This is a genomic window from Enterobacter sp. NFIX58, from assembly GCF_900110475.1.
In the GTDB taxonomy this organism is placed as follows: Bacteria; Pseudomonadota; Gammaproteobacteria; order Enterobacterales; family Enterobacteriaceae; genus Enterobacter; species Enterobacter quasiroggenkampii.
On the sequence record NZ_FODW01000001.1, the window covers coordinates 1,432,193 to 1,489,863 of the forward strand.

General features: G+C 58.1%; 51 protein-coding genes (2 of these 51 running past the window's edge). 28 read left to right on the forward strand and 23 right to left on the reverse strand.

Annotated elements, in window-relative coordinates:
- The 3 genes from BMW97_RS07065 to BMW97_RS07075 all read left to right on the forward strand — a co-directional run.
- Positions 1–259: the 3' end of an arsenic transporter gene (locus BMW97_RS07065; RefSeq protein WP_045908443.1), read on the forward strand. The gene continues 1,031 nt to the left of window position 1, outside the view; the window shows 259 of its 1,290 coding nt (coding positions 1,032–1,290); the start codon falls outside the window, past its left edge; the stop codon is at positions 257–259.
- Positions 260–271: 12 nt separating this feature from the next.
- Complete coding sequence (arsC, locus tag BMW97_RS07070; RefSeq protein WP_045908444.1) at positions 272–703, forward strand: glutaredoxin-dependent arsenate reductase; 432 nt, start codon at positions 272–274, stop codon at positions 701–703.
- 118 nt (positions 704–821) lie between these two features.
- Entirely contained in the window at positions 822–1,592 is a 771-nt protein-coding gene (locus BMW97_RS07075; RefSeq protein WP_045908445.1) for an SDR family NAD(P)-dependent oxidoreductase, read from the forward strand.
- On the opposite strand, the gene BMW97_RS07080 is transcribed toward BMW97_RS07075, so the two are convergent.
- Positions 1,589–2,134, reverse strand: coding sequence for a TetR/AcrR family transcriptional regulator (locus BMW97_RS07080; RefSeq protein WP_045908446.1), 546 nt, complete (start codon positions 2,132–2,134; stop codon positions 1,589–1,591). The genes BMW97_RS07075 and BMW97_RS07080 overlap by 4 nt on opposite strands.
- Positions 2,135–2,215: 81 nt before the next feature.
- Here BMW97_RS07080 and BMW97_RS07085 point away from each other — a divergent pair, with 81 nt between their 5' ends.
- Complete coding sequence (locus BMW97_RS07085; RefSeq protein WP_045908447.1) at positions 2,216–3,430, forward strand: MFS transporter; 1,215 nt, start codon at positions 2,216–2,218, stop codon at positions 3,428–3,430.
- Entirely contained in the window at positions 3,420–4,232 is an 813-nt protein-coding gene (locus BMW97_RS07090; RefSeq protein WP_045908448.1) for a Cof-type HAD-IIB family hydrolase, read from the forward strand. The genes BMW97_RS07085 and BMW97_RS07090 overlap by 11 nt, the downstream gene beginning before the upstream one ends.
- A 59-nt stretch (positions 4,233–4,291) precedes the next feature.
- On the opposite strand, the gene BMW97_RS07095 is transcribed toward BMW97_RS07090, so the two are convergent.
- On the reverse strand, positions 4,292–5,524 hold the full coding sequence (locus tag BMW97_RS07095; RefSeq protein ID WP_045908449.1) for an MFS transporter: 1,233 nt from the start codon (positions 5,522–5,524) through the stop codon (positions 4,292–4,294).
- A 168-nt stretch (positions 5,525–5,692) separates the two neighbouring features.
- Here BMW97_RS07095 and BMW97_RS07100 point away from each other — a divergent pair, with 168 nt between their 5' ends.
- The 3 genes from BMW97_RS07100 (at position 5,693) to deoR (ending at position 7,863) form a co-directional block, all read left to right on the forward strand.
- Entirely contained in the window at positions 5,693–6,421 is a 729-nt protein-coding gene (locus tag BMW97_RS07100; protein WP_045908450.1) for a phosphatase PAP2 family protein, read from the forward strand.
- A gap of 7 nt (positions 6,422–6,428) precedes the next feature.
- Entirely contained in the window at positions 6,429–7,037 is a 609-nt protein-coding gene (gene ybjG, locus BMW97_RS07105) for an undecaprenyl-diphosphate phosphatase (RefSeq protein WP_045908451.1), read from the forward strand.
- Positions 7,038–7,104: 67 nt separating this feature from the next.
- On the forward strand, positions 7,105–7,863 hold the full coding sequence (gene deoR / locus BMW97_RS07110; protein WP_045908452.1) for a DNA-binding transcriptional repressor DeoR: 759 nt from the start codon (positions 7,105–7,107) through the stop codon (positions 7,861–7,863).
- A gap of 91 nt (positions 7,864–7,954) precedes the next feature.
- Here deoR and dacC read toward each other — a convergent pair whose 3' ends face one another.
- A complete protein-coding gene (dacC, locus tag BMW97_RS07115) occupies positions 7,955–9,160 on the reverse strand; it encodes a serine-type D-Ala-D-Ala carboxypeptidase (RefSeq protein ID WP_008501207.1) in 1,206 nt (401 codons plus the stop codon).
- A 241-nt stretch (positions 9,161–9,401) separates the two neighbouring features.
- Here dacC and BMW97_RS07120 point away from each other — a divergent pair, with 241 nt between their 5' ends.
- Positions 9,402–10,028 carry a glutathione S-transferase family protein gene (locus BMW97_RS07120; RefSeq protein WP_023326978.1) on the forward strand — a complete coding sequence of 209 codons (627 nt, stop codon included), beginning with the start codon at positions 9,402–9,404 and terminating at the stop codon, positions 10,026–10,028.
- On the opposite strand, the gene BMW97_RS07125 is transcribed toward BMW97_RS07120, so the two are convergent.
- Both BMW97_RS07125 and bssR read right to left on the reverse strand, forming a co-directional pair.
- Positions 10,029–11,147: a PQQ-dependent sugar dehydrogenase gene (locus tag BMW97_RS07125; RefSeq protein WP_045909402.1), complete on the reverse strand. Its 1,119-nt coding sequence runs from the start codon at positions 11,145–11,147 to the stop codon at positions 10,029–10,031. It lies immediately after the preceding gene.
- A gap of 106 nt (positions 11,148–11,253) precedes the next feature.
- On the reverse strand, positions 11,254–11,637 hold the full coding sequence (gene bssR / locus BMW97_RS07130) for a biofilm formation regulator BssR (protein ID WP_024908680.1): 384 nt from the start codon (positions 11,635–11,637) through the stop codon (positions 11,254–11,256).
- A gap of 216 nt (positions 11,638–11,853) precedes the next feature.
- Between bssR and rimO the strand changes: the two genes are divergently transcribed.
- On the forward strand, positions 11,854–13,179 hold the full coding sequence (gene rimO / locus BMW97_RS07135) for a 30S ribosomal protein S12 methylthiotransferase RimO (protein WP_008501203.1): 1,326 nt from the start codon (positions 11,854–11,856) through the stop codon (positions 13,177–13,179).
- Between the two features lie 63 nt (positions 13,180–13,242).
- Here the strand turns inward: rimO and gsiD are convergent, their stop codons facing one another.
- The 5 genes from gsiD to iaaA are packed head-to-tail and all read right to left on the reverse strand — an operon-like array spanning position 13,243 to position 19,465.
- On the reverse strand, positions 13,243–14,154 hold the full coding sequence (gene gsiD, locus BMW97_RS07140; protein WP_021240948.1) for a glutathione ABC transporter permease GsiD: 912 nt from the start codon (positions 14,152–14,154) through the stop codon (positions 13,243–13,245).
- 1 nt (position 14,155) lies between these two features.
- The gene (gsiC, locus tag BMW97_RS07145) at positions 14,156–15,076 is read right to left on the reverse strand and encodes a glutathione ABC transporter permease GsiC (protein WP_045909403.1); all 921 of its coding nucleotides are present in this window, start codon (positions 15,074–15,076) and stop codon (positions 14,156–14,158) included.
- A 5-nt stretch (positions 15,077–15,081) separates the two neighbouring features.
- Entirely contained in the window at positions 15,082–16,620 is a 1,539-nt protein-coding gene (gsiB, locus tag BMW97_RS07150; protein ID WP_045909404.1) for a glutathione ABC transporter substrate-binding protein GsiB, read from the reverse strand.
- A gap of 23 nt (positions 16,621–16,643) precedes the next feature.
- Positions 16,644–18,515: a glutathione ABC transporter ATP-binding protein GsiA gene (gsiA, locus tag BMW97_RS07155; RefSeq protein ID WP_090392617.1), complete on the reverse strand. Its 1,872-nt coding sequence runs from the start codon at positions 18,513–18,515 to the stop codon at positions 16,644–16,646.
- A gap of 11 nt (positions 18,516–18,526) precedes the next feature.
- Entirely contained in the window at positions 18,527–19,465 is a 939-nt protein-coding gene (gene iaaA / locus BMW97_RS07160) for a beta-aspartyl-peptidase (RefSeq protein WP_045909425.1), read from the reverse strand.
- 187 nt (positions 19,466–19,652) lie between these two features.
- On the opposite strand from iaaA, the gene moeA reads away from it, so the two are divergent.
- On the forward strand, positions 19,653–20,885 hold the full coding sequence (gene moeA / locus BMW97_RS07165; RefSeq protein WP_045909406.1) for a molybdopterin molybdotransferase MoeA: 1,233 nt from the start codon (positions 19,653–19,655) through the stop codon (positions 20,883–20,885).
- 1 nt (position 20,886) lies between these two features.
- On the forward strand, positions 20,887–21,639 hold the full coding sequence (gene moeB, locus BMW97_RS07170) for a molybdopterin-synthase adenylyltransferase MoeB (RefSeq protein ID WP_045909407.1): 753 nt from the start codon (positions 20,887–20,889) through the stop codon (positions 21,637–21,639).
- A 98-nt stretch (positions 21,640–21,737) separates the two neighbouring features.
- On the opposite strand, the gene fsa is transcribed toward moeB, so the two are convergent.
- The gene (gene fsa, locus BMW97_RS07175; RefSeq protein WP_045909408.1) at positions 21,738–22,400 is read right to left on the reverse strand and encodes a fructose-6-phosphate aldolase; all 663 of its coding nucleotides are present in this window, start codon (positions 22,398–22,400) and stop codon (positions 21,738–21,740) included.
- Positions 22,401–22,528: 128 nt separating this feature from the next.
- Between fsa and BMW97_RS07180 the strand changes: the two genes are divergently transcribed.
- The 4 genes from BMW97_RS07180 to BMW97_RS07195 all read left to right on the forward strand — a co-directional run bounded on the left by BMW97_RS07180 (position 22,529) and on the right by BMW97_RS07195 (position 28,253).
- Positions 22,529–23,428: a glycyl-radical enzyme activating protein gene (locus tag BMW97_RS07180; RefSeq protein ID WP_045909409.1), complete on the forward strand. Its 900-nt coding sequence runs from the start codon at positions 22,529–22,531 to the stop codon at positions 23,426–23,428.
- A 4-nt stretch (positions 23,429–23,432) separates the two neighbouring features.
- Complete coding sequence (locus BMW97_RS07185) at positions 23,433–25,865, forward strand: formate C-acetyltransferase/glycerol dehydratase family glycyl radical enzyme (RefSeq protein WP_045909410.1); 2,433 nt, start codon at positions 23,433–23,435, stop codon at positions 25,863–25,865.
- Between the two features lie 166 nt (positions 25,866–26,031).
- Positions 26,032–26,847 carry a Cof-type HAD-IIB family hydrolase gene (locus BMW97_RS07190; RefSeq protein WP_045417410.1) on the forward strand — a complete coding sequence of 272 codons (816 nt, stop codon included), beginning with the start codon at positions 26,032–26,034 and terminating at the stop codon, positions 26,845–26,847.
- A gap of 149 nt (positions 26,848–26,996) precedes the next feature.
- Positions 26,997–28,253: a DUF1479 domain-containing protein gene (locus BMW97_RS07195; protein ID WP_045909411.1), complete on the forward strand. Its 1,257-nt coding sequence runs from the start codon at positions 26,997–26,999 to the stop codon at positions 28,251–28,253.
- On the opposite strand, the gene BMW97_RS07200 is transcribed toward BMW97_RS07195, so the two are convergent.
- Positions 28,250–29,323: a LacI family DNA-binding transcriptional regulator gene (locus BMW97_RS07200; RefSeq protein ID WP_045909412.1), complete on the reverse strand. Its 1,074-nt coding sequence runs from the start codon at positions 29,321–29,323 to the stop codon at positions 28,250–28,252. The genes BMW97_RS07195 and BMW97_RS07200 overlap by 4 nt on opposite strands.
- A 288-nt stretch (positions 29,324–29,611) precedes the next feature.
- Between BMW97_RS07200 and BMW97_RS07205 the strand changes: the two genes are divergently transcribed.
- Both BMW97_RS07205 and BMW97_RS07210 read left to right on the forward strand, forming a co-directional pair.
- Positions 29,612–30,913, forward strand: a complete 1,302-nt coding sequence (locus BMW97_RS07205; protein ID WP_045909413.1) for an MFS transporter — start codon at positions 29,612–29,614, stop codon at positions 30,911–30,913.
- Between the two features lie 17 nt (positions 30,914–30,930).
- Positions 30,931–33,294: a glycoside hydrolase family 31 protein gene (locus tag BMW97_RS07210; RefSeq protein ID WP_045909414.1), complete on the forward strand. Its 2,364-nt coding sequence runs from the start codon at positions 30,931–30,933 to the stop codon at positions 33,292–33,294.
- Between the two features lie 83 nt (positions 33,295–33,377).
- Here BMW97_RS07210 and BMW97_RS07215 read toward each other — a convergent pair whose 3' ends face one another.
- Positions 33,378–34,973, reverse strand: a complete 1,596-nt coding sequence (locus tag BMW97_RS07215; RefSeq protein WP_032656351.1) for an ABC-F family ATPase — start codon at positions 34,971–34,973, stop codon at positions 33,378–33,380.
- A gap of 222 nt (positions 34,974–35,195) precedes the next feature.
- On the opposite strand from BMW97_RS07215, the gene ldtB reads away from it, so the two are divergent.
- Positions 35,196–36,116 carry a L,D-transpeptidase gene (ldtB, locus tag BMW97_RS07220; protein WP_032649383.1) on the forward strand — a complete coding sequence of 307 codons (921 nt, stop codon included), beginning with the start codon at positions 35,196–35,198 and terminating at the stop codon, positions 36,114–36,116.
- A 46-nt stretch (positions 36,117–36,162) separates the two neighbouring features.
- Here the strand turns inward: ldtB and BMW97_RS07225 are convergent, their stop codons facing one another.
- Genes BMW97_RS07225 through BMW97_RS07235 form a run of 3 tightly spaced genes read right to left on the reverse strand, consistent with a single transcriptional unit; the run spans position 36,163 to position 39,645 of the window.
- Positions 36,163–36,879 (reverse strand): GntR family transcriptional regulator, encoded by a 717-nt coding sequence (locus BMW97_RS07225; protein ID WP_045909415.1) that lies wholly within the window; start codon positions 36,877–36,879, stop codon positions 36,163–36,165.
- A gap of 15 nt (positions 36,880–36,894) precedes the next feature.
- Complete coding sequence (locus BMW97_RS07230) at positions 36,895–38,217, reverse strand: PTS sugar transporter subunit IIC (RefSeq protein ID WP_045909416.1); 1,323 nt, start codon at positions 38,215–38,217, stop codon at positions 36,895–36,897.
- Positions 38,218–38,268: 51 nt separating this feature from the next.
- Positions 38,269–39,645: a glycoside hydrolase family 1 protein gene (locus tag BMW97_RS07235; protein WP_045909417.1), complete on the reverse strand. Its 1,377-nt coding sequence runs from the start codon at positions 39,643–39,645 to the stop codon at positions 38,269–38,271.
- Between the two features lie 299 nt (positions 39,646–39,944).
- Between BMW97_RS07235 and BMW97_RS07240 the strand changes: the two genes are divergently transcribed.
- Positions 39,945–41,048, forward strand: coding sequence for a succinylglutamate desuccinylase/aspartoacylase family protein (locus BMW97_RS07240; RefSeq protein ID WP_052714372.1), 1,104 nt, complete (start codon positions 39,945–39,947; stop codon positions 41,046–41,048).
- 114 nt (positions 41,049–41,162) lie between these two features.
- On the opposite strand, the gene BMW97_RS07245 is transcribed toward BMW97_RS07240, so the two are convergent.
- From BMW97_RS07245 to mntR, 6 genes are all read right to left on the reverse strand, one after another.
- A complete protein-coding gene (locus BMW97_RS07245; protein WP_045909418.1) occupies positions 41,163–42,203 on the reverse strand; it encodes an aldo/keto reductase in 1,041 nt (346 codons plus the stop codon).
- Between the two features lie 107 nt (positions 42,204–42,310).
- Entirely contained in the window at positions 42,311–43,834 is a 1,524-nt protein-coding gene (locus tag BMW97_RS07250) for an efflux transporter outer membrane subunit (RefSeq protein WP_045909419.1), read from the reverse strand.
- Entirely contained in the window at positions 43,834–45,405 is a 1,572-nt protein-coding gene (locus BMW97_RS07255; RefSeq protein ID WP_045909420.1) for a DHA2 family efflux MFS transporter permease subunit, read from the reverse strand. The genes BMW97_RS07250 and BMW97_RS07255 overlap by 1 nt, the downstream gene beginning before the upstream one ends.
- Complete coding sequence (locus tag BMW97_RS07260; protein WP_032674424.1) at positions 45,402–46,496, reverse strand: HlyD family secretion protein; 1,095 nt, start codon at positions 46,494–46,496, stop codon at positions 45,402–45,404. The genes BMW97_RS07255 and BMW97_RS07260 overlap by 4 nt, the downstream gene beginning before the upstream one ends.
- Before the next feature lie 101 nt (positions 46,497–46,597).
- Positions 46,598–47,707 carry an anion transporter gene (locus BMW97_RS07265; RefSeq protein ID WP_045909422.1) on the reverse strand — a complete coding sequence of 370 codons (1,110 nt, stop codon included), beginning with the start codon at positions 47,705–47,707 and terminating at the stop codon, positions 46,598–46,600.
- Positions 47,704–48,177 carry a manganese-binding transcriptional regulator MntR gene (mntR, locus tag BMW97_RS07270; RefSeq protein WP_008501176.1) on the reverse strand — a complete coding sequence of 158 codons (474 nt, stop codon included), beginning with the start codon at positions 48,175–48,177 and terminating at the stop codon, positions 47,704–47,706. Before mntR ends, BMW97_RS07265 begins: the two co-directional genes overlap by 4 nt.
- Positions 48,178–48,360: 183 nt before the next feature.
- Between mntR and mntS the strand changes: the two genes are divergently transcribed.
- Positions 48,361–48,489: a manganase accumulation protein MntS gene (gene mntS / locus BMW97_RS07275; RefSeq protein ID WP_045909423.1), complete on the forward strand. Its 129-nt coding sequence runs from the start codon at positions 48,361–48,363 to the stop codon at positions 48,487–48,489.
- Positions 48,490–48,772: 283 nt separating this feature from the next.
- Positions 48,773–50,356, forward strand: a complete 1,584-nt coding sequence (locus BMW97_RS07280) for a phosphoethanolamine transferase (protein WP_045909424.1) — start codon at positions 48,773–48,775, stop codon at positions 50,354–50,356.
- Between the two features lie 471 nt (positions 50,357–50,827).
- On the opposite strand, the gene ompX is transcribed toward BMW97_RS07280, so the two are convergent.
- Entirely contained in the window at positions 50,828–51,346 is a 519-nt protein-coding gene (ompX, locus tag BMW97_RS07285) for an outer membrane protein OmpX (RefSeq protein ID WP_008501173.1), read from the reverse strand.
- A gap of 354 nt (positions 51,347–51,700) precedes the next feature.
- Here ompX and rhtA point away from each other — a divergent pair, with 354 nt between their 5' ends.
- The 6 genes from rhtA to ybiO form a co-directional block, all read left to right on the forward strand.
- Positions 51,701–52,588 (forward strand): threonine/homoserine exporter RhtA, encoded by an 888-nt coding sequence (gene rhtA, locus BMW97_RS07290; RefSeq protein WP_008501172.1) that lies wholly within the window; start codon positions 51,701–51,703, stop codon positions 52,586–52,588.
- Positions 52,589–52,887: 299 nt separating this feature from the next.
- Complete coding sequence (gene dps / locus BMW97_RS07295; RefSeq protein ID WP_008501171.1) at positions 52,888–53,391, forward strand: DNA starvation/stationary phase protection protein Dps; 504 nt, start codon at positions 52,888–52,890, stop codon at positions 53,389–53,391.
- A 362-nt stretch (positions 53,392–53,753) separates the two neighbouring features.
- Entirely contained in the window at positions 53,754–54,497 is a 744-nt protein-coding gene (glnH, locus tag BMW97_RS07305) for a glutamine ABC transporter substrate-binding protein GlnH (RefSeq protein ID WP_023310880.1), read from the forward strand.
- Positions 54,498–54,590: 93 nt separating this feature from the next.
- Positions 54,591–55,250: a glutamine ABC transporter permease GlnP gene (gene glnP, locus BMW97_RS07310; protein WP_003858462.1), complete on the forward strand. Its 660-nt coding sequence runs from the start codon at positions 54,591–54,593 to the stop codon at positions 55,248–55,250.
- Positions 55,247–55,969: a glutamine ABC transporter ATP-binding protein GlnQ gene (gene glnQ / locus BMW97_RS07315; RefSeq protein WP_023292945.1), complete on the forward strand. Its 723-nt coding sequence runs from the start codon at positions 55,247–55,249 to the stop codon at positions 55,967–55,969. Before glnP ends, glnQ begins: the two co-directional genes overlap by 4 nt.
- 125 nt (positions 55,970–56,094) lie before the next feature.
- On the forward strand, positions 56,095–57,671 hold the 5' portion of the coding sequence (gene ybiO, locus BMW97_RS07320) for a mechanosensitive channel protein (RefSeq protein ID WP_045909508.1). It continues 637 nt past the right edge of the window; the window shows 1,577 of its 2,214 coding nt (coding positions 1–1,577); it begins with the start codon at positions 56,095–56,097; its stop codon lies off the right edge, out of view.

Below are 57,671 nucleotides of genomic sequence, written 5' to 3' on the forward strand. Positions count from 1 at the left end.
CGCGCTCGCCATTGAGGGCAGCACAGCAACGGGATTGATTAAGGAGGCGATGATTTACGCCAACGTGATTGGCTGCGATCTGGGCCCGAAAATCACGCCTATCGGCAGCCTTGCCACCCTGCTCTGGCTCCACGTGCTGGCGCAGAAAAACATGACGATCACCTGGGGTTACTATTTCCGGACGGGCATCATCATGACGCTGCCGGTCCTGTTTGTGACGCTCGCCGCGCTGGCGCTACGTCTCTCCTTCACACTGTAATGAGCCACTGATATGAGCCACATCACCATTTACCACAACCCCGCCTGCGGCACCTCGCGCAACACGCTGGAGATGATCCGCAACAGCGGCACGGAGCCAGAGATTATCCTCTATCTGGAAACCCCACCGTCGCGCGATACGCTGACCACCCTGATTGCCGATATGGGCATTTCGGTGCGGGATCTGCTGCGTAAAAACGTGGAGCCCTATGAGCAGCTCGGCCTTGCCGAAGATAGCTTCACCGACGACCAGCTAATCGAGTTTATGTTGCAATACCCGATTCTGATTAACCGTCCGATCGTGGTCACGCCGCTGGGCACCCGCCTGTGCCGCCCGTCTGAAGTCGTCCTAGATATTCTGCCGGATGCGCAGAAAGGGGCATTTACAAAAGAGGATGGCGAAGCCGTCGTAGACGCCAGCGGGAAAAAAATCTCGCCAAAGTAACCCATTGATAATGGCACGGTAAGATCTGCCAACCGCATACCCCGCCCAACGGCTGAGTTGCATCCGCCGGAACCCGGCACATACTGTTGAGGGTTAAGTCTGGTGAGGGTATGCAGGCATGGGTCTTAAAAACAAAACCGCCGTCATCTTCGGCGGCAGCGGCGCCATCGGCAGCGCTGCGGCACACGCTCTTGCGCGTGAAGGCGCGGAGGTGTATCTCGCCGCACGCACCCACGCCGGGCTGGAGCAGGCCGCCAGCAGCATTCGCGCCGCGGGCGGTTCTGCCAGCACGTTTGTTTTCGATGCGCTCGAGGAGTCCTCGCTGCTCCCCGACCTTGCCCGTATTGATATCGTCGTCAACGCCACGGGCTTTATGCACGATCAGGGCAAACGTCTTGAGGCATTAACGCTCGGCGAATTCCGTCAGGGCTTCGACCCTTTCCTGGCCGCGTACTTTAACATTGCGAAAGCCGTGTCATCTCGCATGGGCGGCGAGCATGGCGGGACCATAATTACCGTCGTCGCCCCCGCCGCAAACATGACGATGGCGGGCCACCTCGGACATATCGTCGGCTGCGCGGGAACGGAAGCCTTTACCCGGGCGCTTGCGGCTGAGCTGGGGACTCAAAATATTCGTGTGCTGTGTCTTCGCTCGCACGCAATAGCCGACGCGGTGCAGGCGGGTTCGTATGTGGGCGCCATTTTCGCCGCCAAGGCGCAGGCGATGGGTATTACGGTCGGGCAGTTTCTCGATGGCGCCGCGCAAAGCACCCTGACGCATCGCCTGCCGACGCTGGCGCAGGTAGCAGACACGATTGCGTTTTTGGCTTCAGATGCGGCCAGCGCCATCACGGGAACCACAGTCAATATGACCGCCGGTGCAACCTAGCTCTCGCCCGCAATCCTGCCCACCATGGCCCGGATCTCTTCGCGGGTTAAGGGCGTCCGGTCAGTGACGTAGTGCAGCGTCATCCCTTCGATAAACGCATCCAGCGCGCGGGTGGTGACCGGGTCGAACCACTGCTCCAGCGTGGTCTGGCTCATCTTCATCCAGTCCTGCATCACCGTTTTGAGCGCCGCGCTGCGGTGCATAAAGGCGTAAAGCTGATACATCAGCGCCATGTTGTGCGGCGTGGTCACCTGCGAGCTGTGGATCAGGGTAGTGATGGATTCGCACGCCATTTCCGGCCCGGTGACGCCCGCAAAGAAATCCCGGTACTGCTGCGACATCTGGCGGGTAAACCATGTGAAGGCCTCCTCCAGCAGCGGCTCCATACCGTCGAAATAGTAGGTCATCGACCCCAGCGGCACACCCGCGCAGGTGGCGATTTTACGATGCGTGACGGCGTGAATACCGTGTTCAGCAATGGTGTCGAGCGTCGCCTGCAGGATTTTCTCCCGGCGATGCGGATCGTTGGGTGGTCTGCTCATCAATTCCTCACCTGGTTTGTGTACAAATGTACACAAACTTGCTAGTGTTGTCGCTATTGTTGTACTTCTGGTGCTACCCCAATGACGCTGACCTCTCCCCGTAAAGCCCTGCAGCTCCGCATGTGGGCGCTGTTTATGTTCTTCTTTATTCCCGGTCTGCTGATGGCCTCCTGGGCCACGCGCACCCCCGCCATTCGCGACATTTTGTCCGTTTCTACCGCGGAAATGGGCATCGTGCTGTTCGGCCTGTCGATAGGCTCCATGAGCGGCATCCTCTGCTCCGCCTGGCTGGTGAAGCGCTTCGGTACGCGGGCGGTGATCCGCACCACCATGTGCTTCGCGGTGTTCGGGATGATGGTGCTGAGCGTGGCGCTGTGGTTTGCCTCACCGGTGCTGTTTGCGCTGGGGTTGACGGTGTTTGGCGGCAGCTTCGGCTCGGCGGAAGTGGCGATAAACGTTGAAGGGGCGGCGGTCGAGCGCGAGATGAACAAAACCGTGCTGCCGATGATGCACGGCTTTTACAGCCTCGGCACGCTGGCCGGGGCGGGCGTGGGGATGGCTCTGACGGCCTTCGGCATGACCGCGAATCTGCATATCCTGCTGGCGGCGGTGGTGTGCATTATTCCGATTCTGACCGGCATCCGGGCGATCCCGGACGGCACCGGCAAGAACGCCTCAGATGAACAGCATTCGGCCGAAAAAGGACTGCCCTTCTACCGTGATTATCAGCTGATGCTGATTGGCGTGGTGGTGCTGGCGATGGCGTTCGCGGAAGGGTCCGCCAACGACTGGCTGCCGCTGCTGATGGTGGACGGTCACGGCTTTAGCCCGACCTCCGGCTCGCTGATCTACGCCGGGTTTACGCTGGGGATGACCGTCGGGCGCTTCACTGGCGGCTGGTTTATCGACCGCTACAGCCGCGTGGCGGTGGTGCGCGCCAGCGCCCTGCTCGGCGGGCTGGGTATCGCGATGATCATCTTTGTGGATGTGGGCTGGATTGCCGGCGTCTCGGTGATCCTCTGGGGACTGGGCGCGTCCCTCGGCTTCCCGCTGACCATTTCTGCCGCCAGCGACACCGGCCCGGATGCCCCGACGCGCGTCAGCGTGGTGGCGACAACCGGCTATCTCGCTTTCCTGGTCGGGCCGCCGCTGCTCGGCTTCCTCGGGGAGCACTACGGGCTGCGCAGCGCCATGCTGGTGGTATTAGGGTTGGTGATCGTCGCGGCGCTGGTGGCGCGCGCGGTGGCAAAGCCGGAAACGAAACACACGACACTGGAGAAGGGATATGAGCGTTAAACTGATCGCCGTCGACATGGATGGCACATTCCTGAGTGATGCCAAGACCTACAATCGCCCGCGCTTTCTGGCGCAGTACGCGCGCATGAAGGCGCAAGGCATTCGCTTCGTGGTCGCCAGCGGCAACCAGTACTACCAGCTGATCTCCTTTTTCCCGGAGATTGCGCATGAAATTTCATTCGTCGCCGAAAACGGCGGCTGGGTCGTGAGTGAGGGTGAAGACGTCTTCAACGGTGAACTGTCGAAAGCCCATTTCGAGACCGTCGCGAACGTGTTAAACGACGTGCCGGGCATCGAGATCATCGCCTGCGGGAAGAGCAGCGCCTACACGCTCAAGTGCTATGACGAGGGCTTTAAGGCCATCGCGGCAAAGTACTATCACCGTTTGGAAATGGTCAGCGATTTCGGCAACCTGAACGATATTTTCTTCAAGTTCGGGCTTAACGTATCCGATGCTGAAATTCCGCGTATTCAGGCGCTGCTGCATGAAAAACTCAGCGACATCATGGTGCCCGTCACCACCGGTCACGGCAGTATCGACCTGATTATCCCCGGCGTTCATAAGGCCAACGGCCTGCGGATCCTGCAGCAGCGCTGGGGGATAGAGAACAGCGACGTGGTGGCCTTCGGCGACAGCGGCAACGACGTGGAGATGCTGCGCCAGTCAGGGTTCAGCTTTGCGATGGCGAATGCCAGACCGCATATCAAAGCGGCGGCGCGTTTTGAAGCGCCTCACAATAACGAGGAAGGCGTGCTGGATGTGATTGATAAGGTGCTGGATGGGGAGGCACCGTTTAACTAACACAGTGCGGTCTGGTGCCCTCACCCTAACCCTCTCCCACCGGGAGAGGGAATAAACAGTTAAGGTTGCAGGGCGTTTCCGACGCGCTTGTCTTTCAGGAACACCACCATCAGGCCAACCCACAGCGCGCCGTTGGCGAGGTTAAACAGACTGAACAGCCCGTTGCCTCCCATCGCGTAGGCATGCTTGCTCACCTCGATACCGACGGTAAAAATCAGCATCTGCAGCATCCCCATCGCCGCGGAGACCGTGCCTTTACTCATCTCGCTGGCAAACAGCGTCAGGCGCACCAGCCCGGCGTTCGCCACGCCAATCCCGAAGGCGTAAATGCTGAGTCCTGCCGTCATCCACAGATAAGCGTGTGATGACGCAACGGTCGCCACCGCCGCCAGAATCAGCCCAGCTGCAATCGGCCAGCCGCCCATGATAATCAGTGAACGCACGGTGCGGCGTGACGTCAGACGCGCCAGCACCAGGTTACCGATAATCAGCGCGCCAAAAATCGGCACCTGCAACAGGCCATACTCGTAGCTGCTGAGCTTTTCACCGCTGATGATAATGACCGGTGACTGAGCAATCCACGCCAGCAGCGGCAGGCTAACGAACCCGGTCGCCAGCGCGCCCGCCACAAAGCGGCCATTCTTCAGCACTTCTTTGTAATCCCGCCCCAGCTCTTTCAGCGAGAGTTTCTCGCCGATGCGGGTGGCGGTTTCCGGCATTGCCCGGTGCAGACCAAAGAACGCGATGGCGGCGAGAACCGCAAAGAGCACAAACATCCCTTCCCACGGTGCCATATGCACCCATGCGGCGCCTACCAGCGGCCCGAGCAAGGGAGCGATCAGCGCCACGTTCGCCATCAGCGCGGTAATTTTGATACACACCGCCTCTTCAAACGACTCCTGAATGGCGGCATACCCCACGGCGCCGATAAAGCACAGGCTCACCCCCTGCAGGAAACGCAGCAGGGTAAATTGTTCAATGTTTTGCGCCAGCAGCGTGGCAAGGCAGGTGACGATAAACCACACCACGCCCGTCAGCATCACCGGACGACGGCCAATACGATCCGACAGCGGGCCTAACAGCCACTGCAAAAACATGCCGCCGGCCAGATAGGCGGTCATGGAGGTCGGTACCCACTCGATGCCGGCGTTGTACTGCGCCACCACGGCCAGCATCCCGGGCTGGATCATATCGTTGCCGATATAGGTAGAAAATTCGTAGAGCACCAGACACAGAGGGAAAAGCAACGCCTGACGACCCAGACGTGAACCTGAAGAAGAACGGTTTAACATGCAATCTCTTTATAATGACAAAATCGCGACGAGTGTAATGAAATGCCGCAGCCCGAGATAGTGATTTATCGAGGATAAACAGAAATAAAGCACATATCGTCTTCGTTTAAGGTTTCCTTAATTTGACAGATTTATGATAGCCCCATTACTCGTCAACGACCCCAAATTATGGCACTCACCTCCAGTCGTTCAGAATTGTCTAAGTTACAGACAAATAAGACAAAACGCCTTTACCGCTTACCGGCCCGCTTTTATGGTTATCAGCTTTTCATACTGATAGCCCTTGCCGTGGTGTTTACGTGGCTATCGCGCAATGAAGCGCTCGACAGATGGGTAACCGGCTTCTGGTATGACGCGGCGACGCAGAGCTTCCCGCTGCAGAAAGACCACCTGCTGGATCTGCTCAACCATCGTCTGGCGAAGTACATCGCCATCGCCTTAGGCGCCGTGGCGCTGTTTTACGGCGCTTACAAGCGTAACGCAAGGCTGGTGACGGCGGCGCTGCTGATGGGCGTTGGCGCGCTGGTGGTGGGCCTGCTGAAAAGCATGAGCCATCACAGCTGCCCGTGGGACCTGGTGGAATATGGCGGTAAGGCTGTCTCTTATCCCCTGTTCAGCGCCGTCCCTGCAGACAGCGGTCCGGGGCGCTGTTTCCCCGGCGGTCATGCCTCCAGCGGCTTTATGGTGATGGGGCTGTTTTTTGCCTTCTGGCGCGAGCGTCCGCGTCTCGCCTGGAGCTTCGTTGCGCTGGGCGTGGTGTTAGGTCTGGTGATGGGTTATGGCCAGATCATGCGCGGGGCACATTTTTTCTCTCACAACCTGTGGGCTGGGTGGTGGGTCTGGTTTTCTCAGGTGGTGGTCTACGGCCTTGTTTCCACCCGGTTTGCTAAAGAGTGATAACGCTATGCTAGAGAATCTGAATTATCAGCTGTTCTATCTGATCAATGCCACCCCGGCCTCGCCCGAGTGGATGATCGACTTTGCCACCTTTCTGGCAAAAGATCTGATCAGCATCGTGCCCGCGCTGGCCGCCATCCTCTGGCTGTGGGGACCTCGTAGCCAGGTGAAAGCACAGCGCCAGCTGGTGATCAAAGTGGCGATGGCGCTGGGCGTGAGCGTTCTGGTGAGCTACATTCTGGGCCACGCATTCCCGCACGATCGTCCGTTTGTCGATCACGTGGGCTATACCTTCCTGCACCATGCGCCGGATGACTCTTTCCCGAGCGATCACGGGACGGTGATCTTCACCTTTGCGCTGGCCTTCCTGTTCTGGCATCGCCTGTGGTCAGGTGCGGTGCTGATGGTGGTCGCGGTGGCCATCGCCTGGTCTCGCGTTTATCTGGGCGTCCACTGGCCGCTGGATATGGTGGGCGGCTTCCTGGTGGGGCTGATTGGCTGCGTGAGCGCGGCTATCCTGTGGAGCCTTATCGGTGAGGCGCTCTATAGCGGGCTCTCTACCCTCTATCGCGCCATTTTCGCTATCCCGATCCGCAAAGGCTGGATACGTGACTAACCCCGACCTGACAGGTTACACTTGAACCCCCGCCCTGCGGGGGTTCACTTTTTTATCCCGAGGAACTATGGAAACACGTCGCGATGACCGCATTGCTCAGCTGCTTCAGGCGCTGAAGCGCAGCGATAAGCTGCATCTTAAGGAAGCCGCCAACCTCCTCGGCGTCTCAGAGATGACCATTCGTCGGGATCTGAACAGCGAGCGCGCGCCCGTCGTGCTGCTGGGCGGATACATTGTGCTTGAGCCACGCAGCGCCAGCCATTATCTGATCAGCGACCAGAAGACGCGCCTGGTGGAAGAGAAACGCAAAGCCGCGCGGCTTGCGGCCTCACTGGTACAGCCGCACCAGACGCTGTTTTTTGACTGCGGTACCACCACGCCGTGGATTATCGAAGCCATCGACAGCAGCATCCCTTTCACTGCCGTGTGCTACTCCCTGAACACCTTTCTGGCGCTTCAGGAGAAACCCGAGTGCCGGGTGATCCTCTGCGGCGGTGAGTTTCACGCCAGCAACGCGATCTTTAAGCCGCTCAACCTGCAGGACACGCTCAGTAATCTCTGCCCGGATATCGCGTTTTATTCCGCCGCCGGCGTTAATGTGCGCCAGGGCGCAACCTGCTTTAATCTGGAAGAGCTGCCGGTAAAGCACTGGGCGTTAAGCGCCGCGCAGTATCATGTGCTGGTGGTCGATCACAGCAAGTTTGGTAAGGTACGTTCGGCAAGAATGGGCGAGCTGGCGCAGTTCGATGCCATTGTCAGCGATTGCCGCCCGGACGACGAGATTGTGGCCCACGCGAAGGCACAGCAGGTGAAGTTGATGTATTGAGGTTATGCCGGGTGGCGGCTTCGCCTTACCCGGCCTACAACGGCTCGAACGTAGGCCGGGTAAGGCGAAGCCGCCACCCGGCAAAAAAAACTTAGCTAAACCAGCTGCCAAACCACCCGTGGAATTTCATCATCACGAAATCCCACATCCGGCTGAAGAAGCCGCCCTCTTCCACCGCTTCCATCACAATCAGCGGACGCTGTTCAATCGACTTACCGTTAAGCTGGAAATCAATCGTCCCGACCACCTGGCCCTTTTTCAGCGGAGCCGTAAGCTGCGGGTCAGTCAGGGTGTAGCTAGCCTTCAGGTTTTTCAGCTGGCCGCGCGGAATGGTCACCGAGCCCGCCTCACCTGCGCCCAGGTTCACTTCGCTCTTGTCACCAAACCAGACGCGCTGGCTGACGAACGTGGCATCCGGTTTAATCGGCGTCACGGTTTCATAGAAGCGGAAGCCCCAGGTCAGCAGTTTTTCGGATTCGTTAAAGCGAATGCGGTCGGTTTTGGTGCCCAGCACCACTGAAATCAGGCGCATATCGCCCTGCGTCGCGGAAGCCACCAGGTTGTAGCCCGCCCCCGCCGTGGTGCCGGTTTTCATCCCGTCCACATTGACGTTGCTGCTCCACAGCAGGCGGTTGCGGTTCGGCTGGCGAATTTTGTTGAAGGTAAACTCTTTCTCTTTGTGGATGGCGTATTCATCCGGCACGTCGTGGATCAGCGCTTTCCCCAGCAGCGCCATGTCGCGCGCGGTACTAAACTGTCCCGGCGCATCCAGACCGTGAACCGTTTTAAAGGTCGTATTGGTCAGGCCCAGCTTTTGCGCGTAGCCATTCATCAAACCAATGAAAGAATCCTGGCTGCCGGCAACGTAATCGGCCAGCGCGATGCACGCATCATTTCCCGACTGAATAATCACCCCTTTATTCAGATCGGAAACGGAAACCTGATCCCCTGGCTTCAGGAACATCACGGAAGAACCCCGCAGCGCCGGGTTGCCGGTCGCCCACGCGTCCTTCCCGATGGTCACCATATCGTCCAGTTTGATCTTGCCCGCTTTCAGCGCCTGGCCCACCACATAGCTGGTCATGATTTTGGTCAGGCTTGCCGGATCGAGTTTCTCATCCGCATTCCCTTCCGCCAGCACTTTACCGCTGGCGTAGTCCATCAGGATCCAGGCGCGCGCATCCACTGGCGGCGCTTCGGGCGCAGCCTGTTCAGCTGCGTAGAGCGTTGGTGCAAACAGGAAAAGAAGCGCAGAGCCTGCCGCCAGGCTGCGCAGAGAAGTCATTTTACGCGTCATAAATGCCACCCGAGTGTCCATTCAAAAATTACGTCACATCACCGTGTCGCAAGAAGCGATGAGTAATAGCGCACTAAAACCGTTAAAGAAACCCAACGAGGGTAAAGTTATTAAAGTTTATGCAATAACATTCAGATACGCTTTGATTAAGACGATTTTTTTGTCTTCTGTTGCGTAATTGTTAGGTTTATCTCACCATGGCGAAAGGCTGACTCGGATTCACATCTCATCGGGAGTAAATATGATTACGCTGTGGGGCAGGAATAATTCGACCAACGTTAAGAAAGTGCTCTGGACGCTGGAAGAGCTGGATTTACCGTTCAATCAAATCATGGCTGGCATGGCGTTCGGCGTGAACAAAGAGGCCGACTATCTGGCCATGAACCCGAACGGCCTGGTGCCGCTGCTACGCGATGATGAAACAGACGCGACGCTTTGGGAGTCCAACACCATTGTCCGTTACCTCGCCGCCCAGTACGGTCAGGGACGCCTGTGGGTTGAAAACCCGGCCCGGCGCGCCCAGGGCGAAAAGTGGATGGACTGGGCAAACCAGACGCTGTCCCCGACCCACCGCGTGATCCTGATGGGGCTTATCCGCACTCCGGAAGCTGAACGCGACTATCCCGCGATTCACGCCGCGCAGGATGCCTGCGAAAATCTGTTTGCGATGATGGATGACGAGCTGGCGAAGCACGCCTGGTTCTCCGGCGAGGCGTTCGGCACAGGCGATATCGCCGTGGCACCCTTCGTCTGGAACCTGACCAATATGGGTCTGAAGTGGACGCCACGCCCTCACCTTGAGCGCTGGCTTAAACAGCTGAGCGATCGCCCGGCTTACCGTAACGTCGTGATGATCCCGGTCACCTGATTACGCGCCGGACGGGCTGACTTTCAACAGTTGCCCGTCCGTCTCGTCGGTCAGGACATACAGATACCCATCCGGCCCCACCCGCACGTCGCGAATACGCTGGTCCCGGTCGCCCAGAATGCGCCCGTCCTCCGTCACCTTGTTTCCCTCCACGCTCAGCACGATCACGTCCTTCTCCTTCAGCGCGCCGATAAACAGCTTATTTTTCCACTGCGGGAAGACGTCACTGTTGTAAAACGCCATGCCGCTCACCGCGGGTGAGACTTTCCAGACGAACAGCGGCTTCTCGGTGCCCTCAACATGCTCGCCTTTGGCTTCCGGGATTTTCAGGCCGCTGTAGTTAATGCCGTGCGTGGCCAGCGGCCAGCCGTAGTTCTTACCTTTCTCCGGAATGTTGATCTCATCCCCGCCGCGCGGGCCATGCTCGTTCAGCCACAGCGTGTCGCTCCAGGGGTTCATCGCCATCCCCTGCGGGTTGCGAATGCCGTAAGACCAGATTTCGGGTCGCGCACCGGGGGTATTCACGAAGGGGTTATCCGACGGGACCTTCCCGTCTTCGGTGAGGCGCACCACTTTGCCCTGCAATTTATCCAGATCCTGCGCCGTCGGACGCTGATTGTTCTCGCCGAGTCCAATAAAGAGAGAGCCTTTGCCGTCGAACACCAGCCGCCCGCCAAAATGGTTACCGGTTGAGAGTTTCGGCATCTGGCGGAACGCCACCTGGAATCCCTCGATGCGGGAATAGTCGTCGCTCAGGCGGCCATAGCCCACCGCCGTTCCGGCTTTGCCGTCATGCCCGGCCTCGGCGTAGCTCAGCCAGACGCGGCGCGACTTCTCAAAATCTGGCGCCAATACCACATCCAGCAATCCTCCCTGACCGTTTGCCCAGACCTTCGGTACGCCGACAATCGGATCGGAGAGTCCTTTTCCGGCCTGCCAGCGTTTGAGCTGCCCCCCCTTCAGGGTCACCAGCAGCCCGTCATTGTCCGGCAGGAACGCCAGGGACCAGGGGTGATCGAGTCTGTTTTGCAGCACCTCGACCTTCACCGCCTCTGGCGCAGCAAGAAGTGAAAACGAAATAAATAACGCAGGCAGGGAAATCAGCGAGGATCGAGGCATAACGCGCTCCTTTATCGGCATATGGCATAAAGATTAGCCACTGCGTCCGGGCGCGTTATCACTTTTACAAAAGCTTAAGCTGAAGGGGGAGTTGCCTCCCCCGGGATCAGTGCTGTTCGAGCTGTTTGTGCTCGTTCAGACACATGATGCATAGAGAGAGCGTTGTCAGGCAGTTTTCAAGCTTCTCCGCGTTTACGGCGATAAAGTTCGGGCAGTCGTGGCGTCCGTTCATCAGACACACCCCTGCAATGGAGAGCACTTCGGCGGCACGGCGCAGCGCGATCTCTTCACTTTCGCCGCCGTTCGCCTTCAGGGTCGGTGCTTTTTCACGCATGAAATTACACAGTTCAAACAGGTTATCACGCAGATGTTCGCTTTCGCTGACTGACATATACCCTTTTGCCTTCCTCAACTGCAGGTACGCGGCCAGGTCGATTCGGGCGTTGATCAGCTTGTTCAGCAGATCGCGTTTTAGTCTGTCAACGGTCATGCTCTTTCCTCCTCTGTCAGCCATGGTGCATAGTCAGGATAAGTACATTTTTTGTACAGTTTAATGCCTGGGATCAATTTTTATTAACTGATTAACATTATTTACAATGTTACAACCTCGGCCCGACGCATCCGCCTTGCAAAGAGTGTATAAATCCCCCGCGATACGCTGTAAAATCCCGCCCTGATAACTCCATAATTGATGAATTTTTAACCTATGAGCAATGTTACGCACCAGCCGAAAATCGGCTTCGTCTCCCTGGGCTGCCCGAAAAACCTGGTGGATTCAGAACGCATCCTGACCGAACTGCGCACCGAGGGCTATGACGTGGTGCCAAGCTACGACAACGCCGATATGGTGATTGTTAACACCTGCGGATTTATCGACAGCGCGGTCCAGGAGTCACTGGAAGCCATCGGTGAAGCGCTGACCGAAAACGGCAAAGTGATCGTGACCGGCTGTCTGGGCGCGAAAGAAGACCAGATCCGCGAAGTGCACCCGAAGGTACTGGAGATCACCGGCCCGCACAGCTACGAGCAGGTGCTGCAACATGTTCATCACTACGTGCCAAAACCAAAACATAACCCGTTCCTGAGCCTGGTGCCAGAACAGGGCGTGAAGCTGACGCCGCGCCACTACGCGTACCTGAAGATTTCCGAAGGCTGTAACCATCGCTGTACCTTCTGCATCATCCCGTCCATGCGTGGCGATCTGGTGAGCCGTCCAATCGGCGAAGTGCTGGCAGAAGCTAAGCGCTTGGCCGACGCGGGCGTGAAGGAGCTGCTGGTCATCTCCCAGGATACCTCTGCCTACGGCGTGGACGTGAAGCACCGCTCCGGTTTCCACAACGGCGAGCCGGTGAAAACCAGCATGGTCGGCCTGTGCGAGCAACTGTCCAAACTCGGTATCTGGACGCGTCTGCACTACGTCTACCCGTACCCGCACGTTGACGACGTCATCCCGCTGATGGCGGAAGGCAAGATTCTGCCGTACCTGGACATCCCACTGCAGCACGCGAGCCCGCGTATCCTGAAGCTGATGAAGCGCCCTGGCTCCGTTGACCGCCAGCTGGCGCGCATCAAGCAGTGGCGTGAGATCTGCCCGGACCTGACCCTGCGCTCCACCTTTATCGTCGGCTTCCCGGGTGAAACCGAAGAAGACTTCCAGATGCTGCTCGACTTCCTGAAAGAAGCGCGTCTGGACCGTGTCGGTTGCTTCAAGTACAGCCCGGTGGAAGGCGCAACCGCCAACGAGCTGGCGGACCAGGTGCCGGAAGAGGTGAAAGAGGAGCGCTGGAACCGCTTCATGCAGTTGCAGCAACAGATCTCTGCCGAGCGTTTGCAGGAGAAAGTGGGTCGCGAAATCATGGTTATCATCGACGAAGTGGACGAAGAAGGCGCGATTGGCCGCAGCATGGCGGACGCCCCTGAAATCGACGGTGCGGTGTACCTGAATGGCGAAACCAACGTTAAGCCAGGTGATATTATTCGCGTGAAGGTTGAAAACGCCGACGAGTATGACCTGTGGGGTAGCCGGGTTTAATCGCCCCACTCCGCTTTTGTAGGCCGGGTAAGGCGTAGCCGCCCCCCGGCACATTTCACTGCACTACCCCTTTATCCTCGGATCCAGCGCGTCGCGCAGCCCGTCACCTAACAGGTTAAACGCCAGCACGGTCAGGAAAATCGCCAGGCTTGGGAAGATCGCCACGTGCGGCGCAATCACCATATCGGCCCTCGCCTCGTTCAGCATCGCGCCCCACTCCGGCGTCGGAGGCTGTGCCCCTAACCCCAGAAACGACAGGCTGGCCGCCGAGATAATCGACACGCCAATGCGCATGGTGAAATAGACCACGATGGACGACACCGTCCCCGGCAGAATATGGCTGAAGAGGATGGTCGCATCGCTGGCCCCCATACTGCGGGCCGACTCGATAAAGGTCTGCTGTTTTAACACCAGCGTGTTGCCGCGCACCAGGCGGGCAAAGGCCGGAATCGAAAACACCGCGACCGCGATGATGACGTTGGCCATGCCGCTGCCCATGATCGCCACCACGGCAATCGCCAGTAGAATGCCGGGGAAGGCAAACAGCACGTCGCAGATGCGCATGATGATGCGGTCCCACCAGCCTTCGTAATACCCGGCAACCAGCCCCAGCACGATCCCGATGGCCGCGCCGATCAGCACCGCGAACACCCCGGCGGCGAGCGAGATCTGCGCCCCTACCAGTACCCGGCTAAAGATATCCCGCCCGAGGGAATCCACGCCGAACCAGTGGAGCATCGAGGGCCCGTCGTTCAGGCGGTCGTAGTCAAAATAATTTTCCGCATCAAACGGCGCCACCCACGGCGCCACGATCGCCACCACAATCAGCAGCAGCACGAACAGCCCCGCCGTCATCGCGACCGGCTGACGGCGGAAACGCCGCCAGAATTCAGACCACGGGGTGCGGATGTGGTCCGGTTTTAGCCCCGGCATGGCGTTTAAAACGGCCTGACGTCGCCAGTTCAACAATCGCATCTTACTTATACCTGATGGCCGGGTTAATGGCGGCGTAGAGCACGTCCACCACTAAGTTGATAAGAATAAACTCCAGCGAGAAAAGCAGCACTTCCGCCTGGATCACCGGGTAGTCGCGCATCTCGACGGAATCGACCAGCAGACGTCCCAGCCCCGGCCAGTTGAAGACCTTTTCCACCACGATAGAGCCGCCCAGCAGGAAGCCAAACTGAAGCCCCATCATCGTCACCACCGGGATCATCGCATTGCGGAACCCGTGCTTGAGGATGACCCACTTCTCGCTGACCCCTTTCGCCCGCGCGGTGCGAATATAATCTTCGCTCAGCACGTCAACGAACGAGGCGCGGGTAAAGCGGGCCATCACCGCCGACACGGCAGCCCCCAGCGTCATCGAGGGCAGAATGTAATGCTTCCAGGTATCGGCCCCGACGGTGGGCAGCCAGCCCAGCTCGACGGAGAAGATCTGCATCAGCAGCATCCCCAGCGCGAACGCCGGGAAGGAGATGCCGGTCACCGCCAGCGCCATGCCGAGCTTGTCCGGCCAGCGGTTACGCCAGACGGACGCCACAATCCCGGCGCCAAGTCCGAACACCACGGCCCAGCTCATGCTGGCTATCGTTAACCAGAACGTGGGCATAAAGCGGCTGGCGATCTCCTCCGACACCGGTCGACGCGAGACCATCGAGATACCAAAGTCACCCTGCAGAACGTTGCCAATATAGTGCAGAAACTGTCTATACAGAGGCTGGTCAAGACCCAGCTGTTTACGCACCAGCTCAATGATCGTGGCATCCGCTTCAGGCCCGGCAACCAGACGCGCCGGATCGCCCGGCAGCATATGGACAAACAAAAACACCAGCACCGCCACAATCAGCAGCGTCGGGATAAGCCCCAGCAGGCGTTTACAAACATAGTTCAGCATGGGCGTTATTTTAAATCCGCATCGTCAAAGCTAAAGCCCGTATCCGGCATGATGTAGAACCCGGTCAACGCTTTGTTATGGGCTGACACCAGTTTCTCCACCACCAGCGGCACCCACGGCGACTCTTTCCAGATGATGTCCTGCGCGTCCTTGTAGAGGCGTGCTTTCTCCTCCGGTTTGGTGGTTTTCAGCGCGTCAGAAAGGTCTTTGTCCACCTGCGGGTTGCTGTAGAACGCGGTATTGAACAGGGTTGGTGGCCAGTTCTGCGAGGCAAACAGCGGCGAGAGCGCCCAGTCGGCTTCACCGGTCGAGGCCGACCAGCCGGTGTAGAACATCCGCACGCCGCTCTCTTTCTGCCCTTTCCCCTCAACCTCGGCCGCACGCTGTCCGGCATCCATGGCGGTCACCTGCGCCTTGATACCCACCTGCGCCAGCTGCTGCTGGGTGAACTGCAGCACCTTCTGGGCGGTACTGTGATTATGCGACGACCACAGCGTGGTGCTGAACCCGTTCGGGAAGCCCGCCTCTTTCAGCAGCTCGCGTGCTTTAGCCGGATCGTACGGCCACGGCTGATAGCTTTGCGCATACGCGATAGCTGGCGGCAGCACGCCGGTGGCCGGGGTGGCATAGCCCGCAAAAGCGACTTTCACCAGCGCCTGACGGTTAATGGCGTAGTTAATGGCTTCGCGCACCTTCGGATTATCGAACGGCTTTTGCGTGACGTTCATGCTGATGTAGCGCTGCATGATCGACGGGCTGGCGACCAGCTCCAGCTTGCTGTTTTTCTCCAGAATGGCGGCCTGCTCATACGGAACAGGGAAGGCAAACTGCGCCTCGCCGGTTTGCAGCATCGCCGCACGGGTATTGTTATCCACTACCGGACGCCAGGTGATGGTGTCCAGCTTCGGCAGCCCTTTCTGCCAGTATCCCGCGTATTTCTTCACCTTCACAAAATCGGTCTGATTCCAGGTGACCAGCTCGTACGGACCGGTACCGACCGGGTGGAAGCCGATCTCCTTGCCGTATTTCTTCAGCGCGGCAGGGGATATCATCGCCGTCGCCGGATGCGCCAGAATATTGATAAACGCAGAGAACGGCTCTTTCAGGGTGATTTTTACCGTCGCCGGGTCGACCACCTCGGTTTTGGCGATGTTTTTATAGAGGTTATAACGCTTAAGGCTGTTCTCAGGATTGCTGGCGCGATCGAGGTTTACCTTCACCGCGTCCGCATTAAAGTCGGTGCCGTCCTGGAACTTCACCCCGGTTTTGAGCTTAATGGTGTACACCAGCCCATCATCCGAAACGGTGTACCCCTCCGCCAGCACGTTTTTGAGCTTCATCTCTTTATCCAGGCCAAACAGGCCCTGGTAGAACGATTTCGCCACCGCCTGGGAGAGCGTGTCGTTAGCGTCATACGGATCCAGCGTGGTGAAGTTAGAGCCGACAGCGACCACCACATCTTTGGCAGCGAACGCGGGGGCAGCGGCCAGGGCTGCCGTCACGCTCGCGGCTAACAACCATCTACGCGCTACAAATGTAACCATTATGTTCTCCTGCCTGTTGAAAGTTATAACCGCGAAAAAGCATTGTCCTGACGCGGGGGAGCCACGAAATGACCCGGCCCGACCTCACGCAACGCCACGCGCTCTACGGCCTCGCCGCGTTTACGAATATTGCTCGGCATTTCATCCTGCAGCAGCACGCGCTGGCCGTGACGATGCGCCGGGTCGGCGACCGGGACCGCCGCGATGAGCTTGCGGGTATACGGGTGCTGTGGGTTCTCGAACACCGCTCTTCGCGGGCCGATTTCCACAATTTGCCCCATAAACATCACCGCCACGCGATGGCTGATGCGCTCAACCACCGCCATGTCGTGCGAGATAAACAGGAAGGCGATCCCCATATCCCGCTGTAAATCCAGCAGCAGATTGATGATTTGCGCCCGGATAGAGACATCCAGCGCCGAGACGGATTCATCCGCAATCACCACTTTCGGATTCAGCGCCAGCGCGCGGGCGATGCAGATACGCTGCCGCTGCCCGCCGGAAAACTCGTGCGGATAACGCCAGGCGTGTTCCGGCTTCAGGCCAACGCGCTCCAGCAGCCAGGCGACGCGACGCTGCGCCGCCTCGCCGTCGAGCAGGTTATGTACCCGCAGCGGCTCCATGATCGAATACCCCACCGTATGGCGCGGATCGAGGGAGGCATACGGATCCTGGAAAAAAAACTGAATATCCCGCCGCACCGCCTGCAGCCTGCTGTCCGGAAGGGTATCAATGCGCTCGCCGTTAAAGGTAATGCTGCCCTCCTGAGAGGCCACCAGACGGAGCAACGCGCGCCCGGTCGTGGATTTACCGCAGCCGGACTCCCCCACCAGCGCCAGCGTTTCGCCCGGCCAGAGATCGAAGCTGACGTTTTCCACCGCGTGCACTTCGCGCTTCACCCGGTTCAGTACACCGCTGCGCAGCGGAAACCGGGTGACCAGATTGCGCACTTCCAGAATGGGCTTGCCCGGCACCACGGTGTCCTGCTCGCGTTCCTCCTCCTGCGGCTCAGACGCCGCCAGGGAAATCAGCGGAAAACGACGCGGCAGATCGCTGCCGTTCATCGCCCCAAGACGCGGGACCGCCGCCAGCAGCGCTTTGGTGTAGGGATGCGCGGGCGCGTGAAAAATCTGCTCAACCGTGCCGGTTTCGACCGCGCTGCCCTTGTGCATCACCAGTACGCGATCGGCGATATCGGCGACCACGCCCATATCGTGGGTGATAAAGATCACCCCCATATCCATCTCCTGCTGCAGCACGTTGATGAGCTGCAGGATCTGCGCCTGAATCGTCACGTCCAGCGCCGTCGTCGGCTCATCGGCAATCAGCACCGCGGGACGGCACGAGAGCGCCATGGCGATCATCACCCGCTGGCGCATGCCACCGGAAAGCTGATGCGGGTAGCGGCCGAGAATGGCCTGCGCCTCCGGAATGCGTACCAGCTCCAGCATGCGTCTGGCTTCCCTGAGCGCCTCATCGCCGCTCAGCCCCTGATGCAGGCGGATGGACTCGGCAATTTGTTCCCCCACCGGGAACACCGGGTTCAGGGAGGTCATCGGCTCCTGGAAGATCATCGCAATATCCGCCCCACGCACGCCCTGCATCTGCGCGCCGCTCAGCTCGTTTAAATCAATGACCTGGCGGTTACGGCGGCGCAGCAGCATTTTCTCGCTGCTGATTTGACCGCCCGTCTGTTCCAGCAGGCGCATCAGCGCCAGCGCGGTGACCGATTTCCCGGAGCCGGACTCGCCAACAATCGCCAGCGTCTCGCCGCGCCTGAGCGTGAACGATAAATTCTGTACTGCGGGGATGAACTGCCGCTCTTCCTGAAACGCAATATTCAGCTGATGGACAGCCAGCACTTCGCGGTTGTCCAGCTCTTCACTGTGCGGCACGCGCTGCCCCCTTATTCACGATAGATCCCCGTGCTCGGCTCATCGCCGGCATAGCCCCAGGCGCGGTACATGCCTTCACTGTTGAACGGCAGGGCCACGTTGCCCTCACGATCCACCGCAATGAGTCCGCCGATGCCGCCCAGGGCAGGTAATTTTTCCATCACCACACGCTCGCAGGCCTCGCTCAGGCTTAAGCCGCCGTAATCCATCAGCGCGGTAATGTCATAGGCCGCGAGAGCGCGGATAAACACTTCTCCGGTGCCGGTACACGACACCGCCGCCGTCGCGTTATTGGCATAGCAACCCGCGCCAGGCAGCGGGCTATCACCCACGCGTCCGGGCAGCTTGTTGGTCATCCCGCCCGTGGAGGTTGCCGCCGCGAGGTTGCCGGCTTTATCCAGCGCCACCGCGCCCACCGTGCCCATTTTGCTGCGCTCATCCAGCGGCGCAGTATGATCAAGCTGCGTCATGCCCGCCGAACGGGCGTCCAGCAGCTGCTGATAGCGGGCTTCTGTGGAAAACAGGTCAGGCGATACCGGCTCCATTCCGTGTTCAAAGGCAAACCTCTCCGCCCCCGCGCCCGTCAGCAGTACGTGCGGGCTTTCTTCCATCACCAGACGCGCGGCCAGCACCGGGTTACGCAGGTGGCTGACGCCTGCCACGGCCCCCGCTTTCAGGGTGATACCGTCCATGACGCAGGCATCCAGCTCGTGCGTTTCATCCCGTGTAAAGACCGAACCGATCCCCGCATTAAATAACGGGCACTCTTCCAGCAGACGCACCGCCTCGGTGACCACATCCAGCGCGCTCTCGCCCGCTTCCAGCATTTTCTGGCCCGTTTCCACAATGGCGTACAGCGCGTCGATGTAGCGTTTTTCCTGCTCAGGAGTGAGCTGTGCACGGGTGATTGCCCCGGCCCCGCCATGAATTGCGATTACCGCCTTAACCATTCGCATCACCCGTTAGCCTGTTTTGCGGCTTTTTCTATAAATATCATTATCGTCGACGAAACTTCAGATGATTTTTGAATATAGAAAGACGTAACAGTGATGTAAAGCGTGCACCCTTCGGTCATACAGTTAGCCGCACTTTTCTGCCATAATGGACGCTTTCGTTGTTACTCCGCAGGAGCCCACCATGGATTTTACCGCCGGACTGATGCCGCTTGAGACGGCACTCACGCAGATGCTTGACCGAGTTTCCCCGCTGCATGACGTTGAGACGCTGCCCCTCGTGCGCTGTTTTGGCCGTATTGCCGCGCGCGATATCGTCTCTCCGCTTAACGTGCCGGGGTTTGATAACTCCGCGATGGACGGTTACGCGGTACGCCTGGCGGATCTCCAGACGGGTAACGCCCTGCCGGTGGCGGGTAAAGCCTTTGCGGGTCAGCCGTTTAGCGGCGAATGGCCTGCGGGCACCTGCGTGCGCATCATGACCGGCGCACCGGTTCCGGCAGGCTGCGACGCCGTGGTGATGCAGGAAGAGACCGAACAGACCGACGACGGCGTGCGTTTTACCGCGAGCGTCAAAGCGGGCCAGAACATCCGCCGTACCGGCGAGGACATTACCCTCGGCGCGACGGTCTTTGCCGCCGGGCAAAAGCTGACGGTGGCGGAGCTGCCGGTGCTGGCGTCGCTCGGCATCGCGGACATCGACGTGATCCGTAAAGTGCGCGTCGCCGTTTTCTCCACCGGCGACGAGCTGCAGCTTCCGGGCCAGCCGCTGCAGGACGGCCAGATTTACGACACCAACCGCCTGGCGGTACACCTGATGCTGGAGCAGCTGGGCTGCGAGGTGATTAACCTCGGGATTATTCCAGACGACCCGGAACAACTGCGCGCGGCGTTTATCGAGGCGGATAAATCCGCCGACGTGGTCATCAGCTCCGGCGGCGTCTCCGTGGGCGAAGCGGATTACACCAAAACCCTTCTTGAAGAGCTGGGTGAAATCGCATTCTGGAAGCTGGCGATCAAGCCGGGCAAGCCGTTCGCGTTTGGCAAGCTTTCACACAGCTGGTTCTGCGGCCTGCCGGGTAACCCGGTCTCGGCGGCACTCACCTTCTACCAGCTGGCGATCCCGCTGCTGGCGAAGCTTTCCGGCAACAAGGCCAGCCCGCTGCCGGAACGCGTGCGCGTGCGTGCCGCCACGCGGCTGAAAAAATCACCGGGCCGTCTCGATTTCCAGCGCGGCATTCTGACCCGCGGTGCGGACGGCGAGCTCGAAGTGAGCACCACCGGACATCAGGGCTCGCACATTTTCAGTTCCTTCTGTCTGGGCAACTGCTTCATCGTGCTGGAGCGCGAGCGCGGCAACGTGGAAGCCGGCGAATGGGTTGAGGTCGAGCGCTTTAACCACCTGTTCGGAGGCTGACATGACGGTGGAGCTGAGCGACCAGGAGATGATGCGCTACAACCGCCAGATTGTGCTGCGCGGGTTTGATTTCGAGGGTCAGGAAGCGCTCAAGGCGACCAGCGTGCTGGTCGTCGGGCTGGGCGGGCTGGGCTGCGCCGCCGCGCAGTACCTTGCCGCGGCGGGCGTGGGAAGCATGACGCTGCTGGATTTCGATACCGTATCGGTCTCCAACCTGCAGCGCCAGACGCTGCACAGCGACGCGACGGTGGGCCAGCCGAAAGTGGAATCCGCCAGGGCTGCGCTGGCGCGCATCAACCCCCACGTTCAGTTCACGCTGATTGACGCAATGCTGGATGACGACGCGCTCTCCGCGCAGATTGCCCGGCACGACCTGGTCCTGGACTGCACTGATAACGTCACCGTCCGTAATCAGCTCAACGCGGGCTGTTTTGCTCACAAAACCCCGCTGGTCTCCGGCGCGGCGATCCGCATGGAGGGGCAAATCAGCGTCTTCACGTACGCCGAGGGTGAACCCTGCTACCGCTGCCTGAGCCGTCTGTTTGGCGAGAATGCGCTGACCTGCGTTGAGGCGGGCGTAATGGCGCCGCTCGTCGGCGTGATTGGTTCATTGCAGGCAATGGAAGCGATCAAGGTGCTGGCGAATTACGGCACGCCCGCCGCGGGGAAAATCGTGATGTACGACGCGATGACCTGCCAGTTCCGCGAGATGAAGCTGATGCGTAACCCAGGGTGTGAGGTTTGCGGAGGGTAAACCCTGCTGCGGCCTGATGCCCTCACCCCGACCCTCTCCCACAGGGAGAGGGAGAAAATCGTAGGCCGGGTAAGCGTCAGCGCCACCCGGCAACCGCGTCAGATAGACGTCCGTCCAAACGCCCCCTGCCAGTCCTGCTCAAACTTCACAATCGCCGCATCCACAGCCGGAGAGGTAATAAACTGCTGCGCCACGTCCAGCGGGAGCGTGATGGACTCGCACCCTGCCAGCAGGCAGTCCAGCGCCTGACGCGGGGTTTTAAAGCTCGCGGCCAGCACTTTTGACTGCGGGGCATGCAGCGTCAGCAGCTGCTGTAATTCCACCACGGTCTGGATCCCGTCCCCGCCCTGCGCGTCCACGCGGTTAACGTAAGGCGCCACATACTCCGCCCCCGCCAGCGCGGACAGCACCCCCTGCGCGGCACCGTATACCGCCGTACCCAGCGTCGGGATCCCTTCCGCTTTCAGCATCTTGATCGCCGCCAGCCCTTCTGCGGTTACCGGCACTTTCACCACCAGATCGTTAATGATAGCGCGCAGCTTACGCGCGTCTTCCACCATCCCTTCGGCGGTGGTCGCCATCACCTGCGCGAACAGACGGCCTTTACCGCCCAGCGCGTCGTGCAGCGCGGGCAGCAGTTCGTCGAGCGGCGTTTTACCGGCAGCAACGATGCTTGGGTTGGTGGTCACGCCCGCCAGCGGGAAGATACGCGCCAGCTTTTTGACTGCCGCAACGTCAGATGTGTCGAGATAAAGTTCCATGATGTCACCCTCAAAATTAGCCTGCACTTACCCTATCACGACAAAACCTGCTCAAGAGTTGACCTGCATCAAGATAACTTTCATTCGAAAGTCATTTAATCTTCGTATGCAAGATGAGAGGCGAAAACATGATCTTCAATATTCAGCGTTACTCTACCCACGATGGCCCCGGTATCCGTACCGTGGTGTTCCTGAAAGGCTGCTCGCTGGGCTGTCGCTGGTGCCAGAACCCGGAAAGCCGCTCCCGCAGCCGGGACGTGCTGTTTGATGCGCGTCTGTGCCTGGACGGCTGCGACCTGTGTCAGCAGGCGGCACCGGGCTGTATCGAACGTGCGCTGAACGGGATGGTCATTCATCGTGAGAAATTAAGTGAAGAGACGCTTAATGCCCTCACCGACTGCTGCCCGACGCAGGCGCTGAACGTCTGCGGTGAAGAACGGCAGGTCGAGGAGATCATGGCGACCGTACTGCGCGACAAACCCTTCTACGACCGCAGCGGCGGCGGGATCACCCTCTCCGGCGGCGAACCGTTTATGAACCCCGAACTGGCGCAGGCCCTGTTTAAAGCCAGCCATGACCAGGGGATCCACACAGCCGTCGAAACCTGCCTTCACGTGCCGTGGCACTATATCGAGCCGTCATTACCCTACGTCGATCTGTTCCTCGCCGACCTGAAGCACGTCGACGGTGACGTGTTCAAGCAGTGGACGGACGGTTCGGCTAAGCGCATCCTGGACAACCTGAAACGCCTGGCCGCCGCCGGGAAAACGATCACCATCCGCGTGCCGCTGATCCAGGGCTTTAACGCGGATGAAGCCTCCATCACCGCCATCACCAACTTCGCTGCCGATGAGCTCGGCGTCGACGATATTCATTTTCTGCCGTATCACACGCTGGGCATGAACAAATACACCCTGCTCGGCCAACCCTACTCTGCCCCTGACAAACCGCTGGATAACCCTGCCCTGCTGGACTTCGCGCAGCAGTACGCCTGCCAGAAAGGGTTAACCGCGACCTTACGAGGATAAACTTATGACAACCCTGAATCTCAATACCCTCAGCGAGCGCATTAAGGCGCACAAAACGGCGCTGGTGCATATCGTTAAGCCGCCGGTCTGTACCGAGCGCGCCCAGCATTACACCGAAATGTACCAGCAGCACATGGACAAGCCGATCCCGGTCCGCCGCGCCCTGGCGCTGGCGCATCACCTGGCCGAGCGTACCATCTGGATCAAACACGACGAGCTGATTATCGGTAACCAGGCCAGCGAAGTGCGCGCCGCGCCGATCTTCCCGGAATACACCGTCTCCTGGATTGAGAAAGAGATTGACGACCTGGCGGATCGCCCGGGCGCGGGCTTTGCGGTGAGCGAAGAGAACAAGCGTGTGCTGCATGAGATCTGCCCGTGGTGGCGCGGCCAGACGGTGCAGGACCGCTGCTACGGCATGTTCACCGACGAGCAGAAAGGCCTGCTGGAAACCGGCATCATCAAAGCCGAAGGCAACATGACCTCCGGCGACGCGCACCTGGCGGTGAACTTCCCCCTGGTGCTGGAGAAAGGTCTCGACGGCCTGCGCGCCAAAGTGGCCGAGCGCCGCTCGCGCATCAACCTGACGGTGCTGGAAGACCTGCACGGCGATCAGTTCCTGAAGGCAATTGATATCGTGCTGGAAGCGGTGAGCCTGCACATCAAACGCTTCGCCGATCTGGCGCGCGAGATGGCCTCCACCGAAACCCGCGAAAGCCGCCGCGACGAGCTGCTGGCGATGGCAGAAAACTGCGACGTGATTGCTCACGAGCCGCCAAAAACCTTCTGGCAGGCGCTGCAGCTGTGCTACTTCATTCAGCTGATCCTGCAGATTGAGTCCAACGGCCACTCCGTCTCCTTCGCGCGTATGGACCAGTATCTCTATCCGTACTACCGCCGTGACGTGGAGCTGAACCAGAGCCTGGATCGCGAACACGCCATCGAGCTGCTGCACAGCTGCTGGCTGAAGCTGCTGGAAGTGAATAAGATCCGCTCCGGCTCGCACTCCAAAGCCTCCGCCGGCAGCCCGCTGTACCAGAACGTCACCATCGGCGGCCAGAAGCTGGTCAACGGTGAGCCGATGGACGCGGTGAACCCTCTCTCCTACGCGATTCTGGAATCCTGCGGTCGTCTGCGCTCCACCCAGCCGAACCTGAGCGTGCGTTACCACGCGGGCATGAGCAACGACTTCCTCGACGCCTGCGTGCAGGTGATCCGCTGCGGCTTCGGGATGCCTGCCTTTAACAACGATGAAATCGTGATCCCGGAATTCATCAAGCTCGGCGTTGAACGAGAAGACGCCTACGACTACGCGGCGATTGGCTGTATCGAAACCGCGGTGGGCGGCAAGTGGGGCTACCGCTGCACCGGCATGAGCTTTATCAACTTTGCCCGCGTGATGCTGGCCGCGCTGGAAGGCGGCCGCGATGCCACCAGCGGCAAGGTGTTCCTGCCGCAGGAGAAAGCGCTTTCTGCCGGTAACTTCGATAACTTCGAGGAGGTGATGGCGGCATGGGATAGCCAGATCCGCTACTACACCCGCAAATCCATCGAAATTGAGTACGTGGTGGACACCATGCTCGAGGAGAACGTCCACGATATTCTCTGCTCGGCGCTGGTGGACGACTGCATCGAGCGCGCGAAAAGCATCAAGCAGGGCGGCGCGAAGTATGACTGGGTCTCCGGCCTGCAGGTGGGGATCGCCAACCTCGGCAACAGCCTGGCGGCGGTGAAGAAGCTGGTGTTCGAACAGGGCGTCATCGGCCAGCAGCAGCTGGCGGCGGCGCTGGCCGATGATTTCGATGGCCTGACCCACGAGCAGCTGCGTCAGCGCCTGATCAACGGCGCACCGAAGTACGGCAACGACGACGACAGCGTGGATATGCTGCTGACCCGCGCCTATCAGACCTACATTGAAGAGCTGAAGCAGTACCATAACCCGCGCTACGGCCGCGGCCCGATTGGCGGTAACTACTACGCGGGCACCTCTTCCATCTCCGCGAACGTACCGTTTGGCGCGGCGACGATGGCGACGCCGGACGGACGTAAGGCGCACACGCCGCTGGCGGAAGGGGCAAGCCCGGCTTCCGGTACCGACCACCTGGGTCCAACGGCGGTCATCGGCTCCGTGGGTAAACTGCCTACCGAGGCGATTCTCGGCGGCGTGCTGCTGAACCAGAAGCTGAACCCGTCAACGCTGGAAAACGACAGCGATCGCCAGAAGCTGATGGTGCTGCTGCGCACCTTCTTCGAGGTGCATAAGGGCTGGCATATTCAGTACAACATTGTCTCCCGCGACACGCTGCTGGAGGCGAAGAAACACCCTGACCAGTATCGTGACCTGGTGGTGCGCGTCGCAGGCTACTCGGCGTTCTTCACCGCCCTGTCGCCGGATGCGCAGGACGATATTATCGCCCGTACTGAACATACGCTGTAAAAAAACGCCCGGTGGCGCTGCGCTTACCGGGCCTACAGAGTCTCCTCGTAGGCCGGGTAAGGCGAAGCCGCCACCCGGCTTTCTGACTTTCATTCGAAATTAAATTTGTGCTCCCCGTCACCTTGTTATTAGAATGTTTCAAAACGCAGTGACCCAGGAGCACAGTATGACCGTTAAAGTTATCGTCACCGATATGGACGGAACTTTTCTTGATGATGCCAAGCAGTACGATCGTGACCGCTTCCAGGCACAGTTTGAACAGCTTAAAGCCCGCGACATTGAATTCGTTGTCGCCAGCGGCAACCAGTATTACCAGCTCATCTCCTTTTTTCCGGAGCTCAAAGATCGGATCTCCTTCGTGGCGGAAAACGGCGCGCTGGTGTTCGATCGCGGGGAGCAGATTTTTCACGGTGAGCTGACCCGCCATGAATCGCAGATCGTGATTGGCGAACTGCTGAAAGATAAAGGGCTGAACTTCGTGGCCTGCGGGCTGGAGAGCGCGTACGTCAGCGATAAAGCCCCGGACGCGTTCGTGGCGCTGATGTCAAAGCACTACCACCGCTTAAAGCGCATCAGCGATTACCGCGACATTGACGACGTGCTGTTTAAGTTCTCCCTGAACCTGCCGGACAGCGATATCCCCAATCTGGTGGATAAGCTGCACGTCTCGCTGGACGGCATCATGAAGCCGGTCACCAGCGGCTTTGGCTTTGTGGATTTGATTATCCCCGGCCTGCACAAAGCTAACGGCATCAGCCGTCTGCTGAAGCGCTGGAAAATCTCCCCGCAAGAGTGCGTGGCGATTGGCGACAGCGGCAACGATGCCGAGATGCTGAAGCTGGTGAAATATTCCTTTGCGATGGGTAACGCGGCAGAGAGCATCAAAGAAATCAGCCGCTACAGCACCGATGACAACAACCATCAGGGCGCGCTGAACGTCATTCAGGCCGTGCTCGACAACCATTCCCCGTTCGACGCCTGATCCTTTCTTCGCCGGAGCCTGGCTCCGGCCTCTCACTCTTTTTCCGTCCTGTGGCGCACGTCAAGTTTTTAAACTTGCATTAACTTATTTTTAACTTAAAGTATCACTTGTAGACACTTTTACTTTCGAATGAAAGATGCGAGGCAGTTATGACCTTTACCAGTGAAACCTTGCCGGCGGATCACAAAGCGGCAATCCGTCAGTTGAAACGTGAGTTACGCGCGCAGATCGGCGACGTGCAGGCGGTGTTTAACAAGCTCAGCGACAAAATTGCCACCCGCGTGGCGGAAATTAACGCGCTTAAAAATAAAGGTGAATCCGTCTGGCCGGTGATCCCGTTTACCGATGTAAAAAACGGCACGATTACCGACGCGCAGCGCGACGCCGTTAAACGCCGCGGCTGTGCGGTGATTAAAGGTCACTTCCCGCGCGAGCAGGCACTGGCGTGGGATCAGTCGATGCTCGACTACCTCGATCTGAACAAGTTTGACGAGGTGTACAAAGGGCCAGGCGATAACTTCTTCGGCACCCTGACCGCTTCCCGTCCGGAAATTTACCCGATCTACTGGTCGCAGGCGCAGATGCAGGCGCGCCAGAGCGAAGAGATGGCGCAGGTGCAGTCGTTCCTGAACCGTTTATGGACGTTCGAGAGCAACGGCAAGCAGTGGTTTGACCCGGACGTGAGCGTGATTTATCCGGATCGTATCCGCCGCCGTCCGCCGGGAACCACCTCGAAAGGGCTGGGCGCGCATACCGACTCCGGCGCGCTGGAGCGCTGGCTGCTGCCGGCCTATCAGCAGGTCTTTGCCCGCGTGTTTGACGGCAACGTCGAGAAATACGATCCGTGGAACGCCGCGCACCGTACCGAAGTGGAAGAGTATACCGTCGATAACACCACCAAATGCTCGGTGTTCCGCACCTTCCAGGGCTGGACCGCGCTGTCGGACATGATCCCTGGCCAGGGGCTGCTGCACGTGGTGCCGATCCCGGAAGCGATGGCGTACATTCTGCTGCGTCCGCTGCTGGACGACGTGCCGGAAGACGAGCTGTGCGGCGTGGCGCCGGGGCGCGTGCTGCCGGTTTCCGAGAAGTGGCACCCGCTGCTCATCGAGGCGCTGACCAGCATTCCGGCGCTGGACGCGGGCGATTCGGTGTGGTGGCACTGCGATGTGATCCACTCCGTCGCGCCGGTGGACAATCAGCAGGGCTGGGGCAACGTGATGTATATCCCCGCCGCACCGATGTGCGAGAAAAACCTCGCCTATGCGAAGAAGGTCAAGGAAGCGCTGGAGACCGGCGCATCGCCGGGGGATTTCCCACGCGAAGATTATGAAAAGAGCTGGCAGGACCGCTTTACCGTGAACGATCTCAACATCCACGGCAAGCGCGCGCTGGGCATGGTCTAACTGTCATACAGCCCTTCCCGCTCAACGGCGGTGCGTCGTTTTCCCTGACGTATCCGCCGTACCGATTCTCGCACGGTCAGCGTGCCGTTAAGCAGTAACGTCCCCACCGGCGCGTCCGGGCGCATCAGCCGCTGCTGGAGCATGTGTACCGCTTCCGTCCCCAGCTCGTCGCGGGGAACATGCACGGCCGTCAGCGGCACATCCTGGATCGCCGCCAGGTTAAACCCGTCAATGCTCATCACCGAGACGTCCTGCGGCACGCGCAATCCGTGGTTTTGTAATGCGCTAATGGTGCCCGCCGCCATAAAGTCGCCGCCGACCAGAAACGCGGTTGGCAAATCCTTGCCCTGCATTTCGCTGAGCCAGGCGCTGACCACCTGTTCCGTTTCGCGCGCGCTGAAGCTGGGCACCACCAGCAGATCGCGCCTGTCGTTGAACGCCAGGTTGTGAGACTGCCACGCGTCACGGATCCCTGACAGACGCAGCTCCATGGTGTAGCGACGCAGGCACAGCACGTTCATCACCTCACGGTGCCCCATCTCGAACAGGTATTCCGCCGCCCGCTCGCCAATGGCGCGGTGATCCGGCGCAACGGCAGGCAGACGCATGTGCCGGTCGCGGCAGTTAATCAACATGCAGGGCTTACCCACGTCCACCGCCAGATCGTGGATATGCGGGTCGTCGATACCGAGAAGAATGGCGGCCTGGGTGTCCGACTCGTTCATCCGCGCCAGAAACAGCTGGGCGTCGCTGTCGTTCTCTTCCAGCGCGCAGTAGCGCAGGCGCACATCGTGGGATGCCAGGCCTTTACTCACGCTCTGGATCACGCGGTAGTAAAAGATGTCGGACCGCTCGTCGAAAGCGCGCTGAGGAGCAAAAACCACCAGGCTATTGAGCAGCAGCCGCCCCGCTGCCATGCCCTCCATCACGCCCAGCTCCCTCGCGCACGCCAGCACCTTTGCGCGCGCTTTTTCACTGGTATTCGCTTTCCCCGCCAGCACGCGTGACACGGTGCTGATCGAGAGCTGCGTGCGGGCAGCGATTTCGGTGATTTTTAGCCTTTTGTCCATTTTGTGATCTGGCTCCATTTGCGAAATGAAAAAATTTTCATAGCGTGTTTGTCAGGCAATAACTGATATCAATACCATCTTGCCAGAGTGTTTACGTCAGTTATGAGAAATTTTGCACAAAATAGACTATTGCCCGCTCATTTTCTCCCTTAAGGTGAACCTGTCACACAACTTCCATACTAGTTGTATACCAACTTAAGCAGTTTAAACGGATAGAAATCAAAGGCATAAAAATCTGTGTGACACCTGAACCTCCGTCCCCTTACCGTCCGTCTTGTGGAGAGTAAAATGAGTCAGGACATCAATAACACCGTTGCGACAAGCAAAACCCGTCGCGTCATCAAGAACCTGCGCTGGTACGTGCTGGTGCTGTTTTTGCTGGGCGTCACCGTTAACTACATCACCCGAAATTCCTTAGGTATTCTCGCTCCGGAGCTAAAAGAGAGCCTCGGGATCACCACCGAGCAATACTCCTGGATCGTCGGTGCGTTCCAGATCGCCTACACCATTTTCCAGCCCCTGTGCGGCTGGCTGATTGACGTCATTGGCCTGAAGATTGGCTTTATGGTCTGCGCCGGGATCTGGGCGCTGATGTGTATTTTCCATGCGGGCGCCGGAAGCTGGCTGCACCTGGCCATACTGCGCTTCTTTATGGGGGCTTCAGAAGCCGCCGCTACCCCGGCGAACGCCAAAACCATCGGTGAATGGTTCCCGAAATCAGAGCGTCCCGTTGCTGCCGGCTGGGCGGGCGTGGGCTTCTCTATCGGCGCGATGCTGGCTCCGCCTATTATTTACTTCGCTCACGCCTCGTTCGGCTGGCAGGGGGCGTTCATGTTTACCGGCGTGCTGGCGCTGCTGTGGGTGATCCTGTGGTGGGCGTTCTACCATAACCCGGAGCAGCACCCGAACCTGAGCAAGGACGAGCTGGCGTTTATCAAGCAGGATAACGAACCGCCTGCCGTCAAACTGCCCTTCCTGACCGCGCTGAAAACCGTCTCGAAGAACAAACGCTTCTACGGTATCGCCATCCCGGCCTTTATGGCGGAACCGGCCTGGGCGGTGCTGAGCTTCTGGGTGCCGCTGTACCTTGCCAAAGAGCACGGCATGGATCTGAAGCAGATTGCGATGTTTGCCTGGCTGCCGTTCCTCGCCGCTGACCTCGGCAGCGTGGCGAGCGGTTACCTGACGCGTCTGTACACCCGCCTGTTCGGCTGCTCCCGCGTGAACTCTGTCGTCGCCAGCTCCGTGACGGGCGCGTTCCTGATGATCTCGCTGGCCATCGTGGCCATTACCCGCGACCCGTATATCACCATCGTGCTGATCTCCATCGGCGGCTTCGGGCACCAGATCATCTCCTGCATGCTGAGCGCCCTGGTCGTTGAGTCGTTCGACAAAGGCCAGATGGCGACAGTCAACGGCATGCGCGGCTCGGCGGCGTGGATCGCCAGCTTCCTGTTCTCGCTGTTAATCGGTGTGACCGCCGACAAAATCGGCTTTAACCCGCTCTTTATCGCCATGGGCTTCTTTGACCTGATTGGCGCTCTCTTCCTGGTAGCATTTATTGCTGAACGTCGCGCCAAGCGCGCCTGATAGTGGATGTATTGCATATGAAAACCCTGAAAAACTGGACCGTTGATACGCAGTCGGCAAACCATCTTGAACTGCTGGTCGATAACCAGCACCGCCTGTGCCTGTATGTACTGGAAGAGAACCTGTTCCGCGTGCTGATCAAACGCAAAGGCGAGCTGGCGCTGGACCGCACCTGGAGCATCGCCCCGGAACAAGACGTGCCGTGGGAAGGTCGCCGTCGTGACGATGTCAGCGGCTTCACCTGCCCGGCCTGGATCCTGACGCAGCAGGACGACACGTTAACCGTGGCAACCGAACAGCTGCGCGTCACCGTGCACCAGCCGCTGTGGCTGGAGTGGCACTACCGCAATGAGGCGGGCGAGTGGCAGCCGCTGGTCAACGACCGCCCCACCAGCGCCTACCTGCTGAACGCCCACGGCGACGGCGTGGCGCACTACCTCAGCCGTCGTAAAGACGAGCGTTTCTACGGCCTGGGTGAGAAAGCGGGCGATCTGCAGCGCAACGGTAAACGCTACGAGATGCGCAACCTCGACGCCATGGGCTACAACGCCGCCAGCACCGACCCGCTGTACAAGCACATTCCGTTCACCCTTACCCGCCGCGACGACGTGAGCTACGGCCTGTTCTACGACAACCTGAGCAGCTGCTGGCTGGATCTGGGTAACGAAATCGACAACTACCACACCGCCTATCGCCGCTGGCAGGCGGAAGCGGGCGATATCGACTACTACATCTTTACCGGCAGGCGCGTGCTGGACGTCACCAAAGCCTTTGTGCGCCTGACCGGGAAAACGCTGTTCGGACCGAAATGGAGCCTGGGCTACAGCGGCTCGACCATGCACTACACCGACGCGCCGGACGCGCAGAATCAGCTGATGAACTTCATCCGCCTTTGCGAAGAGCACGCCATTCCGTGCGACTCGTTCCAGCTTTCGTCTGGCTATACCTCCATCAACGGCAAGCGCTACGTCTTCAACTGGAACTATGACAAGGTGCCGCAGCCGAAGGTGATGAGCCAGGCGTTCCACGACGCGGGATTGAAGTTGGCCGCAAACATCAAGCCGTGCCTGCTGCAGGATCATCCGCGCTACAGCGAAGTGGCGGAGAGCGGCCTGTTCATTCGCGATTCAGAAACCGATGCACCCGAACGCTCCAGCTTCTGGGATGACGAAGGCTCGCACCTCGACTTTACCAACCCGCAGACGGTGCAGTGGTGGCAGAACGGCGTCACCACGCAGCTGCTGGAGATGGGCATCGACTCCACCTGGAACGACAACAACGAGTACGAAGTGTGGGACGGGGAAGCCCGCTGCTTTGGCTTCGGCAAGGAGATCGCCATCAAGCATATTCGCCCGGTCATGCCGCTGCTGATGATGCGCGCCTCGCTGGAAGCGCAGCAGCGCTTTGCGCCGGAAAAACGCCCGTATCTCATCTCCCGCTCCGGCTGCGCCGGGATGCAGCGCTACGTTCAGACCTGGAGCGGTGACAACCGCACCAACTGGGACACGCTGCGCTATAACATCCGCATGGGGCTGGGCATGAGCCTGTCCGGGCTGTTCAACGTCGGCCATGACGTGGGCGGTTTCTCCGGCGACAAGCCGGACGCCGAGCTGTTCGTGCGCTGGGTGCAGAACGGCGTGATGCACCCGCGCTTTACCATTCACTCGTGGAACGATGACCACACGGTGAACGAGCCGTGGATGTATCCGGGCGTCACGCCTGCCATTCGCGGCGCGATTGAGCTGCGCTACCGCCTGCTGCCGTATCTCTATACCCTGCTCTGGCAGGCGCACGCCGACGACGAGCCGATGCTGCGCCCGACCTTCCTCGACCACGAGCACGATGCGCAGACCTTGGAAGAGTGCGACGACTTCCTGCTGGGCCGCGACCTGCTGGTCGCCAGCGTCGTCGAAGCCGGGCAGCGCGAGCGCCGGGTCTGGCTGCCGGATAACGAAACGGGCTGGTATGATTTTTACACCCACGCGTGGTATGCAGGCGGGCAATCCATCGTCCTCGATGCGCCGCTGGAAAAACTGCCGCTGCTGGTGCGCGCCGGAGCCGGTCTGCCGCTGAGCGAGCGCATCACGCATGTGAGTGCCGAAAAAGATACGACCCGCGAGCTGAAGCTGTTCCCGGTGAAAGGCGTCGGCAAGACCTCGGGGCTGCTGTTTGAAGACGACGGTGAAAGCTGGGGCTATCAGAACGGCAATGCGCTGTGGGTGGAATGGGAAATGGTGTGCGACGGCGCAACCATCAACCTGAAGGTGAACGCGCGTGGGGATTATCGTCCGGCGTGGAAGGCGCTGAAAGTGTCATTACCGGCGGGGGAAAAACGTACGCTGCGGGTGAACGGGGTTGAAAGGAGTGAGTGGGTGCTCTGAACATTGCCGGGTGGCGGCTTCGCCTTACCCGGCCTACAAAGACACCCGTAGGCCCGGTAAGCGAAGCGCCACCGGGCTTTTTATTAGCCGTCGATACCTTTGCTGCGCAGGTAATCTTCGTAGTTACCGGTGAAGTCCACCACGCGCTCTGGCGTAATTTCGATCACGCGGGTCGCCAGCGAGCTGACGAACTCACGGTCGTGAGAGACGAAGATCAGGGTGCCCTGATACATCTCCAGCGCCATGTTCAGCGATTCGATCGATTCCATGTCCAGGTGGTTAGTCGGTTCGTCCATCACCAGGATATTTGGTTTTTCCATCATCAGCTTGCCGAACAGCATGCGTCCCTTCTCACCACCGGAGAGCACTTTAGCTGGCTTTTTGATGTCGTCCTGGCTGAACAACAGACGACCCAGAATGCTGCGCACCGCCTGCTCGTCGTCGCCTTCCTGCTTCCACTGGCTCATCCAGTCAAAGACGGTCAGGTCATTTTCGAACTCATACTCATGGTCCTGCGCGTAGTAACCAATTTGCGCGTTTTCGGACCATTTCACGGTGCCGTTGTCCGGCTGCAGTTCGCCGACCAGGGTTTTCAGCATGGTAGATTTACCCACGCCGTTGGCGCCCAGAATGGCAATCTTCTCGCCCACTTCCAGCAGCAGGTTGAAGTTTTTAAACAGCGGGCCTTCATCGAAGCCTTTGGTAAGGGCTTCCACTTCCAGCGCGTTACGGAACAGCTTCTTGTCCTGCTCGAAGCGGATGAACGGGTTCTGACGGCTGGAGGCTTTAACCTCTTCCAGCTTAATTTTATCAATCTGACGCGCACGCGAGGTTGCCTGACGCGATTTAGAGGCGTTAGCGCTGAAGCGGCTGACGAAGGACTGCAGGTCGGCAATCTGCGCTTTTTTCTTGGCGTTGTCCGCCAGCAGACGCTCGCGCGCCTGAGTGGCCGCCGTCATGTACTCGTCATAGTTGCCCGGATAGACGCGCAGCTCGCCGTAGTCCAGATCCGCCATGTGCGTACAGACCATGTTCAGGAAGTGACGGTCGTGCGAAATGATGATCATGGTGCTGTCGCGATCGTTAAGCGTCTGCTCCAGCCAGCGGATGGTGTCGATGTCCAGGTTGTTCGTCGGTTCGTCGAGCAGCAGGATGTCCGGGTTAGAGAACAGCGCCTGAGCCAGCAGCACACGCAGCTTCCAGCCTGGCGCGACTTCGCTCATCGGGCCGTAATGCTGTTCAACCGGAATGCCGACGCCCAACAGCAGCTCGCCCGCGCGCGCTTCCGCAGAGTAACCGTCCATCTCGCCGTACTGCGTTTCCAGCTCGGCCACTTTATAGCCGTCTTCTTCGCTCATCTCGGCCAGCGCATAGATGCGATCGCGCTCCTGCTTCACTTCCCACAGCTCCGCGTGCCCCATGATCACGGTGTCTAGCACGGTGAACTCTTCGAAGGCGAACTGATCCTGACGCAGCTTACCGATGCGCTCGTTCGGATCGAGCGACACGTTGCCGAGGGTCGGCTCCAGATCGCCGCCGAGGATCTTCATAAAGGTGGATTTACCGCTACCGTTGGCACCAATCAGGCCGTAACGGTTGCCGCCGCCAAATTTGACGGAAATGTTTTCGAACAGCGGCTTACTGCCAAACTGCATAGTGACGTTGCTGGTAACTAACACGGGGAGATTCCTGCGAAAAGTGTGATAAACACGGCATTATGCCACAATTCCGAATTGAGATCCCGCGTTGCGGCCATCCACTAAACTTTAACAAAATCGAAAAAAATGTGATTTCGTACACATCTGAATTCCCAGTGAGCGGGAATGCACATATAATGCGCTCCCATCACAGATTCAGACTTATCAACTCATCGCCAGAATGGCTTAGATACCTCGCACAACATGAACATGAAATTAACAGCGCTTTTTGCGGCGGCGTTAGCCGTAGTAGGTTTTTGTAAGACCGCGTCTGCGGTGACGTATCCCCTGCCGACCGACGGAAGCCGTCTGGTGGGTCAAAACCAGGTGGTGACGGTTCCTGAAGGTAACTCTCAGCCGCTGGAGTATTTCGCGGCGCAGTACCAGCTGGGTCTGTCTAACATGCTGGAAGCGAACCCGGGCGTTGACCCGTACCTGCCGAAAGCAGGTACCGTGCTGAATATCCCTCAGCAGCTGATCCTGCCGGATACCGTTCATGAAGGTATCGTAATTAACAGCGCCGAAATGCGTCTGTATTACTACCCGAAAGGCACCAATACCGTCATCGTGCTGCCAATCGGTATCGGCCAGCTGGGTAAAGACACCCCGCTGAACTGGACCACCAAAGTTGAACGTAAGAAAGCGGGCCCAACCTGGACGCCAACGGCTAAAATGCACGCGGAATACATCGCTGCGGGCGAACCGCTGCCAGCCGTTGTGCCAGCAGGCCCGGATAACCCGATGGGTCTGTATGCCCTGTACATTGGCCGTCTGTATGCGATTCACGGGACCAACGCCAACTTCGGTATAGGCCTGCGCGTGAGCCACGGCTGCGTGCGTCTGCGTAACGACGACATCAAGTTCCTGTTCGAAAACGTGCCGGTCGGTACGCGCGTGCAGTTCATCAACGAACCGGTGAAAGCAACGTCTGAACCAGACGGCAGCCGCTACATCGAAGTGCACAACCCGCTGTCCACCAGCGAAGACCAGATCAACAACAACGAAGTCGTTCCTGTTACGCTGAACAGCGCGGTACAGGCGGTAACGTCTCAGCCAGACGTTGAAACGGCGATTGTTGACCAGGCCGTGCAGAACCGTTCCGGTATGCCGGTGCGTCTGAACTAATCACGTCACGCGCATTAAAAAAGCGGGCTTAGAGGCCCGCTTTTTTTTACCCGTTATTCACGATCACAATCCCGCCGTGGTCGTACCGATAGTGACAGTGGGCATACTCCAGCGGCGTGCCATCTTCCAGATAAATGACCTGCTCCACCTCCAGTACCGGATCGGTTTCCTCGCAGACCAGATGCTCTCTGTCCAGCGCGCTGGGCTTAAGCGCCCGCACCACCCGATACGAGCCCATAATTTTCAGCCCCAGGGTCTCCTGAACGTACTGAAACACCGAACCTTCAAGATGGTTTTTCGTCAGGCCCGGCACCAGATTCATCGGCATCACCGTGGAATCCAGCGACATCGGTTCGCCGTTCAGCAAACGCAGGCGAATGAAGTCGTAGATCGGCGCATCGGCGTTAATCATCAGCGACGCCTGCTCTTTTTCGTTCGGGAAGCGCAGCTCGAAATGCACCACCTGGCTCGTAACCGTACCCAGATGCGCCCAGGTTTTGGTCGCGCCAAAGTAGTCGCTGCCGGAGAGATCCCACTGCGAAAGCTGGAGGAAATTTTTGCGGATGAACGTCCCCTGCCCCTGGCGGGTATAGACCAGCCCTTCGACGATCAGCTGGCGCATCGCCTGCTGAATGGTCATCCGGCTGGTGCTGAATTCCGCCGCCAGCGCAAACTGATCCGGCAGCGGTTCATGGGCGGCGTACTGCTGGCTGATAATGCGTTTCTTGATTTCCCGCGCTATGGTGATGTACTTCGCCGCCATCGTCCTTCCTTTCTGTTAGTTTTCTATCCCGCTGTTTTTCAAGGCCACTCGCTCGGCAATTTTGAGGAAAGGCAGGTAGAAGAATACACCAAATACGATGATTGCCAACTGCACCACCACCGCCCGCCAGTCTCCCGCCGTGGCCAGCCAGGCGCTGAGAATCGGCGGCGTGGTCCACGGGATCATCACCACGCAGCGCGACATGAATCCCAGCGTGGTACAGAGCCAGGCAAAGTAAATGCCTATCGCGGGCAGCAGCACGAATGGGATCATCAGCGGCAGGTTAAACACGATCGGCAGGCCAAAAATCACCGGCTCGTTGATATTGAACAGGCCCGGCGCCAGCGAGAGACGCGCCACCTGCTTCGCCGACTGTTGTCGGGAGAAGATAAAAATGGCGATCAGCAGCGAGATGGTGCTGCCCGTGCCGCCCACCATGCCGAACGTCGGCACGAAGATGTTGTTGATGATGTGCGGAATGGGCTGGCCGTTGGCGAAGGCCAGCATGTTCTCGTTGGTATTGATCAGCAGGAACGGCTCCAGTACCACGCTGTTGACCACTGACTGATGAATGCCGAGCGTGAACAGGAAGTTGCCGAAGCTGTAGATGAAAATCGTCCCAGGCAGGCTGGTGTTGATCAGCCGCAGCGGCTGCTGGATGAAGGTCGTAATGAGATGGATCAGGTCCGTATGCAGCACGTTTGCCAGCACCGCCGCCAGCACCGCAAACAGGGAGAGCGTGAGAATGGTCGGGATCAGCGCGGTAAAAGATTTGCTCACCGCCGGAGGCACGTTTTCCCCGAGGGAAATGTGCAGCGCCTTCAGCCGCGAAATAGCGATAAACACTTCCGTTGAGAGCAGCCCAATCAGCACCCCGGCGAAAATCCCGGTGGAGCCGATATTGGCGAAGGTCAGCACCTGCGTCACGCTGACCGCAGCGTCGCTGCCGACGGGCGTAATCTGTAAGCGCATCGGCATCATAATGATAAAACTGCTGACGGCGATAACCACTGCCGAGACCGGATTGTCGAAATCTTTGTTGCGCGCCAGCGACCAGGCAATCATCGGGGCCAGCAGCAGCGCGGCGATGTTCAGCGTGCCGTTGATAATCGCCTCGCCCCACACCTGAAAATGCGCCAGCGTATCGCCCTTAAACATCCACGGAAACACCACGTTGTTCACCAGCACCGCCAGACCGGCGAGGATGAAAATGGGCATTACCGTGGCGAAGGCGTCGCGCAGGGAGCGCAGGTGCACCTGGTTTGCCAGGCGCGCCGAAAACTCGACAAATTTATCGACAAAGGACTGCATGTGCGGTGTGATTTTTGTTTCAGACATAGCGGCGTGTTCCCATCAATCAGTCACAAAAACGGCCCGGCAGCGTACGGCTTACATCTCGCGTCCGTTGGTATGGATAACCTGTTTTAACCACGCGTAGCTCTTCTTCGGCACGCGCTTCAGATCTTTCAGGTCGTGGTTTTCCCGGTTGACGTACACCACGCCGTAGCGCTTACGCATGTCGCCCTGGGAGCTGAGAATGTCGATTAACCCCCAGCCGAGGTAGCCAATGACCTCTGCCCCGTCCTCGAACATCGCCGCTTTCATCGCCTCGATGTGCGCCCGGTGGTAGTCGATGCGGTAGGTGTCCTCAATCGGGTTCACCCCATCCCAGGACTCAATCACGCCGATGCCGTTTTCAATCGGGAACACCGGAAGGCGCCAGTCGTTGTAATAGCGGGTAATGATGGTGCGAAAACCGAGCGGGTCGATCTGCCAGTTCCATTCGGTGGCTTTCAGGTAGGGGTTATTTTTCTCGCCGTGCAGCAGGTAATAGTTGACCGGCGTGCCTTCCGGGATCGCATCGCTGTCCAGCGTTTTGCTGGCGTAGTAGCTGAAGGCCATATAGTCGTTTTGGGTGCGCGCCAGCAGAGCGAGATCGTCTGCGCGGTAGATATCGCCAAAGCCCTCCTGCTCCACCACCGCCATCACCGCCGGGCTGTAGCCCTGCCCGGCAAAGACGCGCAGCAAATTCTGGTTGAGGAATTCGTCATACTGCTGGGCGCAGAAGATATCGCGCGGTTTGCAGGTGGCCGGGTAGATCAGCTGGTGCGCCAGCATGCCGCCCATCAGCTTGCCCGGTTTCGTCTGGTGCAGGTATTCGGTCAGCGCCATGTGCGCCACCATCGTATGGTGCTGGAGCAGATACAGCTCGCGCAGGGTTTTCTCGCCTTTCATATAGCCGGAAATGCGGAAGGCTTCCGGCATATGGAAAATATTCTGCTCGTTGAAGGTCAGCCAGTACTTCACGCGGTCGCCAAAGCAGTCGATCATCTTTTTGCCGTAGCGGACAAAGGCGTCCATCACGCGGCGATCGATAAAGCCGTTGTACTCCTGCGCCAGCGCGAGCGGCATGTCGAAATGGTACAGGCAGATCATCGGCTCGATGCCGCGGGCGATCAGATCGTCAATAAAGCGGTCGTAAAATGCGATGCCTTCGTCGTTGAATGGGCCGTCGCCCTGCGGGCAGACGCGGCTCCAGGAGATCTGGAAGCGGTAGCAGTTCATGCCCAGATCCTGCATCAGGTCGAAATCTTCCCGGTAGCGGTGGTAGGAGTCGGTCGCCACTTTCCAGTCGGAGACGTTCTCCCCGGCTTCACGAATGTCATATACCGACATCCCCTTCCCGCCCTCGTTCCAGGCCCCTTCCGTCTGCATGCTGGAGACCGAGTTGCCCCATAAAAAGTTGGCCGGCAGCTGATTGTTCATGTTCTCTCCCTATATGACTAGTCATTTAAAAATTCATGACTAGTCATATAGGCGAAGATGTAAAAACGATCAAAGAGGAGGATCGTTTTTTGTGAGGTATGTTGGAAAGAGGAAGCCGGGCAGGAAAATAGATCGCGCAAATCCTTTTCCTGAGGCCGGAGCGTAAGCCTATGCAAAATCACATTTCCCGATCGTGCCACTGGCTGGCCTCATAAAATCATTATTAACTTAATGAGCATGAACCCAGGCCCTGGCCGGAAAATAAAAATCTCAACCCTATCAAATGGAAAATGACGCACATGAAGATATCTACTAGCCGTATCGCATTCGCTCTTAGCTTAGCGTTGTCATGCTCAATGACTCACGCGGCAACGGTGTATACGGGTGATAAGGTACAGGGAGTACCTGTTATCTCGACTCTGGATGTAGCTGACCTGACAGCAGGACAACATCGCTTCATGTTCGAGGGGGTTGAGACAGGAACGGGACAGCGATGGTATGTACCCATCATGGTGGCAAAAGGGAAAACGGACGGGAAGAAAGTTCTGCTGCAGGCGGGCGTCCACGGGGATGAGCTAAACGGAGTGCGCATCGTACAAAAAGTGATGGAACAACTGGACCCCGCCAAAATGAACGGCAGCGTTATTGGCATTATTGGTCCAAACCGTTCTGGACTTGAAAGGGTCTCCCGGACATGGTCTGTTTCAACCGATGGTGGTGAGACGATCGACTACAACCGCGTACATCCAGGAAAAGAAACGGGTAACTCTGCTGAGCGTCAGGCATGGATGATGTGGAATAAGGTTTACAAGGGAAATGTAGACCTGGCGATTGACTATCACACCCAGTCTACCGGAACGGCTTATCCGCTGTTCATTTATGCCGACTACCGCAATGCGGATGCCCGGACGATTGCAGAACTTTTTCCGGCCGATCAAATTAAGAAAGATCCCGGCGAAGCCGGCTCAATGGAGACAACCTTTATTCAAAATGGTATCCCGGCGATAACGGCCGAGACGGGAGAACCGAGGATTTACCAGCAGGATATGATTGCCCGGGGCTTAGAGGGTGCCCTCAATGTACTGATCCACTACAAGGTTATCGAAGGCAAAATCGGCGCAACCGCCAGCAGTAATAAAACGTATATTGGTAATGCTATCAGTTCAATACGTGCAACCACAGGTGGGTTTGCGGAAGTTTTCGTTAAACCCGGCGACACGGTAAAAGCAGGACAAGAGGTCGCCCTGCAGCGAAATGCGTTCGGTGATGTTGTCGCGAAGTATTCAGCAGAACGGGACGGCAAAGTACTGTCAATTGGAACAGATGTAGTTAGAGAACCCCGAGCCCTGCTGGTAAGAGTCCTTGAGCAAAATCCAGCGGCAACCTGCAAAGACGGTTGCTGATTGCCGCCACGGCCCATCGTTAAATCGGCAAAAGCATGCTCAATGAAATAAACAGCTTTTGCCGACTGCTGCAACGAGGGGCAAACAAATTAAAAAATTACCTGATGCGGAATGTTACTGCTGCGCGAGCTGATTACGGCGATACTCACCCTGCCGCTCCAGCATCCAGCCAGGATATTCCCGCGGCAGCGCGCTCACCGCATCAAGCTGCTGAAGCTCCTCTTCGCTGAGACGGATCCCGGTGGCGGCAATGTTGTCGTCCAATTGTTCAACGCGTTTCGCGCCAATGATGACGCTGGTCACCGCTTTCTGGTGCAGCAGCCACGCCAGCGCGATTTGCGCGACGGAGACGCCCTTGCTTTCGGCGATCGTGCGCATCACGTCCACGCAGTCGAAGGCGCGATCTTTGTTCACCGGCGGGAAATCAAACTCCAGACGACGACCACCGGCTTCGCTCTGCCCGTCGCGACCATATTTTCCGCTCAGCAGGCCGCCCGCCAGCGGGCTCCAGACCATCAGCCCGACGCCTTCGCTCTGCATCATCGGCACCAGCTCGCGCTCAAGATCGCGTCCGGCGATGGTGTAATACGCCTGGAGGGATGCGAAACGCGCCAGCCCGAGACGCTCGGAAATGCCCAGCGCTTTGGCTATCTGCCACGCCGCCCAGTTCGAGACGCCGATATAGCGCACGTGACCGTGCTGCACCAGGTTATCCAGCGCATAGAGCGTCTCTTCAATCGGCGTGGCCGGGTCGAAGCCGTGCAGCTGATAGAGATCGATATGATCCAGCTGTAGGCGACGCAGGCTCTCCTTCACGCTGCTGATGATGTGATAGCGCGAGCTGCCGCGCGAGTTCACCCCTGCCGTTCCGGTTTCGCCGAACACTTTGGTCGCGACGACCACGTTCTCGCGGGGGATTTTCAGGTTTTTCAGCGCCTGGCCGGTGATCTCCTCCGAACGCCCTTCCGAGTAAACGTCCGCGGTATCGATAAAGTTGATCCCGGCATCCAGCGCGCGGCCCACCAGCTGTTCTGCTTCGCTTTGCTGGAGCTGACCAATCTTGCCCCACATGCCGCCTTCACCGCCGAAGGTCATGGTGCCGAGGCACAGTTCAGAAACGAACAGACCGGTGTTGCCCAGTTTTTGATAACGCATAAGATAATCCTCGCATGTCGTTTAAGGGGTACCCGATAGTTATACCCGCCCCTCAGCCATCGCGAATGTGGCGTTCCTGTCCGTTTCTTGCCCAATCCTCTGAAAATTTATCCGCGCGGGGCGTCGCCAAAGACGCTGTAGTCCGGTAATTGCACCTGCTGATACGGCTCCCAGCCGCCACCGAGCGCCTTGTAGAGCGCCACCAGGTCGAGCGCACTTTGCACCTGCGCCTGCGCGCGCTGCTGCTCGGCCTGCGCCAACTGCCGCTGGGCGTCCAGCACGTCAATGAAGCTGGCGATCCCCTGGCGGTAGCTGTCGCTGGCTAAATCAAAGGCGTTTTGCAAAGCGTCGATCGTTTTTGCGAGACCCGCTTCACGCTGCTGGTCTGTGCGATAGCTCACCAGCGCATTTTCGACATCGCCAAGCGCGGTGAGCACCGTCTGACGATAGTCCAGCACCGCCGCCCCTTGCTGCGCGCGCGCCACCTTCACGCTGGAGACCAGCCGACCGCCCTGGAAGATGGGAATGGAGACCTGCGGGCCAAAGCTGTAGAAGTGGCTGCTCCAGTCGGTCAGCCAGTTGGTTTCGCTGTTGCGCAGGCCAAACTGCCCGGAGAGGGTAAAGCTCGGGAACAGCTCCGCCACCGAGACGCCGATTTGCGCCGTGGCGGCATGAAGGTTCGCCTCCGCTTCACGCACGTCCGGACGGCGGCGTGCCAGCGTCGACGGAATGCCGGTCTGCACGATATCCGGCAGCGCAGGCATCGGCTGCACGCTTTGTAATTCCGCATCCAGCGCCCCCGGCGGCTTGCCCAGGAGGATTGCCAGGCCATTCATCGCCTGACGCGCCTGCGCCTGGTACTGCGGCAGCTGCGCCTCCAGGTTACCCAGCTGTGCACGCGCATTCTCCACGTCCATCTGCGGCGACAGCCCGCCGCGCTGGCGGCTCTCGGTCAGATCCAGCGTCTGCTGCGCGCTTTTAATCTGGGTGTTCAGCGTGGCGATAACGCTCTGCGCCCCGCGCAGCTGGAGCCACGCGCGCGCCACTTCCGCCTCCAGCGACACCAGCGCGTCGTTACGCTGCTCGATAGCCGCTTTCTGCTGCGCTTCGGCGGCTTCCACCTGACGACGCACCTTACCCCACAGGTCAATTTCCCACTGGGCGTCGAAGCTGCCCTGGTAGAGGTTGATCGGCTGCGTCAGCGGTCCCAGCGCGCCCTTGAGAGCGGGATCGATGCTATCCACCTGGTCATACACGCCGTGGGATTTCAGCTCCCCTTCCAGCCCGAGCTGCTGGCGCGTCGCCTGCAGATTGCCGTTCACCGATGGGTAAAATGCCCCGCCCGCCTGGTTAATCTGCTCGCGCGCGCCGGCGATGCGCAGCACCGTCTGCTGCAGCGTCAGGTTCCCGGCGATGGCGCGTTCCACCAGGCTGTCGAGCTGTGGCGAGCCGAAGGTCTTCCACCAGCGCGGGTTGGTCGCGGCGGAGGTCGTCTGCGATTTTACCGCGCTGTCGCCCTTATCGTTCCAGTGCGTAACGGCAGGCGGCGCGGGCGGCTGATAGTCCGGCCCGACGGCGCAGCCTGCCAGCAGCATCATTATCATCAGGGGGTGTAAACGTCTGTGTATCATCAATGTGCTCCTGCACTCCCCTCGCTCTTAACCGGCGAGAGCAACAAACAAAACGGAATCAGTAACAAGGCCACGGCGCTCAGGATGGTGAAGACGTCGATGTAGGCCAAAAAGCGCGACTGCTCGATCATGGTCTGGTACAGGCGCCCGGTGGCGATGCCGGCGGGGTCTCCCACCTGGGTCGTGAAGTTCTGGATCGCCTGGGCGCTTTCGCGTATCGCCTGCTGGAACTGCTCGTTAAATGGCGAGGCGTGGTACGCCAGATGCGCACTGTGCGCCTGGGACCGTTCAGTGATGGCCGCCGTCGACAGCGAGATCCCGACCGAGCCCGCGACGTTACGGAACATGGTGAACAACGCTGCCGCATCGGCATTCAGCCGTCTTGGAATCGAAATAAAGGCAATGGTGGTCAGGGGTACAAACAGGAACCCCAGCCCCAGCGACTGGGCGCTGCGGAACAGCACCAGCGTCTCGAAGTCGATATCCGGGGTCAGCGTGCGCGACCAGAAGAACGACACCGCCAGACAGGTAAAGCCAAAGGCAATAATCCAGCGCGTTTGCACCACAGGCATCAGCTTCAGCACCAGCGGAATGGTCAGCACAATCAGCACCGCCCCGGGCGACAGCACCAGGCCGGACCAGGTGGCGGTATAGCCCAGGTCCTGCTGCGCCAGCTGCGGGATCACCACGGAACTGCCGTACAAAATCATCGCCATCCCCGCCATCAGCAGGCTGGAGATGGCAAAGTTGCGGTCCTTCATGCAGTGCAGATCCACCACCGGTTTTCTGGCATATACCAGCCAGTAAATGGCACCGATAATGCCGATAAGCGTTAACACCGCGAAGGTACGAATAAAGTTCGAGTAGAACCAGTCCTCATCTTCCCCCCGGTCAAGCATCACCTGCAGGCAGCCCAGCCCCAGGGCGATCAGGCCGATCCCCGTCCAGTCGATGGTCAGCTTCTCTTTTGACTTACTCTCCCACGGCGGATCTTCCAGCAGCTGGTAGATCGCCAGCACCGTGACAATCCCCACCGGGATGTTGATAAAGAACACCCAGCGCCAGGAGTAGTTGTCGGTGATCCAGCCCCCCAGCGTCGGGCCGAGGACCGGTGCAACAATAATCGCGATGGACGAGAGCCCAAAGGCTTTGCCCCTGTCCTCCGGCTTGAAGTAGTCGAGCAGTACCGACTGCTGCGTGGGCTGTAGCCCGCCGCCAAAAAAGCCCTGCATCACGCGGAACAGGATGATCTGCCACAGCTCGGTGGCGATGCCGCAGAGGAACGAGCAGACGGTGAACATGACGATGCAGATCAGGAAGAACTGCTTGCGGCCGAAGACGCGGCTCAGAAACGCCGAGATGGGCAGCACGATGCCGTTCGCGACCAGGTAGCTGGTTAACACCCAGGTGGATTCGTCATAGCTGGACGAGAGCGAACCCGCCACGTGCGGCAGCGCCACGTTGACGATAGTGGTGTCCAGTATTTCCATAAACACCGCCAGGGTGACGACAATCGCCACCGCCCACGGGTTGCTGGCGGGCTTCCAGCTGTCGTGGCTGTGATCCGTCATTCCACCGTCACCTTCGGCGCAACCGACAGCCCCAGCGGCAGCGGTTTGTTCGGATCGAGCCCCTTATCAATCACGATTTTGACCGGCACGCGCTGCACAATTTTGACAAAGTTACCGGTGGCATTTTCTGCCGGGAAGGCGGAGAAGCGCGAGCCGCTGCCCTGCTGGATACTATCAACATGGCCCTCAAGCGCCATATCCGGCCACGCGTCGACCGACACGGTGACCTTATCGCCGGGCTTCATGCGCTCAAGCTGGGACTCTTTGAAGTTCGCCACCACCCACACGTTCGGCGAAACCAGGGAGAACAACGCCGTTCCCGCCTGCACCAGCGTGCCGGGCTGCACGTTGCGTTTGGTGACAAACCCGTCGAACGGGGCGCGGACTTCGGTGTAAGAGAGGTTCAGATTGGCCGTTTCCAGCTGCGCTTTCGCCTGATCGACCTGGCGCTCGCGCGCTTCAACGTTGGTTTCCTGCTGGCGGATTTGCAGCTGGACCTGCTCTGCCACCTCCAGCTGCGCCTGGGCGCTGGCCAGCCCCGCCTGCGCGCTGCGCAGCTGAGCGTTCGCGGAATCAATGCTTTGCTGGGTAGTTGCCCGCGGGTCGACGCCGCGCTGGCGACGGTACTCCGCCTGCGCGTTCGCCAGATCGGCCTGCGCTTTCAGCACCTGCGCTTTGGCTTCGTCACGCTGGGCGGGATACTGCACTTTGGAGAGCGCGAGCTGCGCCTGGGCCTGGTGCAGCTGCGCGATAGCCAGCCCAAGCTGGGCCTGAGCCTGATCGCGCTGCGCGGTGGTATCACGCGGATCGATGACCACCAGCAGATCGCCCTTTTTCACGCGCTGGTTATCGCGCACCCGCAGCTCGGTGACGTAGCCTGCCGTTTTCGGGGCAATCGTCACCACATCGCCGTCGGTAAAGGCGTCGTCAGTCGTCTCTTCGTTACGGGTTAAAAACCACCAGACCAGCGCCACGACAACCATCACCACCACGACAATGCCGAGGATAATTAACGGTTTTTTGCCCGGTCGCTTACGCTCATTATTATTTTTGTCCTGCTCGTCAGCAGGTGGAGTTTGATCTTCAGCCATAGTTCAGCAACGGTCCTGTCAGTGAGCGGCATCACACTATGCCGTTCACTAAAGCTAGGACGTTGCTATACGTTTGCCAGGAAAAACTGACAAATTGCGCACTATATGAGAAGGAATATTCCGAAACCGATTGCCGCGGCCCAAACCAGCATCGGTATCGACCAGAGATGGAAGCGCCACCAGATACGACGGTCGTTGGCCATGCGCAGGGCAATCAGGTTGGCCAGCGAGCCGGGCAACAGCCCAAACCCGCCGATATTCACCGCCCAGGCCAGCAGCGTGTCCGGCGGAACATAGTTGAGTAGCAGAATGGTGGACGGCACGTTGCTGATAAACTGCGACAGGCCAATCGCCGTCAGCCACAGTCCCGGCTGAGACAGCGTACTGACGCTGTGGAGCACGTTTTGCAGCACCGGAAGCTGGATAAGCAGATGCACATCAATAAACATCACCATAAAGACCAGCAGCAGCGTCCAGTCCACGCTGACCAGCACGCGCCGCGCGAGGACGACAAAGCCTGCGGCGACCAGCAGGACACCCGCCAGCTCATACTTCAGCTCGAGCGCGAACAGAAAGACGATGTATAACCCGAGACAGCTCCAGACCAGACGCGGCTGCCACTGCGGGCCCGTGGTGCCGCTGTGGTATTGCAGTTTTTTATCCGGAAACGCAAACCAGCAGACCGCCAGCAGCGACAGCATCATCACCAGCGCCAGCGGTGCCATCTGCCAGGTAAAGGCGGCGAACGACAGCCCGGAACGTCCCCAGAGGAGGATATTTTGCGGGTTGCCGATAGGCGTTAACAGAGAACCGGCGTTAACGGCGAGCGCTTCAAAGATGATCAGCCGGCTGACCGGGATCTCGCAAAGCTTACGCAGCGTGAGCGTGAGGGGCACGATGATAAACAGCGCCACGTCGTTGGTCAGAAACGTCGACAGCACCGCGGCGGAAAACACCATAAACAGGGACAACCTGCGCTCGGTGGCAAAGCGGCGCACCATTTTACGGCCCAGCACGTCAAAATAGCCACTCAGCTCAACCCCTTTGGTGAGCATCATCAGGCCGCTCAGGGTAATGATGGTGCGCCAGTCAATGGCAGCGGGCCAGGCCTGTGGCGCAAACGGCACAAAGAGGCTTAACCCTGCGCCAATGAGTAATAAGAGATGGAAGAAACGATCGCGTGCCAGGGCCTGCAGTCCAGGGATTTTCATTCAGCGGAGGGACCATATTTAAGCGTAAACTCACGAAACTTCACCAGCGTCTCTTCGCTGACGTGGTGTTCCATTCCTTCCGCATCCCGGCGGGCAATCTCCGGGCTAACGCCCAGCACCAGCAAAAAATTCTCGACAAGCTGATGGCGCTCGCGGCTCTCCTGCGCGAGTTTCTCCCCTTCTGGCGTCAGAAAGACCCCGCGCCAGGGGATCATTTCGATTAGGCCCACGGAGGCGAGACGTTTTAACATTTTTGCGACAGTTGGCTGCGATACCCCCAGCCTGGCGGCCATATCGACCTGACGCGCTTCCCCGACCTCACGAATCAGATCGGAAATGAGTTCAACATAATCATCAATCAGTTCACGCCGGTGCGCTTCACGGACCTGGCGAAAACCTTCGACATGCTCTTCAACATTCACCAGTTGCGTCGTTTTTTTAATGGTTGGCTTACCTGCGCGACGGTTCATTGTACTTCCTCAGTGGGGTGACGCTTCCAGCGCCCGGTATCGAGAGCGCACATTGTAAACCATCCCTCCACAAGCACAAAAAATTAACGAAATAGCCATAGCTATACAATATAGCCTGTGCTATATCTGTATGTAATGCAGTCACCCTTCACGGATCGAAGGGATCAAAAATCAGGAGGTCTTATGAACGAATTCAAGAGGTGCATGACCGTGTTTACCCACTCCCCCTTTAAAGTGCGCTTAATGCTGCTGAACATGCTTTGCGATATGTTTAACAGTAAACCGCATCAGGATGACAAACCTTCCCACTAAGCGGCGTCGCGGTACGCCGCTTCATTTTCCCGTCACATTTTCGCTGTAAACTGGCTTCCAGCCGCCCTATTCCCGATCTTTTTTACGGATTTGCAATCCCCTTCGCAAAACATCTGCTTAGCAACTGTTGATATTATTTAGCGCTCGCACTATCTTCTTGCAGCCCTGCACAATTTGCGGCTCGCTGAAGCGGACCCTCATTCCCTCTCCACGCACTGTCAGGCAGGTTATGACCCTTGACGCCAGGGTGAGCACATGGCGTTTTCATCCATGATAGTGACCTATGAATTTAACCCTGATAGATACCGTTGTGACCCGCAGCCGGGCCTTAAGCCCGTGGACGGGGTTTTACTTTTTGCAGTCATTACTGATTAACTTTGCGCTCGGTTATCCCTTTAGTCTGCTCTACGCGGTGGCCTTCACCTGCATTCTGCATGTGCTGTGGCGAGCCGCGCCGCGCGCGCAAAAAGCATTAATCGGCATCTGTTCGCTGGTTGCGGCACTCTATTTTCCGTTTGGTCAGGCGTACGGCTCGCCAAACTTTAATACCCTGCTGGCGCTGCACTCGACCAATATGGAAGAGTCGACGGAGATCCTGACGATCTTCCCGTGGTACAGCTACGTGGTCGGGCTCTTTATCTTCGCGTTGGGCGTTATCGCCATCCGTCGTCAGCCGGGCGAGAAAAAATCCTGGGGTAAGATCGACATACTCTGTCTGATGTTCAGCGTTGCCGTAGCGTTTGTCGCCCCCATCCAGAATATTCCCTGGGACGGTAAGCTAAGACTTATTAACATCGGCTATCCGGTTTTCCGCTTCGTGAAAGACGTCGTTGTAAATAATAAAGAGGTTCTCGACGAACAGGCCCGCATGGCAGAGCTTTCCAATATGAAAGACACCTGGAACGTGCTGGCCGTTAAGCCGAAATATCACACCTATGTGGTGGTGATTGGCGAAAGCGCGCGTCGCGATGCAATGGGCGCGTTTGGCGGCCACTGGGACAACACCCCGTTCGCGAGTTCGGTCAAAGGCACCCTGTTTACCGATTATGTCGCGGCCAGCGGCTCAACGCAGAAATCGCTCGGCCTGACCCTTAACCGGGTGGTGGATGGCAAACCGCAGTATCAGGATAATTTCGTCACCCTGGCAAACCGCGCAGGTTTTCAGACGTGGTGGTTCTCGAATCAGGGGCAAATTGGCGAATACGATACGGCCATCGCCAGCATCGCCAAACGGGCTGACGAAGTGCAGTTCCTGAAAAATGGCGACTTTGAAGCCGACAAAAATACCAAAGACGAAGCGCTGCTGAAAATGACGGCGCAGGTCTTCGCGACCCCGCGCACCCAGCCTCAGCTGATCGTCCTGCATCTGATGGGGTCGCACCCGCAGGCCTGCGATCGGACCGGCGGGAAGTACGCGGAGTTCGTGCAGTCCAAAGAGACCTCCTGCTATCTCTACACCATGACGCAAACCGACGACCTGCTGAGCAAGCTCTACGATCAGCTGCGCAATACGGGCGACAGCTTCTCCCTGGTCTATTTCTCGGATCACGGACTGGCGTTTAAGGAGCGCGGGAAAGAGGTGCAGTACCTGGCGCACGATGACAAGTTCCAGCAGAACTTCCAGGTACCGTTTATGGTGCTGTCGAGTGACGATAAAACGCATCGCGTTATTAAAGCGCGTCGTTCAGCGAATGATTTCCTGCAGTTTTTCTCGCAGTGGACGGGGATTACCGCCGGGCAGATAAAAAACGCTTACCCGTTTGTCTCTAACAAGAAAGCTCCCCAAGTGTACGTTACCAACTTCAAGTTACAGAAAGTTGACTACAACCATCTGGGTACGGATATTTTTGATATTAAGAGTAAGTAGCGGTCTGATGCCCTCACCCTGGTCCTCTCCTACAGGGCTGAGGGATCCCCCAGTAATTTTTTACTTGAAGCGATGAACGTTGCTTCGCAAAATTAATGACTTACAGCGACGTACTGGTCCGGCTGTAAATCGCCGAAGCGTTTCCGTAAGGCCGGGGCGAGGCGCAGGGATGCGCCGAGAGGGCGTGGCCTGCAGGGATGCAGGCTCATGCCCGACCCGATAGCCTGAAGGAATAAGCTGAGGGTACCGCGAAGCGGCGATTTACCGCCGGGAGCCCGGGTCGCCAGGGCGGCGGCGATTGAGCCGCCCTGGCACGTTCACAGGTCATCCTGTCACAGAGTAGCAAGGAACATGAAGTGAACGGAATGACCACTACAGCCGTATGTTCCCCCCTCCCCCCACAGGGAGAGGGAAAAAGACAAAAAAAAATCCGCCACAGTGGGCGGATTTTTTATTTAATCACCGAAGTGATTAGAAGCGGTAACCTACGCCCGCGATCCAGGTGCCAACGTCAACGTTGCGGATACGGCTCTGCTCATAGGAGAAGTCCAGAGCAACGTCCTGGATTGGGTTGAACTGCAGGCCTGCGCCATAGGAGAAGCCGTAGTCGCTGTTGCTTGCAGTGCGGTTCAGACCTTCGTTTTCGGTCTGCTGGAATTTACCGTAGCCAACACCTACAACACCGTAGATGCTTGCCCAGTCGTTCAGACGGTAAGCTGGGCCCGCGGTGATACCGTAGTACTGGCCTTTATTGTATGCGCCGTTTTCAGAACGATCTTTCTCGGTGTAGGTGAAAGAACCGATCACGCCCAGTGGGTTGTTATCCTGCTCGTAACGATACTTCAGGTTGAAACCGTTAGCTTTGTTCATCACGCCCTGATAGTCGCTCTGAGCGTAACCACCAGTAACAGTAGAAGTAGCAGCTACAGCGGTACCTGCGGAAACAGCCAGTACAGCGGCCAGTGCTGAAAGACATGCAATTTTTTTCATAACCACCTCAAATGTGATCCAAGTAAGTCCGTAAGTTTTAAATATATCAAAAAAATTTGCGAAACTCTTTGTGATTCGTGATGTCTAATGAAACCTTTCCTGTAACAGAACGTTTCCAGCATCAGCTATCTCTTTCAAATCACATGCAATTTTCACTACTAAATGCGCATAGTGCGCGTCTGCGCAGTTACATTCATCCAGATTATTCCTAATCTGACAGGCGATAAATCCACCAGCGCTTAACCATTTTACGGATTTCACCTGCTTTTTTTTCAACAGTACCTCAACCGTAGCCGCATATTTCCTTTACACTGCAACCTTTACCTCATTTGACATAAGCTGACAGGAGAAAGGATGCCTGGGTTATCCCGCACGTCGTCGGTCTGGTTGCCGGTAGCCGTCATACTCATTGCCATGTTGTCCATTCAAAGCGGTGCCTCGCTGGCAAAATCGCTTTTTCCGCTGGTTGGCGCGCCCGGGGTGACCGCCCTGCGTATTGTGCTGGGCACGGCGATACTGGTGGTCATTTTTAAACCGTGGCGTCTGCGCTTCAAAAAGGAGCAGCGTTTACCGCTGCTGTTTTATGGACTCTCCCTGGGGGCAATGAACTACCTGTTCTACCTCTCCATCCAGACGATACCGCTGGGTATTGCCGTCGCGCTGGAGTTTACCGGCCCGCTGGCAGTGGCGCTGTTCTCCTCCCGACGTCCGGTCGATTTTATCTGGGTCGTGTTAGCCGTACTGGGCTTATGGTTCCTGCTGCCGCTGGGCCAGAGCGTTTCTGAGATTGATCTGACGGGCGCAGCGCTGGCGCTGGGCGCAGGTGCCTGCTGGGCTGTCTATATCCTCACCGGCCAGCGCGCAGGGGAAGAGCACGGTCCGGCGACCGTCGCGTTGGGTTCCCTGATTGCGGCCATCGTGTTTGTGCCCATCGGTATGGCGCAGGCGACAGAGTCTATCTGGCAATGGTCCGTCATGCCCATCGGTCTGGCGGTCGCGATTCTCTCTACCGCACTCCCCTATTCTCTGGAGATGATTGCGCTGACGCGTCTGCCGACACGCATATTTGGCACCCTGATGAGTATGGAGCCTGCGCTTGCCGCGATTTCCGGGATGGTGTTTCTCGGCGAAACCCTGACATTGACCCAGACGCTGGCGCTCTGCTCGATTATCGCGGCATCAATGGGCTCGACGCTTACCATGCGCCCGGAGCCAAAAGTTGAGAAAGTGGATATCAACTAAGGCCATATATTCTGCATGGCTTCCACGCCATGCAGAATAAAGGCCAGAAACACAGGCGTTATAATTTCTTACACACTCACGCCTGCCAGCAAAATATTCCTCTGCGTTAACTTCCCCATTCAGCAATTAAGATTGATCTGTATCAATTTATAAATTATCTAATACTTTCAATAAATTAAATTCTCAACCTCCTTCTCGCTATTAAACCGATAGGCACAGCCAAACCGCAGAGAAAAAATCCGGTGCTATACTTAGTTCCGTAATTACCTGGGACATAAACATCAAGAGGATATGAGATTATGAGTACCGCTAAACTGGTGAAAACGAAAGCGTCTAATCTGCTTTATACCCGTAACGATGTATCGGACAGCGACAAAAAAGCGACCATTGAGTTGCTGAATCGCCAGGTGATCCAGTTCATCGATCTTTCGCTGATCACCAAACAGGCCCACTGGAATATGCGCGGTGCAAACTTTATTGCCGTTCATGAAATGCTGGATGGCTTCCGCACAGCACTGGTTACCCACCTCGATACGATGGCTGAACGTGCCGTTCAGTTAGGCGGCGTGGCGCTGGGCACCACACAGGTGATCAACAGCAAAACCCCGCTGAAAAGCTATCCGCTGGATATCCATACCGTTCAGGATCACCTGAAAGAGCTGGCGGACCGCTATGCGATTGTGGCGAACGATGTGCGCAAAGCGATTAGCGAAGCGAAAGACGAAGATACCGCAGACATCTTCACCGCCGCCTCCCGCGATCTGGATCAGTTCCTGTGGTTCATCGAATCTAACATCGAATAATTCATACGAATTTTCTATCAAACCCTCGCCCTTCGGTGAGGGTTTTGCACATCTATGGTGCACGTTTTTTGCCTGAGAACGTGCAAAAGTGAAGAAATTGTAATAATCACCTCACACAACCGTTAACGGAAGATTGTTTTTTCGTCAGAATTTACGCTAAATATCTCCCCGTCAGTTGAGCCAAACGAAGCGCACCAAAACAGTGCTCCACTTTGGTGCAATAAGACCTCATTGCCCCATTTATTGTGCAATGCATGACATCATCCCCTTTACAAAACAATAGCTTGTAAAGTTGGCACGATTTTTTCATTGTGCCACCTGTTCTCGCAGGGGATCGCCCCGTGGATATAAAAGGAAATGCTATGAAGTCTGTATTAAAAGTTTCACTGGCTGCACTTACCCTGGCTTTTGCGGTGTCCTCTCAGGCTGCCGACAAACTGGTTGTGGCGACCGACACGGCGTTCGTTCCGTTTGAATTCAAACAGGGTGATAAATACGTTGGTTTCGATGTGGATCTGTGGGCCGCCGTCGCAAAAGAACTCAAACTGGATTACACCCTGAAGCCGATGGACTTCAGCGGCATCATCCCGGCACTGCAAACCAAGAACGTTGATCTGGCGCTGGCGGGTATCACCATTACCGACGAGCGTAAAAAAGCGATCGACTTCTCTGATGGCTACTACAAAAGCGGCCTGCTGGTGATGGTCAAAGCCGATAATAACGACGTAAAAAGCGTGAAAGATCTCGACGGCAAAGTGGTGGCAGTGAAGAGCGGCACCGGTTCGGTTGATTACGCGAAAGCCAATATCAAAACCAAAGACCTGCGTCAGTTCCCGAACATCGACAACGCGTACATGGAACTCGGCACCAACCGTGCTGATGCTGTTCTGCACGACACGCCGAACATCCTGTACTTCATCAAAACAGCCGGTAACGGCAAGTTCAAAGCCGTTGGCGAGTCTCTGGAAGCCCAGCAGTACGGTATCGCGTTCCCGAAAGGCAGCGACGACCTGCGCACGAAAGTTAACGGCGCACTGAAAACGCTGAAAGAGAACGGCACCTATAACGAAATCTACAAAAAATGGTTCGGTACCGAGCCTAAATAATTTCACCTGAATTCAGGTTTGTAACGCCCGGTGGCGCTGCCGCTTACCGGGCCTACGTTTTTCGTTTTTCACCACGGTATACAGGAATACATCATGCAGTTTGACTGGAGCGCCATCTGGCCTGCCATTCCACTCTTGCTTGAAGGCGCTAAAATGACTCTGTGGATTTCGGTCCTGGGTCTGGTTGGCGGGTTGATTATCGGTCTTGTCGCCGGTTTCGCCCGTACCTACGGTGGCTGGATTGCAAACCACATCGCACTGGTTTTCATCGAAGTGATCCGCGGCACCCCCATTGTCGTGCAGGTCATGTTCATTTACTTCGCCCTGCCTATGGCGTTCACTGACCTGCGCATCGACCCGTTCAGCGCAGCCGTCGTCACCATTATGATCAACTCAGGCGCCTACATTGCGGAAATCACCCGCGGTGCGGTGCTGTCGATTCATAAAGGTTTCAGTGAAGCCGGTCTGGCATTAGGTCTTTCACGTCGCGAAACGATCCGCCACGTTATTCTGCCGCTGGCGCTGCGTCGCATGCTGCCACCGCTGGGTAACCAGTGGATCATCAGCATTAAAGATACGTCGCTGTTCATTGTTATCGGCGTGGCCGAACTGACCCGTCAGGGACAGGAGATCATTGCTGGCAACTTCCGCGCGCTGGAAATCTGGAGTGCGGTGGCCGTGGTCTACCTGATCATTACTCTGGTTCTGAGCTTCGTTCTGCGTCGTCTTGAAAGAAGGATGAAAATCCTGTGATTGAATTTAAAAACGTTTCCAAGCACTTTGGCCCAACCCAGGTGCTGCACAATATCGATCTGAACATCCAGCAGGGTGAAGTGGTGGTCATTATCGGGCCATCCGGCTCCGGTAAGTCGACCCTGCTGCGCTGCATCAACAAGCTGGAAGAGATCACCAGCGGCGATTTGATCGTCGACGGTCTGAAGGTGAATGACCCGAAAGTGGATGACCGTCTGATTCGTCAGGAAGCGGGCATGGTGTTCCAGCAGTTCTACCTGTTCCCGCACCTGACGGCGCTGGAGAACGTGATGTTTGGCCCCCTGCGCGTGCGCGGCGCCAACAAAGCGGCGGCAGAAGCGCTGGCCAAAGATCTGCTGGCGAAAGTCGGCCTGGCTGAACGCGCGCACCACTACCCTTCCGAGCTGTCCGGTGGTCAACAGCAGCGCGTGGCAATTGCCCGCGCGCTGGCGGTCAAACCGAAACTGATGCTGTTTGATGAGCCTACGTCCGCACTCGACCCGGAGCTGCGCCACGAGGTGCTGAAGGTTATGCAGGATCTGGCGGAAGAAGGGATGACGATGGTTATCGTGACCCACGAAATCGGCTTCGCTGAGAAAGTGGCGTCCCGCCTGATCTTTATTGATAAAGGCCGTATCGCGGAAGACGGTAACCCGCAGGAATTGATTGCGAACCCGCCGAGCCCGCGTCTGCAGGAGTTCCTGCAGCACGTCTCCTGATCCCTCGCTTAACGCTAAAGCCGGGCTTGCCCGGCTTTTTTACGCCAGATTGTTCCCAAAAATCCCCCTCCGCGTCCCGACTTCTATACTTATCATTTTGTTCGACATTTTCACCGGAGGACGCCGTGCCGTGGATCCTGTTGCTGTTGATTAGCCTGTTTAGTGCGCCATCGTTCGCCGTCGCGATCCCCGGTGTGACCACCGGAACAACCGCCAGTCAGCAAAGTACGCCCCCTCCTGAACCCGATGTCGAACAGAAAAAAGCCGCCTACAGCGCCCTCGCCGACGTCCTTGAGAACGACACCTCCCGGCAGGAACTCATCAGCCAACTGCGGAAAGTGGCCGCCACGCCGCCACAGGAGCCGGTGCCTGTCATCACCCCTCCTCAGGTGGAGGAACAAAAAACGGTGCTGGAAAACGTCACCGACGTGAGCCGACACTATGGGGAAGCCCTCTCCTCGCGCTTTGCTCAGCTCTACCGCAACCTGATTGGCTCACCGCATAAGCCGTTTAACCCACAAACGTTTACCGCCGCCGCCACGCAGTTCCTGATACTGGCCGGTGCAGTCTTCCTTTTTTACTGGCTGGTGCGCCTGTGCGCGTGGCCGCTGTACCGCAAAATGGGGCAATGGGGACGCAGAAAGAATCAGCAGAAAAGCAGCTGGCTGCACCTGCCGTTGATGATAGCCTCAGCGTTTATCATTGATTTACTGCTGCTGGCGCTGACGCTGTTCTTAGGCCAGATGCTGGCCGACAGGCTGAACGCGGGCAACAAAACCATCGCCTTCCAGCAGTCGCTTTTCCTGAATGCCTTTGCCCTGATTGAGTTTTTCAAGGCGCTGCTGCGGTTACTCTTTTGTCCCCACGTGCCGGCGCTGCGTCCTTTCGCCATCCGGGATGAAACGGCGAAGTACTGGGCGCTGCGCCTGAGCGTGCTCAGCGGGCTGATTGGCTACGGCCTGCTGGTTGCCGTGCCGATCATCTCCAACCAGGTGAACGTCCAGTTTGGCGCGCTGGCAAACGTCATTATCATGATCTGCATTACCGTCTGGTCGCTGTATCTGATCTTCCACAATAAAAAAACCATTACCCAAAGCCTGCTGAATCTGGCCGATCGCTCCCTCTCGTTCTTTAGCCTGTTTATCCGCGCTTTCGCCCTGGTGTGGCACTGGCTGGCAAGCGCCTACTTCATCGTATTGTGCTTCTTCTCGCTGTTCGACCCGGGCAATAGCCTGAAATTCATGATGGGGGCGACGTTCAAAAGCCTGGCCATTATCGGCATCGCAGCGTTTGTCTCGGGGCTGCTGTCGCGCTGGATTTCGAAAACCATCACCCTGTCGCCGCAGGTACAGCGTAATTACCCGGAACTGCAAAAACGGGTAAACGGCTGGATGTCGGTATCGCTGAAGGTGGCGCGCATCCTCACCGTCTGCGTGGCGATTATGCTGCTCCTGAATGCGTGGAGCCTGTTTGATTTCTGGAACTGGCTGCACAACGGTGCGGGTGAGAAAACGGTCGACATCCTGATTCGCATCGCGTTGATTTTGTTCTTCTCTGCCGTCGGCTGGACGCTGCTGGCGAGCCTTATCGAGAACCGTCTGGTGTCGGATATCCACGGCCGTCCCCTGCCCAGCGCGCGGGCAAGAACGCTGTTAACCCTGTTCCGCAACGCGCTGGCGGTCATTATCAGTACCATCACCAT

Coding starts and splice junctions, on each gene's coding strand:
- arsC (WP_045908444.1), top strand. CDS start 272: ATGAGCCACATCACCATTTACCACAACCCCGCCTGCGGCACCTCGCGC.
- BMW97_RS07075 (WP_045908445.1), top strand. CDS start 822: ATGGGTCTTAAAAACAAAACCGCCGTCATCTTCGGCGGCAGCGGCGCC.
- BMW97_RS07080 (WP_045908446.1), bottom strand. CDS start 2,134: ATGAGCAGACCACCCAACGATCCGCATCGCCGGGAGAAAATCCTGCAG.
- BMW97_RS07085 (WP_045908447.1), top strand. CDS start 2,216: ATGACGCTGACCTCTCCCCGTAAAGCCCTGCAGCTCCGCATGTGGGCG.
- BMW97_RS07090 (WP_045908448.1), top strand. CDS start 3,420: ATGAGCGTTAAACTGATCGCCGTCGACATGGATGGCACATTCCTGAGT.
- BMW97_RS07095 (WP_045908449.1), bottom strand. CDS start 5,524: ATGTTAAACCGTTCTTCTTCAGGTTCACGTCTGGGTCGTCAGGCGTTG.
- BMW97_RS07100 (WP_045908450.1), top strand. CDS start 5,693: ATGGCACTCACCTCCAGTCGTTCAGAATTGTCTAAGTTACAGACAAAT.
- ybjG (WP_045908451.1), top strand. CDS start 6,429: ATGCTAGAGAATCTGAATTATCAGCTGTTCTATCTGATCAATGCCACC.
- deoR (WP_045908452.1), top strand. CDS start 7,105: ATGGAAACACGTCGCGATGACCGCATTGCTCAGCTGCTTCAGGCGCTG.
- dacC (WP_008501207.1), bottom strand. CDS start 9,160: ATGACGCGTAAAATGACTTCTCTGCGCAGCCTGGCGGCAGGCTCTGCG.
- BMW97_RS07120 (WP_023326978.1), top strand. CDS start 9,402: ATGATTACGCTGTGGGGCAGGAATAATTCGACCAACGTTAAGAAAGTG.
- BMW97_RS07125 (WP_045909402.1), bottom strand. CDS start 11,147: ATGCCTCGATCCTCGCTGATTTCCCTGCCTGCGTTATTTATTTCGTTT.
- bssR (WP_024908680.1), bottom strand. CDS start 11,637: ATGACCGTTGACAGACTAAAACGCGATCTGCTGAACAAGCTGATCAAC.
- rimO (WP_008501203.1), top strand. CDS start 11,854: ATGAGCAATGTTACGCACCAGCCGAAAATCGGCTTCGTCTCCCTGGGC.
- gsiD (WP_021240948.1), bottom strand. CDS start 14,154: ATGCGATTGTTGAACTGGCGACGTCAGGCCGTTTTAAACGCCATGCCG.
- gsiC (WP_045909403.1), bottom strand. CDS start 15,076: ATGCTGAACTATGTTTGTAAACGCCTGCTGGGGCTTATCCCGACGCTG.
- gsiB (WP_045909404.1), bottom strand. CDS start 16,620: ATGGTTACATTTGTAGCGCGTAGATGGTTGTTAGCCGCGAGCGTGACG.
- iaaA (WP_045909425.1), bottom strand. CDS start 19,465: ATGGTTAAGGCGGTAATCGCAATTCATGGCGGGGCCGGGGCAATCACC.
- moeA (WP_045909406.1), top strand. CDS start 19,653: ATGGATTTTACCGCCGGACTGATGCCGCTTGAGACGGCACTCACGCAG.
- moeB (WP_045909407.1), top strand. CDS start 20,887: ATGACGGTGGAGCTGAGCGACCAGGAGATGATGCGCTACAACCGCCAG.
- fsa (WP_045909408.1), bottom strand. CDS start 22,400: ATGGAACTTTATCTCGACACATCTGACGTTGCGGCAGTCAAAAAGCTG.
- BMW97_RS07180 (WP_045909409.1), top strand. CDS start 22,529: ATGATCTTCAATATTCAGCGTTACTCTACCCACGATGGCCCCGGTATC.
- BMW97_RS07185 (WP_045909410.1), top strand. CDS start 23,433: ATGACAACCCTGAATCTCAATACCCTCAGCGAGCGCATTAAGGCGCAC.
- BMW97_RS07190 (WP_045417410.1), top strand. CDS start 26,032: ATGACCGTTAAAGTTATCGTCACCGATATGGACGGAACTTTTCTTGAT.
- BMW97_RS07195 (WP_045909411.1), top strand. CDS start 26,997: ATGACCTTTACCAGTGAAACCTTGCCGGCGGATCACAAAGCGGCAATC.
- BMW97_RS07200 (WP_045909412.1), bottom strand. CDS start 29,323: ATGGACAAAAGGCTAAAAATCACCGAAATCGCTGCCCGCACGCAGCTC.
- BMW97_RS07205 (WP_045909413.1), top strand. CDS start 29,612: ATGAGTCAGGACATCAATAACACCGTTGCGACAAGCAAAACCCGTCGC.
- BMW97_RS07210 (WP_045909414.1), top strand. CDS start 30,931: ATGAAAACCCTGAAAAACTGGACCGTTGATACGCAGTCGGCAAACCAT.
- ldtB (WP_032649383.1), top strand. CDS start 35,196: ATGAACATGAAATTAACAGCGCTTTTTGCGGCGGCGTTAGCCGTAGTA.
- BMW97_RS07225 (WP_045909415.1), bottom strand. CDS start 36,879: ATGGCGGCGAAGTACATCACCATAGCGCGGGAAATCAAGAAACGCATT.
- BMW97_RS07230 (WP_045909416.1), bottom strand. CDS start 38,217: ATGTCTGAAACAAAAATCACACCGCACATGCAGTCCTTTGTCGATAAA.
- BMW97_RS07235 (WP_045909417.1), bottom strand. CDS start 39,645: ATGAACAATCAGCTGCCGGCCAACTTTTTATGGGGCAACTCGGTCTCC.
- BMW97_RS07240 (WP_052714372.1), top strand. CDS start 39,945: ATGAAGATATCTACTAGCCGTATCGCATTCGCTCTTAGCTTAGCGTTG.
- BMW97_RS07245 (WP_045909418.1), bottom strand. CDS start 42,203: ATGCGTTATCAAAAACTGGGCAACACCGGTCTGTTCGTTTCTGAACTG.
- BMW97_RS07250 (WP_045909419.1), bottom strand. CDS start 43,834: ATGATACACAGACGTTTACACCCCCTGATGATAATGATGCTGCTGGCA.
- BMW97_RS07255 (WP_045909420.1), bottom strand. CDS start 45,405: ATGACGGATCACAGCCACGACAGCTGGAAGCCCGCCAGCAACCCGTGG.
- BMW97_RS07260 (WP_032674424.1), bottom strand. CDS start 46,496: ATGGCTGAAGATCAAACTCCACCTGCTGACGAGCAGGACAAAAATAAT.
- BMW97_RS07265 (WP_045909422.1), bottom strand. CDS start 47,707: ATGAAAATCCCTGGACTGCAGGCCCTGGCACGCGATCGTTTCTTCCAT.
- mntR (WP_008501176.1), bottom strand. CDS start 48,177: ATGAACCGTCGCGCAGGTAAGCCAACCATTAAAAAAACGACGCAACTG.
- mntS (WP_045909423.1), top strand. CDS start 48,361: ATGAACGAATTCAAGAGGTGCATGACCGTGTTTACCCACTCCCCCTTT.
- BMW97_RS07280 (WP_045909424.1), top strand. CDS start 48,773: ATGAATTTAACCCTGATAGATACCGTTGTGACCCGCAGCCGGGCCTTA.
- ompX (WP_008501173.1), bottom strand. CDS start 51,346: ATGAAAAAAATTGCATGTCTTTCAGCACTGGCCGCTGTACTGGCTGTT.
- rhtA (WP_008501172.1), top strand. CDS start 51,701: ATGCCTGGGTTATCCCGCACGTCGTCGGTCTGGTTGCCGGTAGCCGTC.
- dps (WP_008501171.1), top strand. CDS start 52,888: ATGAGTACCGCTAAACTGGTGAAAACGAAAGCGTCTAATCTGCTTTAT.
- glnH (WP_023310880.1), top strand. CDS start 53,754: ATGAAGTCTGTATTAAAAGTTTCACTGGCTGCACTTACCCTGGCTTTT.
- glnP (WP_003858462.1), top strand. CDS start 54,591: ATGCAGTTTGACTGGAGCGCCATCTGGCCTGCCATTCCACTCTTGCTT.